This is a genomic window from Caballeronia glathei (assembly GCF_000698595.1).
Classification (GTDB): domain Bacteria; phylum Pseudomonadota; class Gammaproteobacteria; order Burkholderiales; family Burkholderiaceae; genus Caballeronia; species Caballeronia glathei.
On the sequence record NZ_JFHC01000042.1, the window covers coordinates 1 to 57174 of the forward strand.

Genomic DNA, 57174 nt, shown 5'->3' on the forward strand with positions numbered 1-57174 from the left:
ACAGCTATCCGGCTTGCTGTCTGTTCGACGCGAACAGTTGCCGCGAACGCAGGCGCGAGGCGGCCGAAACCCAATCGCGCCGATGCAAGAGAATTCTCAATTAGCGTGACAAGTGATTCTTCCGGCTTCGTCGGCGTTTAGAATTGCCGCCGTTTTGAACAGCCGGAGCAGGACATCATGAAGAAGCTTCGCCAAGCCAACGCGAAGGGGCTGGGTAGCGTGCGCGGGCAGGCGACTCACGCGGCGCAGTTCGCCGAGGTCGCCTCACGGTTCGGCGACGCAATGGCGCGCAGCGACTTCCGCACTGGCGCAAAGCTGGCTGAAGCGGCATTGCGCATCGTGCCGGGACACATGCAGGTGCTCTCCGACTACGCGATGTGCCTGATGCGCACCGGCGCCCACGCGGATGCCTACAGGATCTACACCGACATTCTTCAGGCACCGCCGGCGAGGCAACGTCAGGCGTCGTCGACGTGGTTTCACGGGCTCGTGGAGCTGTGCGGCCTGATGGGAAAGCGCGACGAACTGCGTCGCCACGGCTGGCGAGCGCTGAGCGAAGCGGACGTGATATTCCGGGGATCGGCGCCCGAGCTCGGCGCGGACCTGCAGCCGCCCGTCTTCGACAGGACGAAGCCGCACGAAAACATCATCGCGTTCTCCCTCTTTGGCGCGAATCCGCGATATTGCGAAACGGCCGTCATGAATGCGCGGGTGTCGCGCGAGCTCTTCGACGGCTGGACCTGCCGGTTCCATCTCGACAGCACCGTGCCCGAGCATGTTCATCGGCGGTTGCGCGAAGCAGGCGCGCAACTCGTCGACATGGACGCCGCCGGCCCGAGCCCGATTCACCCGCTGATGTGGCGCTTTCTCGTCATGGAGGACGCGAGCGTCAAGCGCTTCCTCATGCGCGACGCCGATTCGCTGCTCTCCGAACGTGAAGCCGCCGCGGTGGATGCGTGGGTCGCCAGTCCGTACCTGTTCCATCACATCCGCGATTACTGTTCGCACACGGAGCTCATCCTGGCGGGCCTGTGGGGCGGCTGCACCGGCGTCGTCCCGGGCGTCGTCGAAGCGATGCGCACATACTGCGCGGGAGCCGGCCAGGCCAGCGGCCGCTTCATCGATCAGCATTTCCTGCGCCAGTTCATCTGGCCGACGTTGCGCCAGAGCGTGCTGTGTCACGACGAACTCTTCGGCTTTCACGGCGCGCAGCCGTTCCCGTCGCACGCGCCGGTGCGCTGGAAGACGGATCAGTTTCACGTCGGCAGCAACGCGAGCCATCGTGCGATAGGCGGCGCAAGCGAATTGCCCGACGGAGCGTCGCTGCGCCTGCTCTTCTCCGACCCGCAAGGGAACATGCTTTTCGACTATGCATCGACTGTGCGCGACAAGTCCTGGCGGCTGGACATGCCGTTCTTCCTGATCGACGAGCTCCAGGAAGGCCGCCTGCGCGTGCACGTCACGCAGTAGCCACGCGGCCGGGCGAACGATTACCCGGCGGTGACTTCCACGGTCGAAAAGCCCACGCCCACGCTCTTCGCCACCCTGATTTGCAGCGGGATGCGTTCCTTGAGCGCCTCGACGTGGCTGATCACCCCGATCGTCTTCCCGCGCGCGTTGAGCGAATCGAGTGCGTTCAGGGCGATTTCGAGCGTTTCGCCATCGAGTGTGCCGAAGCCCTCGTCGAGGAAAAGCGAATCGATCGAGGTCTTGTGGCTCACGAGATCCGACAGTGCGAGCGCAAGCGCGAGACTCACGAGGAACGACTCGCCGCCCGAGAGCGTGCGTGTGTCGCGCGCGACGTCCCCCTGCCACGTATCGACGACTTCCATTTCCAGTTCGCCGCTCGCCCGGCGGTTCAGCTGATAGCGGCCGTGCAGCTGCACGAGCTGGCGGTTGGCGAGATGGATCAGATGATCGAGCGTCAGCCCTTGCGCGAACTTGCGGTACTTCGCGCCGTCGGACGAACCGATGAGGCTGCTCAGGCGCTGCCACAGGTCGTACTGCGTGCGCTGCGTTTCGATGGATGCGATGAGCGCCTGACGGCTCGAGCGCTGCTGTTCGTCGTGTTTCAGCGCCGCGCTGATTTCGCCTTGCCGCTGAGTCACGCTGCGCAGCGACGCCGCGTGTTCATCCAGTCGCAGTTGCAGTGCGTCGGCCGGCTGATCGGTCTTCGGGTCGGCGAGCAGTTCGGCACGGCGGTGATCAGCGGATGCGCGCAGGGTCTGCGCTTCGGTGAGAAGCTTGTCGAGCGCCGCCTTCAGCTTTCGCAGGCGATCGCGCTCGTCGTGTGAAAGCAGCGCTTGCACGAAGGCTGCCTCGTCTTCGAACGGACTGTGCGCGAGTGCGGCGATCCACGCCGCGTCCGACTTCTCGGCTGCCGCAGCGTCTTCCGAAAGCCGGTGCGTCAACGTCTGCTCCATGCCTTCGAGTACCGTCGCGCGATCGCGCATCGTCTCGTAATTCGAGGCTGCGTCGTTGAAATCGGTTTCCGCGTCCGGCGACACCTCGAACGGCTCCGACAGGAGTTCCGGGCGCGCGGTTTCGAGTGGCCGCCATCGCGCTGCCCACTTTTCCTCTTCGTCGAAAGCGACCTGAAGCGCCTGCCGCGCGGCGTCCGATTGACGAAGCAGCAGGCGGCTTCGCTCGTTCCCCTCCTGCCACGCGCGCCACTCGCTTTCGCGCTGCGCCAGCCACGCTCGCCAGTGCGCCCGGTCGCCCGGGTGCTCGCAGCCCGCCTCCACCACCGATGCGTTCAGCGCCTCCTCTCGCTGCGCAAGCTGTTCCCGCTGTGCGGCGATCGCATCGGCCGCTTCCTTCAGTGACTTCTCGTCGGCGGCGCGCTTTTCGTCGAGCAGCCTCAGATCGTGCGCGCACTGGGTCGAGCGGTTCTCGGCCGCATGCCGTGCCTGCACGCAGCGCTCGATTCGCGCTTTCAGCGCGTCGAGCGTTTCGAGCGTGTTTTGCGCGTGTTTCAGGCGCCCGGCATGTTGCTCCAAATGCGCATCGAGCGCGGCGCGACCGGTCAGATCGGCGTCGAGCCGCGCGCACGACGTCCGCCAGTCTTCCGCATGGGTTGCATCGTCCGTGGTCCACTGATCGACGCGCTTTTGCAGTTGCGCGATGGCTGCCGACGCGGCGTCCATGGCCGACTTCGCCGTGCGTTCCTGCTTGACGAGCGCGTCGAGCGCGGCTTCGTTCGCTTCGAGATCGCGGCGTGTCGCGGATACATCGAGCAATTGATATTCGACGATCGCGGGATGCTCGCGTGAACCGCAGAGCGGGCAGGGCTCGCCTTCGCGCAACGCCGCGCGATGGTCGGCGAGCTGCAGAATGAGTTGTTCCTGTTCGAGCAGCTTTCGCTTGTCGGCAATCCTTTCGCGCAGGGCACGGCAGGCTTCGTCGATGCGCTTGCGTTCCTGGGTGCTGCTGTTCAGTGCGGCGCGATGCCTAGCGAGTTCCGCGATCGCGGCCTGTTGCTGCTTCGCCCCGTGTTCGCGAATTTGCGCGAGATGCGCGAGCCGGTTCAGCGCAACCTGCTCCTGCTGAAGCCGCTCGCAGTGCGCTTTCAACTCCGCCTCCTGCCGGCCATCGAGCACGCGGGACCAGACCGCGCGTTGCGCCGCCTCGACCTGGCGCGCCTCGTCGAGCATTTGCGCTGCTTCGCGCACCACGTTGCGCTGCGCTTCGATGCGCTCGCCGTGCACGCCGATCGCGTGGGACAGCTGACGCTCTTTGTCGAGCGACACGCCGATGCCGTCGAGAAGCTGCTGCCGCGCATCGAATTGCGGGCGCCACGCCGCGATCCACTCCCCGAGCGCCTTCCGATGCGGGTGCTGGTCGAGCGACGCCTGCGCGTCCCGCGCTTGTCCAAGCAATTCGTCGAGCGATGCCTGGCGCGCGGCCGTGATCTGCTTTCGCAGATGAAACGCGAGCCGCGCATGGCGCGCGGTGTCCAGCGATGCGCGCTCGCGATCCGCCTTTGCCTTCGCGAGCCGTTGCGATGTTTCGGCGAGCGCATTGCGCGTGACGCGCATCGCGTCGTGTTGGGCCTTCAGCTTTTCCGCGGGCTCGCTTGCAGCGAGTGCGTCGAGATCGGGCTTCGCGTCAGCCAGCTCCTGAAGGGCGCTCTTTTCGTTCGCGCTTGCCTGCTCGAGCCTTGTCTGCGCCACGGCCAGTTCCTTGCGCCATTGCAGCATCGCATCGGTCGAGCGCTGCTGCACGATCAGTTGCGCCTCCTGCGCGGCGAGCCCTTCCGCTTCCTGCTTCAGCCCGGCAAGCTGTTCGTCGCCGAGCAGCTGCACGCCTTCGGCGCGAGCCTGAAGCGTGTCGAGCGCGGACTTTTCGTCGCGCGTGCGCTCGAACACGTTCTGCGAAATCAACCCGTAGATATCGGTGCCCGTCAGTTCTTCGAGCAACTCGGCGCGCTCGTTCGCCCTCGCTTCGAGGAACGCGGCGAAGCCGCCCTGCGCCAGCATCATCGACTTGGTGAAGCGCCCGAAATCGAGTCCCGTGATCTCTTCGACCATGCGCAGCTTGTCGTTGATCCGCTCCGTGACGATCGTGCCGTCCAGGCGCGCGAGTTCCACCTTCGGCGCCTGCAGGTTGCCGGTGGCCTTGTCGCGTGCGCGGCGCTGGCTCCAGAACGCGCGATAGCCTTTGCCCTTGACTTCGAATTCGACTTCGGCCAAGCACTCGAACGTGTGCCGCGTCATCAATTCGTTGCTGCCCGCGGACACGGTGTCCATGCGCGGCGTGCGGTGATAGAGCGCGAGGCAGATCGCATCGAGCAGGGTCGTCTTGCCCGCGCCCGTGGGGCCGGTGATCGCGAAGAGGCCGTTGTCCCGGAACGGCGGCTGGCCGAAATCGATCTTCCAGTCGCCCTTGAGCGAGTTCAGGTTTCTCAGTCGAAGCGACAGGATTCTCATGACGCCGCCGCCTCGCCGATGCCCGCCACGACTTCCCGATACATCGACGTCAGCTGGCTGCGCGTGTCGTCGTCGAGGGTTTCGGCCTGCAGGCGGCGCGCGAAGACGTCGTCGGGCGTAAGTTCGTTCAATGTTTCCTTTGCCTGCGCCTGCAGCGCGTTCTGCTGCGCCGGGCGTTCGCGCCGGATGCGCAGCACTTCGACGGGAAGCGCCTCCGTCATCTGCTGAATGCGTGCGTGCAGGTCGCTCAGATAGTCGTCGGCGCATACGACGATTTCGAGCCACACGGTTGTGCCTTCCGGCACTTCGGCGGCTGCGGCGCGGATCGCGGCCGCGAGTTCGCCGAGCGACCCCCTGACCGACAGAAGCGGCTGAAAGCAGGGCACTTCGATCGGCGTGACGGCATCGAGCCCGTTGACGGAAACGTCCACGAGCAGCATCTCTTTCTGCTGGCGCGCCTCGTCGAAGCTGAGCGCGATCGGCGAGCCGCTGTAGCGGATATGTTCAAGGCCGCCGACTTTTTGCGGCCGGTGGATGTGCCCGAGCGCGATGTAGTCGGCGGCGGGAAAGGCCGGGGTCGGAAAGGCTTCCAGCGTGCCGACATAGATCTCGCGCACCGATTCGCTCGCGCTCGCGCCCACGGTCGTCAGGTGCCCGGTCGCGACGATCGGCAGTCGGAGGCCAAGCGCTTCGCGCTTTCGCTCGGCGAGTTCGTGCAGCGCGTGATAATGCGCCTGGATGGCCTCCGCAAGCGACGCCTGTTTTTCGCGCGCGCTCTCGCCCGCGATGCTCGTGAGCACGTCGCGCGGACGGATGAACGGAATCGCGCAGACAATCGCGCCGGGTTCACCGTCGCGCGTTTTCATGACCTGCACCTGTTCGTTCGGATCGTCCTGAACGGACGGGATCACGAACGTGCCGAGCAGCGCGAGCAACTCGCGCGATTCCTGCAGCATCGCGACGGAATCGTGATTGCCCGCGAGCACGGTGAGTCCCACGCCTGCGTCGCGCATCGCGAGGATCAGCCGGTTGTAAAGCTCGCGCGCGTAGCTCGGCGGCGCGCCGGTATCGAAGATGTCGCCGGCTATCAGGACCGCGTCGACGCAATGGACCTTCGTCTGCTCGACGAGCCACGCGATCAGCTTTTCATGTTCCGTCTGCCGGGAATGTCCAAGGAAATACTGGCCGAGATGCCAGTCGGAGGTGTGCAGGATTCGCATCGGTGATTGCGTCGGCTGAAGGGCGCCGGGCCTCGCGGCGCGAGACCCGGTTTGCGGGGCGTCGATCGTCGGGTCGTCGGATCGTCGCGGCAAGTTTAGCCGATCGCGGGGGGACGGCCTCGTCAGGGGCGAGGCTTCACTGGCAGCCAGATTTCCGTGACCAGCTCGGTGGGCGGCGTCTCGCGCGGATCGTTGAGATACACCTCGTGCACCGGCGCGTCGCCGGTTTCGCGGCCGGAATGTGGCAGCCATTCGCCGTAGAGCCACTGATAGGCGAAGCACAGCTGCGCATACGGGCCGACATGCGTGAGCACTGCGAAGTCGCCGCCCGCCACTTCCACGCGCGATACCGGCGCCTCGAATTCGATGCCGCGCGGCTGCGCGAGTTCGACACACGCCTGCGAGCGCAGATCGCTTTCGGCGACGGCGTCCGGATCGTCGAAATAGATGCCGAGCCAGCGGGCCTCGTTATCGAGCCGGCCGCGCCTGGCGAGCCAGTGCGAGACCGTCTCGAACGATTGCCCGATATTCATGTACGGACCCCGGTGCTCGACGGCGGCGACCGTGAACGGCGCATGAGTGCGGATTTCGACGGGATGCATGGCTTCACCTCCTGGTCTGGCTGATTCGGGCGATACGGGGCGCCAGAGCGCCGCGCCGCCCTCGTTGCGAAATTGCGCCGGCGGCATGCGATAGCTCGCCTGAAACGCACGCGAAAACGCCTGCACGCTGCTGTATCCCGCGCGCTGGCCGATGGTGTCGAGCGGCGAGGCACTCCGCACTAGTTCGTTCGCCGCGCGATGCAGCCGCAGCCGCCGGACCGTCGCCGCCGCGGTTTCGCCGTAGAACGCGTGATAGATGCGGTGCCAGTGATACGGCGAAAGGCACGCGATTTCCGCGAGGCGGTTGAGATCGAGATCGTCGTCGAGATGATCGTGGATATACTCGACCACGCTGCTCAGACGCGTTTCGTAGAAGCGCTCGTTGAGTTTGTCGTTCATCGCCGGCCCCGGTTCGACTTCGATGGAACAAAGTTAGCACGCTCCCATTTAGCAAATCTTGCGGACTTTGATGCGCGGCCGAAAATCGGCAAGGGGCGCGCGCACGCGTACACTTCGGCATCGAATCTGCAAATATGGCGCGCCGGGCACGGCCGCGCTCAACCCCTCCGCGAAAAGATCATGTTTACCTGTCGAAACCAGCCATGCGGCGCACAGTGGGAACTGTCGGACGTCGTCATCAAGAACGAGGGCCAGGGGCTCCTGTTCCGCTGCCCGCTGTGCGGCGCACGCAACAAGGTGATTCGCCACGACGCGTCCGACGGCACCATCACCTACGAGCAGGACAATTCGGTCCCGCCGAAGCAGACCAACTAGAGCCATGACGACCGATACGTCCTTCAGCAGCCTGCCGCTTTCGCCCGCGATGCAGGCGAACCTGCAACAGCTCGGCTATCTCACGATGACGCCGATCCAGGCCGCGAGCCTTCCCGCCGCGCTCGCGGGCCACGACCTGATCGCGCAGGCGAAGACGGGCAGCGGCAAGACCGCCGCGTTCGCGCTGCCGCTGCTCGCGAAGCTCGATGTGCGGCTTTACTCCGTGCAGGCGCTCGTGCTGTGCCCGACGCGCGAACTGGCTGATCAGGTCACGCAGGAGATCCGCCGCCTCGCGCGCGCCGAAGACAACATCAAGATCCTGACGCTGTGCGGCGGCACGCCGATGCGTCCGCAGATCGCGAGTCTCGAGCATGGCGCGCACATCGCGGTCGGCACGCCGGGGCGCATCATGGATCACCTCGAACGCGGCACGCTCGCGCTCGACGCGCTGCGCACGCTCGTCCTCGATGAAGCCGACCGCATGCTCGACATGGGCTTCTTCGACGACATCGCGTCGGTTGCACGGCAGTGTCCGAAGGAGCGCCAGACGCTGCTTTTCTCCGCGACCTATCCGGAGGGCATCGCCAGGCTGAGCCAGCAGTTCCTGCGCCAGCCGAAGGAAATCAAGCTCACCGAGCAGCACACCGGTTCGAAGATCAAGCAGCGCTTCTACGAAGTCGACGACAACGAACGCCTGCACGCCGTGGGTCTGCTGCTCGACCATTACCGGCCAGTCAGCACGCTCGCGTTCTGCAATACCAAGCAGCAGTGCCGCGACCTGCTCGATGTCCTGCGCGCGCAAGGTTTCGAAGCGCTTGCGCTGCACGGCGAGCTGGAACAGCGCGAACGCGATCAGGTGCTGGTGCAGTTCGCCAATCGCAGTTGCTCGGTGCTGGTCGCAACCGATGTCGCGGCGCGCGGGCTCGACATCGCGCAGCTCGAGGCGGTGATCAACGTCGACGTGACGCCTGATCCCGAGGTCCACGTGCATCGCATCGGCCGCACGGGCCGCGCGGACGAGGAAGGCTGGGCGCTCACGCTCGCGAGCATGGACGAGATGGGGCGCGTCGGCAGCATCGAGCAGGCGCAGGGCAAGGAAGTGGAATGGCATCCGCTCTCGGAGCTTTCGTCCGCGACGCCCGGACATCTGAAGCCGCCGATGGCCACGCTCCAGATCCTCGGTGGCCGCAAGGAGAAGATCCGTCCCGGCGACGTACTCGGTGCCCTGACCGGCGAAGCGGGCTTCGCCGGTACGCAGATCGGCAAGATCAACGTGACCGACATGTTCACGTACGTGGCGGTCGAGCGCGGTATCGCCGACGAGGCCGTGCGCAAGCTCATGGCGGGCAAGGTGAAGGGCAAGAAGGTGAAGGTGCGGCGGATCTGAGACGCGTCGGATGCGAAACACCGCGAAACGCCGCGATTTGATCAGACAAATCCGATAGTTCGGCGCGATGGCCTCGACTAGCATCGACCGGTTTCAATCTACCGATCGATCTGTCATGTCCGACTGCCTCACAGCGTTCCACGTTGCGCTCGACCACCATCACGCCGGGCGTCTCGCGGACGCGGAAGCGGGCTATCGCGGCATCGTCGGAGAGAATCCGGATCATGTGGAGGCGCTGCATCATCTCGGCGTGCTGCTGCATCAGCGCCGGCAGCACGCGAATGCCGCCGCGTTTCTCGACCGCGCGCTCGTGCTCTCGCCGCATTACGCCGCATGCTGGAGCAATCGCGGGCTGGTGGCGGCGGCGCTGGGCGATGCCGAGTTCGCCGTGGCGTGCCATCGGCGGGCGCTCATCGTCGATCCATGGTTCGCGAACGCGCGCAACAACCTGGGCGTCGCCTTGCACGCGCTGGGCCGTTTTGGCGAAGCGATCGACGAGCTTCGGCTCCTGATCGCGCAACAGCCCGATTTCATCGATGCGTACACGAATCTCGGAGCGTCGCTCGCGAAACTGAAGCGCCACGAAGAGGCGCTTGGCGCCTGCCGCGAGGCGCTTGCCCGCGATCCGGCGAATGCCGGCGCGCATTTCGGCGAAGGCAATGCGCTGCGCGAACTGGGCCGTCTCGAAGACGCCTTGCGAAGCCTGCAGCAGGCCGTCGAACTGGCGCCCGGTCACTTCGAATCGCATGTGAACCTCGGCACGACGCTCGGGCTCGGGCGCTTCGCGCAAGCCGAGGCGCGATACCGCCACGCGCTCACCCTGCGCGACGATCCCCAGATCCACACGTGCGTCGGCGCGGCGATCGGCGCGCAGGGGCGCTTTCACGAGGAAGAGGCGCACTACCGGCGCGCGCTGACGCTCGATCTGAATCACGCCGACGCCCAGCACAATCTCGCGCTGCTGCACCTGCGGCGCGGCGAGTTCAGGGAAGGCTGGGCACTCTACGAAACGCGCTGGCGGGCGAGCAAGTACGCGCCGCTCGTCATTCCGGGCGTGCCCGAATGGGGTGGCGAGCCGCTCGCGGGGCGCACGCTGCTGCTCGTCGGCGAGCAGGGGCACGGCGACCAGTTGCAGTTCGTCCGCTATGCATCGATGCTCGAACGGATGGGCGCGACCGTCGACGCCTGGGTGCAGGCGAATATCGCGGAACTGGTGGGCAGCGTGCGAGGCGTGCGGCGTGCGATCGCCGACGGAACGACGCTGGAGTACGACTTCTGGACGCCGATGATGAGCGTGCCCTACCGGCTCGCGGATATCGTTCAGGGCGTGCCCGCCGAGATTCCGTACCTGAGCGTGAGTGCGGCGCGTGTCGGCGCGTGGCCTGCCCGGGTGCGCGGGCTCGCGGGCGCGCGGCGGAAGGTCGGTGTCGTGTGGGCGGGCAGTCCGACGTTCGCCAACGACCGCTTTCGCTCGATGCCGCTCGCCGCGCTCGACGCACTCGTCGAGGTATCGGATATCGCGTGGTTTTCGCTGCAAAAAGGCCCGGCGCGCACGCAACTCACCCATGCCGCGCTGAAGCCGCACGATCTGACCGATCACATTCAGGATTTTGCGGACACCGCCGCGCTCATCGAGCAACTCGATCTGGTGATTGCGGTGGATACGTCCGTGGCGCATCTCGCGGGCGCGCTCGGCAAGCCGGTGTGGCTGCTGCTGCCCGCGAACTACGACTGGCGCTGGATGCTCGATCGCGACGACAGCCCGTGGTACCCCACTATGCGTCTTTTCAAGCAGACGACGCTCGGCGACTGGGAGCCGGTGGTGCGGCGGGTGAAAGAGGCGCTCGCGCGCACGGTTTGACGCAGGCGTCCGCTCGCATCGGCGAGCACCGCTCAGGCCGGCAACGCCGCGAGGACCGGAAACAGCTGGCGCGAGACGCCTTCAGGTGCTCTCGTCGAGCGGAACATCTCCGATGCTTGCGACGGCAGTGCCGTCCGTGTCATTACTCAGCGGCGCGCATCGGCGCCGCGCCCGGGTCGCGCGTCACGAGCCGCAATCCGCTTGCGATGCTCGCCGCACCTGCGAATCCCGCACCCAGCGACAGCGCGAGCGCGGGCCCGTGCTTGCCCGCGATGCCGAAACTCAGCGCGACCAGCGCGGCGCCGAGCGCCTGACCGAGCAGGCGCGCCGTCGCCACGACGCCGCTTGCGCCGCCGCTGCGCTCGCGCGGCGCGCTCGCCATCAGCGCCTTCAGGTTCGGCGACTGGAAAAAGCCGAAACCCGCCCCGCAGATCGACATGCGGATACCGATGTCGAGCACGTGCGGATTGGCGGGCAGCATCGCGAGCGAGACCATGCCCGCGCACAGGATCGCCAGCCCGACGCCGCCGAGCAGGCCCGGCGCATAGCGGTCCGAGAGGCGCCCGGCGATCGGCGCCATCAACGCGACGAGCACCGACCACGGCGTCATCAGAAAGCCGGTTTCCACCTGGCTGCGCCCGAGCACGCCTTCGAAATAGAACGGCAGCGACACGAACGCGAGCCCTTGCGCGGCGAAAGAGCAGATCGCGGTCATCGTCGATAGCGCGAACATCGGGCGCCTGAAGAGATCGACGGGGAGCATCGGCGCCGGGTGGCCGCGTTCGCGATGCAGCATCAGCCCGCCCGCGACGGCCGTCACCGCGAGCGCAGCCAGCACGACGTGCGTCGGCGCGCGCTGGGCCGCCTCGCCGAGCGCGAAGATCAGCGCGGCGAACGTGACGACGTTCAGCGCCGCGGCCACGCGGTCGAAGTCGTGCGGGCTCTTCGGCGTTTTCGGCAGCGCCGGCCAGCCGATCAGGAGCGCGAGCACGCCGACCGGCAGATTCACGGCGAAAAGCCACGGCCAGGTTCCGAGCGACAGCACGATCGACGCCACCGTCGGCCCGACCGCGAACGACACGCCCACGATCAGCGCGTTCAGCCCGAGCCCGCGCCCGAGCCGGTGAATCGGAAAGATCGCGCTGATGAGCGCGGTGTTGACGCTCATGATGGCGGCCGCCCCGACCCCCTGCAGCAGCCGCGCGGCGACGAGCGTCGGCAGCGACCAGGAGAACGCGCAGATCGCGGACGCCACCGTGAACAGGATCAGCCCGCTTAGGTACACGCGCCGGTGCCCGATAATGCCGCCGAGCGCCGCGAGCGGCAGCAGCGTCGCGACCATCGAGAGCTGGTAGGCGTTGATGATCCAGACCGACGCCGCGGGCGTCGCGTGCAGATCGGCGGCGATGGCGGGGAGCGCCGTGTTGGCGATGGCGGTATCGAGCGTGGCGAGCGCTACGGCGAGCAGCATCGCCGTCATGCCGCGGCGCTCGAGCGGCGTCATTGGCGCGTCGGGGTCGCGCGGGGCAGTGCTGAAGGTGGTCTGGGTCGACACGGGCGTGATCGCTTGAGCGGCATTAAGCAGGTATTGAATCCGACACGATACGGGAACACGCGATTTTTCGCAGACGACCCCCGCGGAGGCTTTCAAACAGGTGTCAACACCGGCTGGCCGGAAAAGTGACGCGTCGCGTTTTCGACGAAAAGCGCGGCGGAGGCCGCCATCGCTTCCGGCGAACGTCCACCGACGTGCGGCGTCAGCACGACGCGCTCCGAATCGATCAGAAGCGGGGGTGGCGACGGCTCGCCCTCGTACACGTCGAGCCCCGCGCCCGCGATGACGCCGTGCGCGAGGGCGTCGGCGAGCGCGGCCGTATCGACGACACTCCCGCGCGCCACGTTCACGACGTATCCCTGCGGGCCGAGCGCTTCGAACACTTCGGCGCCGATCAGGTGATGCGTCGCCGCGCCGCCGGGCGTCGCGATCACGAGATAGTCGGCCCAGCCGGCGAGCGCGATGACGGAATCGAAGTGGGCGTAGGGCGTGTCCGGCTGCGGGCGGCGATTGTGGTAGCCCACTTCGGTATCGAAGCCGAGCGCGCGCCGCGCGACCTTCCGGCCGATATTGCCGAGGCCGACGACGCCGAGCCGTTTGCCCGAGAAGTTCGGCTGCATGGGCAGTTCGTCGCGCCAGACGCCTGCGCGGCAGGCGCGATCGAGGAACGGAACGCGGCGCACGGTGGCGAGCAGCAGGGCGAAGGCGTGATCGGCGACGCAGTCGTCGTTCGTGCCTGCGCCGTTCACGACGACGATGCCGCGCGCTTTCGCGGCGTCGCGGGCAATGTTTTCGTGGCCGGCGCCCAGCGCGCCGATGAGTTCGAGGTTGGGCAGGCGGGAGATTTCGTCGGGGGTGAGCCCGGTCGTGCCGTTGGTGAGCACGGCGCGGATCTGGTCTGCGTGTTGCGTAATCGCGTGGTCGCGCGAGGTGGGCGTGGGGGCGTCGACGATCTGGAAATGGGCGGCGATCGCGGCGCGGTTTTCAGGGGGCAGGGGGATCAGGACGAGGACGGTGGGTGGCATGGTGGCTTCGGGACTGGATTGGCGGGTGTCGCAGCGCGCGGGGCCGCCGCTGAGTCGATGAAGCTGCGGAGCCGGCGTCAGGCTATTGTGCCGTGACGAAAATGCCGGCGTGTGGAGTGGGCGGGAGGTGGGTTTGCAGGCATGCGTGCGATCCGTGCATTCGAGCGTTCGTTCGGGATCGCGGAGCGGCGAATTTGCCGCTTGGCTCTGCACCGGGATTGCAGGCAGCGGCGTTCGGAAAGCAAAAAGCCCAGTCCGTGGACTGGGCTTTTTGCTTTGAATTTTCTGGTGGGGCGTGAGTGACTCGAACACTCGACCTACGGATTAAGAGTCCGCTGCTCTACCAACTGAGCTAACGCCCCGAAAAACTGAATCCGAATTATAGCGACATATTTCTTCGTCGCGCAAGCCCCCTGTCGCAAAAAGTTTCTCGAAGACCGCCCTGAGATGCGTGCCGGAACTGGCACCGGCCGGTCGTGTATCCCGAAAACGAGCTTGCGAGCCGTTATCATGGCGAAAGCCTCGGGCTGCCGTTCGGTTGCGCCGAATCCGCGATCACGAAGCGACTACGAAGAAACCACGACGAAATCACGAGAGACATGGACAAAACCGCCATCCGCGCACTTCTAGACAGCGTTCTGGCTCCGTGGGTGCGCGAGTTGTCGCTGGCCCCCGAGAGCACGACCGACGACACCGTCACCCTGCGCCTGCCGCACGCCGACAAGCTGCGTCACGCGGGTGGCGTCGTTTGCGGACAGGTGTTCATGGCGGCCGCCGATACCGCGATGGTTGTCGCGATTTCGCACGTGCTGGGCGGGTTCCAGCCGATGACCACTGTCTCGCTGAACACGAGTTTCATGCGCCCGGTAAAGGCGGGCGATGTGCTCGTCACGGCGAAGGTGCTGCGCCGCGGCCGCAATCTCGTCTTCGGCGAGATCGAGCTGCGCGACGCCGAGGGCGAACTCGCCGCCCACGCGACAACGACCTACGCGCTGCTGGGCTGACCCGGCCGCACGACACGCACCCTCAACGAATCACAACGCTCAAATGTTCGATCAAGTCGTATTCGCGGGCGGCGGCAACCGCTGCTGGTGGCAGGCCGGCTTCTGGGACGTGGTGCAGCCGGAGCTGAACCTGCGCCCGCGCATCATCACGGGCATCTCGGCGGGCGCGGCCACGGCCTGCATGCTCTACACCAATCGCGCCGACTGGGTGATGGACTACTACTCGCACGCCCTGCGCGACAACACGAAGAACGCCTACTGGGGCAACCTGCTGCGCGGGCAATCGGTGTTTCCGCACTATCGCATCTACCGTCAGGCGCTCCTCGACATCTTCCGCGACCGGTTCGCGACCCTCCAGACTGCGCCGGAAATACGCATCGGCGTGTCGCATCTGCCGCGCTGGCTCGGCGCGCGCAGCGCCGTCGCGGCGGGCCTGATCGCGTACAACATCGAAAAGTACGTGCGCAAGACGCTCCATCCGACGCTCGGTCAGGCGCTCGGTTTTCATCCCGAATTCGTGAAGGCGCAGGAATGCGCGACGGTCGAAGACCTGGCCGACCTGATCCTGCAATCGTCCAGCACGCCACCGTTCACTCCGGTCCTGCGGCGCAACGGCCGCCCGGTGCTCGACGGCGGCATGGTCGACAACGTGCCGGTCAGCGCGCTCGATACCGCGCCGGGCCTCGTGCTCGTGATGGTCACGCGCCTTTACCCGCGGCCGCAGATGTTCGTCGTGCCGCACGGCGGGCAGCAGCGCGTCTACGTTCAGCCGTCGCGCAAGGTGCCGATTTCGAGCTGGGATTACACGAGTCCGTCGCAGATGCAGCATGCCTTCAACCTCGGCCGCGCCGACGGCGAACAGTTTCTCACCCGCGTGCCGGAGCTGATGCACGCGGCGGCCCACATCTAGCACCCGGAAAACAGGAGCACACCGTGGCGAAGAAGCATCACTACACGCTGACCGTCGTCTGGACGGGCGATCAGGGCTCGGGCACCTCGCGCTACGACGCCTATTCGCGCGACCACCTCGTGCGCGTGCCGAACAAGCCGGCCATCGAAGCGTCGAGCGATCCGGCGTTTCGCGGCGACCCCGCCCGGCACAACCCCGAGGAGCTGTTCGTGGCGTCGCTGTCGTCGTGCCACATGCTCTGGTACCTGCATCTGTGCGCAACCAGCGGCATCGTCGTGACGGGCTACTCCGACGAGGCGCTCGGCACGATGGAAGAGACGGCGAAAGGCGCGGGCCGCTTCACCGATGTCCTGCTGCGCCCGCACGTGACGATTGGCGCGGGCGGCGACGTCGAACTGGCGACGCGGCTGCATGAGGAAGCGCACCGTTTCTGCTTCATCGCGAATTCGGTGAATTTCCCGGTGCGCTGCGAACCGCACATCGATATCTCGACGCTCTAGGAAGGTACTCCTAGCGCCGCCGTCCGCCCTGCAGCGCATCCGGATTGGAGACGCTCGACGTGTCGCCGGCGTTGAAGGCGAGGATGTTCTTGAACGCGGCGCTGAAGTAGAGCTCATAGCTCTCGCGCTCCACATACCCGATATGCGGCGTGCAGATCACGTTCTCCATGCGCAGCAGGCCGTAGCCCTGCAGGATCGGTTCGCTTTCGTACACGTCGATCGCGACCATGCCGGGGCGGTTGTGATGCAGCGCGTTGAGCAGCGCGTTCTCCTCGAGCAGCTCGGCGCGGCTCGTGTTGACGAAAAGCGCCGTAGGCTTCATGCGCATCAGGTCTTCCTGCTTGACGATGCCGCGCGTGTCGTCGTGCATGCGCAGATGCAGCGTCAGCACGTCGCTCTGTTCGAACAGCGCTTCGCGGCTTTCCGCGACGTTGTAGCCGTCCTCGCGCGCGGCGTGCTGCGAGTGCTCCCGGCCGAAGATCAGCACGTTCATGCCGAACGCCTTGCCATAGCCCGCCACCATCCTGCCGATCTTGCCGTAGCCCCAGATGCCGAGCGTCTGGCCGCGCAGCACCTGGCCCAGGCCGAAGTTCGGCGGCAGCGCCGACGTCTTCAGCCCCGACTGCTGCCACGCGCCCTGCTTCAGGTTCGCGACGTACTGCGGAATGCGCCGGTGCGCCGACATGATGAGCGCCCAGGTCAGCTCGGCGGGCGCGACGGGCGATCCGGTGCCCTCCAGCACGGCGATGCCGCGTTCGGTACAGGCGTCGATGTCGATGTGGCCGCCGCCCGCCCGGCCGGTCTGGCTGATCATGCGCAGGCGCGGAAGCTTGTCGAGCAGCTGCGAGCTGATGCGCGTGCGTTCGCGGATGAGTACGAGGGCATCGACCTCCGACAGTCTGCTAGCCAACTGTCCGAGACCGCGCACCGTGTTATTGAAGACCTTCACCTCGTGGTCATCGAGCAGATGGAAACAATCCAGCTTGCGGACGGCGTCCTGGTAGTCGTCGAGGATGGCGATTTTCATGGGCATTGATTGGCTTTTGTTGGGCATCAAACGTGCTGCCGACTGCTATGGAAGGAAAATAGACGCGCTAACTTCGGGTAATTACCAATAATTTCGGCGAATTTCCGTTATTGCGCTGCGTCAAAGAATCCGCTGGGCGGGATGTTATGCTGGAACTCCCATTTTTACCGGTGCGGGCGAATGGAACCGTTAAAAGGCGGTCCAAATGCGCAAATGCCGGTAAACCCCGTAATCGTTGAGGAGACAAGGCACTTTAGTATCTCTTTTTAACAGTTTGTTCCGTGCCGACGCAAGCCGCGATTCCAGACGGCCGCGGCCGACAAACCGTATTGCCCAGGACGCCTGTGCCCCGCTTCGCGCAACGCCGACCGACCGATGTTTCGTGTGACGAATGCCGCGAGACATCGCGCAGGAGTCGCCGCGTCGAGCGCGAATACCGCCTCTCGCAGGCAGCGTCGATGGGCGCGACCGTTTTCATCCTTAGAAGAACGGAGACAGCTCGATGAATCAGCCCGCAGTCGTAGTCGAACAGAACAACAACGCCGTCGAAATCGATGCCCCGGCGTATGTCAGACACCGAAAACTCATCGACTGGGTCCAGCGCGTCGCCGCGCTGGCGAAACCGGCCCGCATCGTCTGGTGCGACGGAAGCCAGGCGGAATACGACCGCTTGTGCGATCAGATGGTTTCCGCCGGCACGCTCAAGAAACTCAACCCCGCCAAACGCCCCAACTCCTATCTTGCCTGTTCCGATGCGTCCGACGTCGCCCGCGTCGAAGACCGCACCTTCATCTGCTCGAAGCGTCCGGAAGACGCGGGCCCGACGAACAACTGGATCGATCCGCAGGAAATGCGCAGCACGCTCGACGGTCTCTTCGACGGTGCGATGCGCGGCCGCACGATGTACGTCGTGCCGTTCTCGATGGGGCCGCTCGGCTCGCCGATCGCGCATATCGGCGTGGAGCTCTCCGACAGCCCGTATGTCGTCACGAACATGCGGATCATGACGCGCATGGGCCGCGCGGTATACGACGTCCTCGGCACCGACGGCGAGTTCGTGCCGTGCGTGCATTCGGTCGGCGCGCCGCTCGCGGCGGGGCAGAAGGACGTGCCGTGGCCGTGCAACGACACGAAGTACATCGTCCATTTCCCCGAGGCGCGCGAAATCTGGAGCTTCGGCTCGGGCTACGGCGGCAACGCGCTCCTCGGCAAGAAGTGCTTCGCGCTGCGCATCGCCTCGACGATGGGCCGCGACCAGGGCTGGCTCGCCGAACACATGCTGATCCTCGGCGTGACATCGCCGAAGGGGCGCAAGTATCACGTGGCGGCGGCGTTCCCGTCGGCGTGCGGCAAGACCAACTTCGCCATGCTGATCCCGCCCGAGGACATGAACGGCTGGAAGGTGACGACGATCGGCGACGACATCGCCTGGATCAAGCCGGGCCGCGACGGGCGTCTTTACGCGATCAACCCGGAGGCGGGCTATTTCGGCGTCGCGCCGGGCACGAGCGAAAAGACCAACTTCAACGCGATGGCGACGCTCAAGGCGAACGTGATCTTCACGAACGTCGCGCTCACCGACGACGGCGACGTCTGGTGGGAAGGCATGACCGACACGCCGCCCGCGCATCTCATCGACTGGCAGGGCCGCGACTGGACGCCGGAAATCGCGAAGAAAACCGGCGCGAAGGCCGCGCACCCGAACGCGCGCTTCACGGCGCCGGCGTCGCAGTGTCCGTCGATCGATCCGGATTGGGAGAATCCGGCGGGCGTTCCGATCGACGCGTTCATCTTCGGCGGCCGCCGCTCGAACACGGTGCCGCTCGTCACGCAGGCGCGCGACTGGAAGGAAGGCGTCTACATGGCGGCCACGATGGGCTCGGAAACCACGGCGGCGGCCGCAGGCCAGGAGGGCGTCGTGCGACGCGACCCGTTCGCCATGCTCCCGTTCTGCGGTTACAACATGAGCGATTATTTCGGCCACTGGCTGAAAATGGGGGAAAAACTCGACGCATCGCGCTCGAATCCACCGAAATTCTTCTGCGTCAACTGGTTCCGCAAGGGCGACGACGGCAAGTTCGTCTGGCCGGGGTTCGGCGAGAACATGCGGGTGCTGAACTGGATCATCGGCCGGATCGAAGGGTCGGCGAAGGGCGAGGAGCATGCCTTCGGCATCTCGCCGCGCTACGAGGACATCGACTGGGGCGAACTCGATTTCACGCGCGATCAGTTCGAGAAGGTGATTTCGGTGAACGACGCGGCCTGGCGCGACGAGCTGGCGCTTCATGAAGAATTATTCATGAAGTTGCAGCACGGCCTTCCGGACGAGTTGCCGGAGGCCAAGGCCGGCATCGAAAAGCGTCTCGCGGCGTAATGGATTAACCCTGCCAGCCGAATCAATCCCCAATACCGGGTTCCGCGCACGCGGACCCGGCTGTGGGGTGCAAATAACCCGCCAAAACTGGCGCGGCCAGCTTTTCATAATTACGCCCGCTTACATAATGCACACATAAACGTTGTGCGAAACGCAACAATCGGCGATCTTTCACCTTACTAGGGCGTAAACCCGAAAACTTTCATCGAAAAACCTGTAAGAACTGGCAACTTCTGCACGATTTCTCAAGTCCTAGGATAATTCTGCATTGCAATGAATCAGAATTTGAAGTCCGCTTTTGCGGCAGGAGTTGTCCCATGGATCATTTGCAGTCGATGAAAGTATTCGTCCGCGTTGCCGACCTCGGCAGTTTCGCCCGGGCAGCCAGCGCGATGGATATCTCGAACGCGGTGGCGACGCGCCACATCGCGGACCTCGAAGGGCGCCTCGGCACGCGTCTGCTCAACCGCACCACGCGCAGCCTGTCGCTCACCGAGTCCGGCCAGGTCTATCTGGAGCGCGCCCGGCAGATTCTCGACGATCTCGAAGACGTCGAGCAGATGGTGGTCGCGCGCAATCACGAGCCGGTCGGTTCGCTACGGATCGTCGCGCCCGTGGTGTTCGGGCTGCACAACCTCGCGCCGGTTCTGCAGACCTATGCACAGCGCTATCCGAAGGTCATTCCCGATGTCACGCTCGTCGACCGGCAGGTCGATCTGGTTGAAGAGGGGTTCGATGTCGGCATCGTGATCGCGCGGCAGGTGAGGAGCGCGAGCGTGGTGACGCGGCGTCTGACGACCGGCTGCATGACCGTGTGCGCCACGCCGGCCTATCTGGAGAAGCACGGCACGCCAACGCGCCCCGAGGAACTGCTCGCGCATCCGTGCCTGAGCCTGCCGTCGGAATACTGGGGCGACGAGCGCGTGTTCACCGGGCCGGACGGCGAGGTGCGCGTGCGGCCGTCGAACGTGATCGTCGCGAACAATACCGAGATGCTGCGCCAGTTCGCGCTGCTCGGCATGGGTATCGCGATCCTGCCGAGCTACCTGATCGGCAACGACACGACCCGCGGCCGGCTGGTGCGCCTGCTCTCGGACTACCGGCTGCCGCAGGTCGAGATCAACGTCGCGTATCCGAGCCGCCGTCATTTGCCGGCGAAGGTGCGCACGTTCATCGATCACCTCGTCGAGCACTTCAGCCAGACGCCGAATCATCAGCTCGGCGAGCAGTGGATCAAGGACGGGATCGCCAAGCCCGGCGCGCCCGCGATGAACGACGACGGCAGTTCGGGGTCGCTCGTCGCGCACTCGGCCTATGCGGAAGCCGAGGACGAGCCGCAGCCGGTCGCGGCGGCGGCACGGTCCATCGACGGCGAACTCGGGCCGAAGCTCGCCAAGCCGTCGCGTACGCGTCCGCGGATGCCGGTGCATTCACCGTTCTGAATCCTGGGCGGTTGTCGTTTTATTTGCGAAGGGCCCGATAGCGGGCTCTTTTCGTTCGGGTTCGCTGAAATCATGGAGCGAAAATCACCCGCACGAGCGCCCAAGCGAAAAAAAAGCCCGTGCATCGTTCACGGGCTTTTTGCCTGACAAACGTCCGGCCGGATCAACCGGCCTTGCGGGCGACTGTCTTCCTGGCTGGCGCTTTCTTCGCGGGCGCCTTCTTCGCTGCGGTCTTTGCTGGCGCCTTCGCCGTCTTCTTGGCGGCGACCGCGACATCGCCGTCGCTCGCTTCGTCCTCGCCGCTTTCAGCCGGCGCAGCCGTGGTGGCGCCCTTCACCGCCGTTTTCGCGCCCGGTTTCGGCTCCTTCTTCTCGAACTCGAAGCCGATCTTGCCGTCCGGCTGCTTGACGAGGAACGCCTTGAAGTTGCGTCCGGTCCGCGACGACTTGAAGTTCGTCAGCAAGTCGGTGCGGCCTTCTTCGAGCAATTTTGCCATCTGATCCCGCGCGATTTCCTGCTGCAGGATCACCTTGCCCGAGCGGAAGTCGCACGTCTTCGGATTCGACACCGAGTTCTCGCAGACATAGCTCATGCCGTGCTCGTACACGCGCGACCGGCATTTCGGGCACGTTCCAACGGGCGTCTGCTCCGAAAAGTCGGGCGGTTCGCCGTCTTCGCCGCCGCTGTCCTGGCCGAAGTCGAATTCGAGCTTGAAGTTCTTGATCTCGTCGTCGAACGAGAGCTTGAGAATTGCCGAGAACGGCCGGCCCATCTTGCTGCGAAAGCCCGACAGCGGCCCGATCGTCTTTTCCCTGAGCAATTCCTCAACTTCCGGAATCTCGAACTGCCGCCCGCCCGGAATCTTCGAGATCGAGAATTCGCATTTCGTGCAGGCGAAGCGGCGATAGTTTTCCTTCACCTGGCCGCTGCAGTTGGGACACGGCGTTTCGAGCGTGGCGTAGTCGCCGGGAATCGTGTCGGAGTCGTATTCCTTCGCGCGCTTGACGATCGTCTGCGTCATGCGGGCGATTTCCTGCATGAACGCGTCGCGGTGCAGGTTGCCGCGCTCCATCTGCGACAGCTTGTGCTCCCACTCGCCCGTCAGCTCGGGCGCGGTCAGTTCCTCGACGCCCAGTCCACGCAGAAGCGTCATCAGCTGGAACGCCTTGGCGGTCGGAATCAGCTCGCGCCCTTCGCGGATCATGTATTTTTCGCCGAGCAGCCCTTCGATGATCGCCGCGCGCGTCGCGGGCGTGCCGAGACCCTTGGCGGCCATCGCCTCGCGCAGCTCCTCGTCTTCGACCAGCTTGCCCGCGCCTTCCATCGCCGACAGCAGCGACGCTTCGTTGTAGCGCGCGGGCGGTTTCGTCACGAGCTGGTGCGCGGCGACCTTCTCGACATCGACCTTTTCGTTCTTCTGCACCGGCACGAGGTTGGCGTCCTCGCCTCCGACTTCCTTGCCGTACACCTGCAGCCAGCCCGGCTCGACGAGCACCTTGCCTTCCGTCTTGAAATGATGGCCAGCGACTTCGGTGATGCGCGTCGTGACCAGATATTCGGCCGCCGGGAAAAACACCGCCAGAAAGCGCTTCACGACGAGGTCGTAGAGCTTCTGCTCGGGTTCGGACAGCGACTTGGGCGCCTGCAGCGTCGGGATGATGGCGAAGTGGTCGCTGATCTTCGAATTGTCGAAAATGCGCTTGTTCGGTTTCACCCAGCCCTTGTCGAGCACCTGTTTCGCGTGCGGCAGGTAGTTGTTGCTCTCCTTGAGCATCCCGAGCGTGTCCTTCACCGTGGCGAGGTAATCCTCCGGCAGCGCGCGGGCGTCGGTACGCGGATAGGTGAGCACCTTGTGCTTTTCGTAGAGCGCCTGCGCGAGGCCGAGCGTGTTCTTCGCCGAAAAGCCGAAACGGCCGTTGGCTTCGCGCTGGAGGCTCGTCAGGTCGAAGAGGAGCGGCGACATCTGCGTGGACGGCTTCGCTTCTTCCGTGACGGTGCCGGTCTTGCCGCGGCAGGCGGCGACGACGGATTCCGCGGCGGCAAGGCTCCAGAGCCGCGAGTCGCGCTGCTCCGGATCGTTCTCGGCGCGCTTGAATTTCGGGTCGAACCAGCGGCCTTCGTAGATGCCCTTCGCGGCGACGAACTCGGCGCGCACTTCCCAGTAGTCGCGCGGCACGAAGCGGCGGATCTTTTCCTCGCGCTCGACGACGATAGACAACGTTGGCGTCTGAACGCGGCCGACGGTCGTCAGGAAGAAACCGCCGCCCTTGCTGTTGAACGCGGTCATCGCGCGGGTGCCGTTGATGCCGACGAGCCAGTCGGCCTCCGAGCGGCAGCGGGCGGCGTCGGCGAGCGGCTGCATGTCGGCGTCGCTGCGCAGGTGCGCGAAGCCTTCGCGGATTGCGGCGGGTGTCATCGATTGCAGCCACAGGCGCTGCACCGGCTGCTTCGCCTTCGCGTGCTGCGCGATCAGGCGGAAAATCAGCTCGCCCTCGCGCCCGGCGTCGCAGGCGTTGATCAGGCGGTCGATGTCCTTGCGTTTGAGCAGGCGCGTCAGCACTTTCAGGCGCGATTCGCTCTTCGCGATCGGATTCAGGTCGAAATGCGGCGGAATGACGGGCAGATTGGCGAAGCTCCATTTGCCGCGCTTGACGTCGTATTCCTCGGGAGCGGCGATTTCCAGCAGGTGGCCGACTGCGGACGAAAGTACGTAGTCGTCGCTTTCGTAGTATTCGTCATGCTTGGTAAAGCCGCCCAAAGCGCGTGCGATGTCGTTCGCGACGGAAGGCTTCTCGGCGATGATCAGGGCTTTGGACATGACTCAATATAGTTGGGGACTGGCATCGGCCCCGGTTTGGGACCCTTTAACGACCGCTTTATAGCACACGGTACGCGGGGCGCGCGCCCCACATCCGATAAAAGCGGCCGTTCACCGGCGAACGCAACGGCTTCCGGACCCGCGCCGCCGACGCGGTTTTCTTATGCGGCGACGAGCGCGGGACGCAATTTCGGCGCGCCCGCCATATTCGGCAGCGCGGTCAGATCGACGAGCATCCGCGCGACGATCGAAACCTGGGGCAGCACCGTACCGAAAAAACGGGTCGTGATCGAGTCTTCGATCAGGATGGTCGGAAAGTTTTCGACATCGAGATCCTCGAAGCGATCCGCCTGGCTCTCGATGTCGATCCACGCGAAGCAGATCTCCGGGTGCGCGTCGGCAAGCCGGTCGAAGCCCTCGCGATAATCGCGGCAGGTCCCGCACCATTCGGCGCACAGGCAGGCGACGAACAGCGTATCGGGTTCGCCGATACGTTCGGCGATCCGCTCGGCGTCGGTGTCGAGATTGAGCGCGGGCATGGTTCCTTGGTCGTCTTTTCGCGTGCAGGTCGCTTTTACTGCGGATTTTTCAGCGAATGTAGCATGACGTGGCGTCACGAGCGTTCGACGCGCACGAAGCGGCCTCCCGGCAACGTCTCGATACGGCCTGCCAGTTCGAGTTGCAGCAGCAGGCCCTGCAGCGCCGCGCCCTCCAGTTCGGTGCGCGAGGCGAGGATTTCAAGCGTCGCGGGAGCGTGGCCGAGCGCGGCTAGCACCCGTTCGGCCTCCGGGCTGTGTTGCGCGGGCGCGACGCGTGCGGACGCCCAGGACGCGGTGGCGGCAGGCGGTGGCGACGAAACGGCGCTGCCCGCACGGGTAGCCGACGCGCCGCCGCGCGCGCTGTTCGAGACACCCTGGCGCGAGCCGCCGGCGCTTTTCTCGACAGTCGGCGCCGGCGCCAGACCGAATTCCTCCAGCACCTCTTCGGGTGTTTCGACGAGTTTTGCGCCTTGCTTGATCATCCGGTGGCAGCCGCGCGACAGCGGCGCGTGAATCGATCCGGGAATCGCGAACACATCGCGCCCCATTTCATTCGCGAGCCGCGCGGTGATCAGCGACCCGGAGCGCATTGCTGCCTCGACGATCAGCACGCCGCCGGCGAGCCCCGCAATCAGCCGGTTGCGCTGCGGAAAGTTCGCTGACCGGGCCGGCGTGCCGAGCGGCCATTCGGAGACGATCACGCCGTGCGCCGCGATTTCGTGCGCGAGCGGACGATGCTGGGCCGGATACACGAGATCCGCGCCCGTCCCGATCACCGCGACCGTGCTGCCGCGTCCTTCGAGCGCGCCGCGATGGGCCGCGGCGTCGATGCCGAACGCAAGCCCGGAGACGACCGCCAGCCCGGCGTCGGAGAGAGCGTGCGCGAAGCGGCGCGCATCCTCGATGCCCTGCGGCGTCGCGCTCCTGCTGCCGACGACGGCAACCGAGCGCGTCTGCAGCAATTCCGCGCGACCCTTTACATATAGCAGCGGCGGCGGGTCCGGCATCGTGAGCAATGCGCGGGGGTAGGCGATGTCGGCGAGCGTCAGGATGTGGTTGCCCGGCATCGACATCCATTCGCATGTGCGCGTGAGGTATTCGTCGAAACTGCCCGCCTCCACGCCCTGCGGCGGCGCGAGCACCGCATTGGCGGCCGCTTCGCCCGCAATCGCGGCGAGCGCGCCGAACGACTGGGCCAGCACCGCCTGCGGGGAGCCGAATTCGCGCAGCAGCGTGCGCAGCGCGAGCGGCCGCAGGCCGCCTGCGTTCGCGAGCAGGAGCCATGCGCGCAGGTCGTCGGCGGGCGCGGGAGCCACGTCCGGCGCGGCAGGGGCGGTCAGCAGGGCGTCAGTCGACATGTTAAGATTTTCATATTCCGAAACACAAAAAAGTCGTCGTCCGGCAGCGTTCCCGACCGGCTGACAAGGCGTCGCCGCTCGCGTGCGGCGTTGAATCCGAGCGATTCAGCCGCACATCTTCCGCATGCCGGAACGCATTCGCAACCTGGCCGAATGGCCGACTTTCGCGCGCCGAGGCGTGCGTCGATAATCCGAAACATGGCTCTGCTCAAAATACTCAACTACCCGGACAAGCGGCTGAACAAGGTGGCGAAACCCGTTGCAGCCGTCGATGACCGCATTCGCAAGCTCGTTGCCGACATGGCCGAGACGATGTACGCGGCGCCCGGCGTCGGGCTCGCGGCCACGCAGGTGGACGCGCATGAACGCGTGATCGTGATCGACGTGTCGGATGCGCACGACGAATTGCAGGTCTTCATCAATCCGGAAATCGTCTGGTCGAGCGAAACCAGGAAGGAATGGGAAGAAGGCTGCCTCTCGGTGCCCGGCATCTACGACTTCGTGGAGCGGCCCGAAAAAGTGCGCGTGAAGGCGCTGAACGAGAAAGGCGAGACCTTCGAGATCGACTGCGACGGGCTGCTCGCCGTGTGCATCCAGCACGAAATGGATCATCTGGAAGGTCACGTGTTCGTCGAATACTTGTCGCAGCTGAAGCAGACGCGTATCCGCGGCAAGATGAAGAAGCTCGAAAAGGCGCTGTGAGGCGCTTTTTGTCCCACGTTTTCGCAGGCTGCCCCACCCGATGACCCAATCGCTGCGCGTCGTTTTCGCCGGAACGCCGGAATTTGCCGCCGCCGCGCTCGCGGCAGTCCATGCGGCCGGATTTGCCGTTCCGCTCGTGCTCACCCAGCCGGACCGGCCCGCCGGGCGCGGCATGAAGCTGACGGCGAGCCCGGTGAAGCGTTTTGCGGTGGAACAGGGGATCGACGTCGCGCAGCCGCCGTCGCTGCGTCGCAACGGGAAGTATCCGGAAGACGCGGCCAGGGCGATCGACCTGCTGCGCGCGACACCCCACGACGTCATGGTCGTGGCCGCCTATGGGCTGATCCTGCCGCAGGAAGTGCTCGATATCGCGCCGCACGGGGCGATCAACATCCACGGATCGCTGCTGCCGCGCTGGCGCGGTGCCGCGCCGATCCATCGCGCGATCGAGGCGGGCGACACCGAAACCGGCATCACGCTGATGCAGATGGACGCCGGGCTCGACACGGGTCCGATGATCCGCGATGCGCGCATCCCGATTCTCCCGAACGACACCACCGGCACGCTGCACGACCGGCTTGCGCAGCTCGGGGCGGAACTCGTCGTAGAGGGGCTGCGCGATCTGGAGCGTGACGGCCGGCTGCCGTCCACGCCGCAGCCGGCGGAGGGCGCGACCTACGCCGAGAAGATCGCCAAGCACGAGGCCGCGCTCGACTGGCGCCGTCCCGCCGACGTGCTCGCCCGCCAGATCCGCGCGTTCGATCCGTTTCCGGGCGCGTTCGGCACGCTCGACGGCGTCGCGGTGAAGATATGGGCGGGGCAGGCGCTGGCGTCGGCGGCAGGGGCGCAGCCGGGCACGATCGTCGATGTCGGGCCGGACGGCGTGGTCGTCGCGTGCGGCGAGGGTGCGCTGCGGCTCACTCAGCTGCAAAAGCCCGGCGGCAAGCGCCTGCCGGCGCGCGAATTTCTTGCCGGAGCGCAACTCGCGAGCGGCCAGCGGTTTCAGGAGGGGTTGCCGGCCGCCTGACGCGCGCGGACGGCGTGCGCGCGCTTGCCCAAGCGCTAAAATGAAAGGCTCTGATTACGCGTCTGTCCGGAGTCACCGATGCTCGGCATTACCAGCTTCACCCTGTTCCTCGTCGCCGTTTTCCTGCTGAACGTGACGCCGGGTCCCGACACCGCTTACATCGTCGGACGCAGCGTCGCGCAAGGCCGTGGCGCGGGCATCGTCTCCGCGCTCGGCATTTCCGCCGGCTGCATCGTGCACACGCTCGCCTGCGCCTTCGGCCTGACGGCGCTTCTGGCTGCCTCGGCCACCGCGTTCACGGTCATCAAGGTCGCCGGTGCGATTTATCTGATTTATCTCGGCGTGCGCCTCATGCTGGCGAAACCCGATTCCAATGCCGCCGCAACTGCCGAAATCAGCGCCAAAGCCGCGCCCAAGCCGCTGCGGCAGCTTTTCGCGCAGGGATTCATCACGAACGTGCTGAACCCGAAGGTCGTGCTGTTCTTCGTGTCGTTCTTTCCGCAGTTCGTCGTCGCCGACAGCCCCCACAAGGTGCCCGCGTTCCTCACGCTCGGGCTCGTCTTCATCTTGATGAGCACGGTCTGGAACGGTTTAGTCGCGTGGATCGCGGGCAGCGTGACGCAGCGCTTCTCGGGCAAGCCGGGTATCAAGGCGTGGTTCGACCGGGGTGTCGGCGGCGCGTTCGTCGGACTCGGCATCAAACTCGCCACGTCACACAGGTGATTGAATTATTGCGGGATGCCCCTATCTAACATTTTGCTTACAATCATGGGCCGGGGGTGGACCCCGGCCCATTCGCGCGGGACGCGCTACTGATATAGGGTGAGGAGTTCAAGACATGTTCAACTGGGTCAAAACCGCGATGCTGATGGCAGCGATCACGGCCCTTTTTGTCGTGATCGGCGGGATGATAGGCGGGTCGAAGGGAATGATGCTCGCGCTGCTCATCGCGCTCGGCATGAATTTCTTTTCGTACTGGTTCTCCGACAAGATGGTGCTGCGCATGTACAACGCGCAGGAAGTCGACGAAACCAGCGCGCCGCAGTTCTACCGGATGGTGCGCGACCTCGCGGCGCGCGCCCAGTTGCCGATGCCGCGCGTCTACCTGATCAACGAAGACGCGCCGAACGCGTTCGCCACCGGCCGTAACCCGGAGCACGCGGCCGTCGCGGCCACGACGGGAATCCTGCGCGTGCTCTCGGAGCGTGAACTGCGCGGCGTGATGGCGCACGAGCTTGCGCACGTGAAGCATCGCGACATCCTGATTTCGACCGTCTCGGCGACGATGGCGGGCGCGATCTCGGCGATCGCGAACTTCGCGATGTTCTTCGGCGGCCGCGATGATGAAGGCCGTCCGTCGAATCCGATCGCAAGCATCGCGGTGGCGATCCTCGCGCCGATCGCGGGCGCGCTGATCCAGATGGCGATTTCGCGGGCACGCGAGTTCGAAGCCGACCGCGGCGGCGCGCAGATTTCCGGCGATCCGCAGGCGCTCGCGAGCGCGCTGGAGAAGATCCACGCCTACGCGTCCGGTGTGCCGTTCCCGACGGCCGAGGCGCATCCGGCCACGGCACAGATGATGATCATGAATCCTCTGTCGGGCGGGACGATCGCGAACCTGTTCTCGACACACCCGGCCACGGAAGAGCGCGTCGCCCGGCTGATGGAGATGGCGCGGACCGGGCGCATATAACAGGCGGCACGCAGCAGCAAGAGCCGTTCGGGGTCGCCCCGAACGGCTTTTTTCATACCCGGGCTGGATCGAAGCGCCGCCGGTGCATGCTCGTCGTCCCGGCCAGCAGCGGCGCCACCAACCGCCGTCCCGCTGCCTCTTTCCGCGAGCCGCCGCATGTCCCGGGCGCCCGCTTCCTGCGGCCTTTCCCACGCAAGTTACAATGCCTCGTTTGTGCGAGCCGGCATTTTGCCGCTCGAACGCCTTCGCTCCGACATGACCGACAAGCCTTCCCGGCGCCGCGCCCCCTCATCGGCAGGCGCGGCGAGTGCGTCGACCGACGCCCGCCTCAGCACGCTGCACCTCGCCCCCGACTCGCTCGCCTTCGCACTTGACGGCGCCGCGCAGGCGGTCGGCGCGGTGCGCGCGGGCGCGGCGCTGCCCGCCGCGCTGCAGACCGTGCTCGCGTCGTCGGGCCACCATGCGGCGCGCGGCGCCACGCAGGACATTGCGTATCGCACGATGCGGCGTCTCGCCGTCGCCGACGCCCTGCAGCACAAGCTGGTGCGCAAGGGGCCGCCGCCGCACGTCGCGAACGTGCTGGCCTGCGCGTTCGCGCTGCTCGTCGACGACGAAGCGCACGCCGCCTACACGCCGTTCACCGTTGTCGACCAGGCGGTCAACGCGGTCGGCGCCCGCCGTGAATTCGCGTTCGCGCGGGGGCTGGTCAACGCGGTGCTGCGCAATTTTCTGCGCGAGCGTGAAACGCTGCTCGCCGAGGCCCGGCAGGACCCGGTCGCGCGCTGGAACTATCCGGCGTGGTGGATCGACGCCGTGAAGCGCGGCCAGCCCGGCGCGTGGGAAAGCATTCTCGAAGCAGGCAACCGGCAGGGCCCGCTGACGCTGCGCGTGAACGCGCGGCGCACGAGCGTCCCGGAGTATCTCGATACCCTGAAGGCCGCCCACATCGACGCGCTCGCCGCCGGCGAACGCGCAGTTCGCCTGCAAACGCCAATGCCGGTGGACAGAATCCCCGGCTTCAGCGAAGGCGTCGTTTCCGTGCAGGATTCGGGCGCGCAACTCGCCGCGCAGCTGCTCGGCGCGAAGGACGGCATGCGGGTGCTCGACGCATGCGCCGCGCCCGGCGGCAAGACCGGTCATGTGCTGGAACTGGCGAATGTCGAATTGATTGCGCTCGAAAGCGACGTGCAACGCGCGGGCCGCATCAGGGAGAACCTCGAGCGGCTCGGGCTGGAAGCGGAAATCCGCGTGGGAGATGCGGGCGACCCGTCCGGCTGGTCCGACGGCGATCCGTTCGACCGTATCCTCGCCGACGTGCCGTGCTCGGCATCCGGGATCGTGCGGCGCCATCCGGATATCCGGTGGCTGCGCCGGCCGTCGGACATCGCAGCGCTCGTCGCCGAGCAGCGGCGGATTCTCGCGGCGCTGTGGCCGCTCGTCGCGACAGGCGGCGAGTTGCTCTACGTTACGTGCTCGATCTTCCCCGAAGAGGGCGAGTTGCAGGCGCAGTGGTTTGGAGCGGTGCACGAAGATGCGGTACGATTGGACGCGCCGGGGCAATTGTTGCCGACGGCCGCCCGAGCGAGCGCCGGTCTCGTGCCGGATTCACCGGGTGGTTCAAATGCTGCAAATCCCGGTTCGGAGACGGCGCCTCCTGCCTGCACGACATCGAACCGGGAAGCAGAACCCTTCGCGGACCACGACGGATTCTTCTACGCGCGCTTTCAGAAACGGTGACGATCAAACGCTTTTTTCCGCTTCGGCACGCGGCAGTGGTCTGGACTGCGCTGGCTCTGTTCGTGAGCCTCGCCGCAGCCGATCCCGCACTGGCCGACACGATCGCCGTGCAGCGCGCGTCGCTGCAATCCGACGGCAGCGGCTGGAGCCTCGACGCCCGTTTCGAATTCGACCTCAACTCGAGCCTCGAAGATGCCGTCAACCGGGGGGTGCCGCTTTATTTCACGACCGACTTCAACCTCTCGCGTCCGCGCTGGTACTGGTTCGACGAGGAGCCGGTCAACGTGTCGCAGAGCATTCGGCTGTCGTTCCAGCCGCTCACGCGCGAGTACCGCGTGTCGACGGGCGGCCTGCAACTCGGTTTCAGCTCGCTCGAGGAAGCCCTCGCCGTGATCAAGCACGTAACCTCGTGGCACGTCATCGATCGCAATCAGGTGAAGCCCGGTGAGACCTATAACGCATCGGTGCGCATGCAGCTCGACATTGCGCTGATGCCCAAGCCCTTCCAGATCGACGCGGTGAACAACCGCGACTGGAGCCTCGCCTCCGACTGGAAGCGATTTACCTTCACGGCGGCAGAGCGTGCTAAATAAACTCCGCCGGCGTCGCACGAATATGAAGAGCTTCGTCGTTCGTTTGCTGGTTTCGACGGTCGCGGTCACGGCAGTGCTGCTGCTCGTGATGCTCGCGCTCGCCAGTGCAAACACCGAATTCTTCGACCGCTACTACTCGTGGCTGTACACCGCGAACGTCGCCGTCGCGGTGACGTTCATGCTGATCGTCGCGGGCCTGCTGCTGATCATCGTGTCGCGCGTGCGGCAGGGCAAGTTCGGCACGCGGCTGCTGGCCAAGCTCGCGTTCATTTTCGCGCTCGTCGGCGTCGTGCCGGGCGCGATCATCTACGTGGTGTCGTACCAGTTCGTGTCGCGCAGCATCGAGTCGTGGTTCGACGTGAACGTGGAAACCGCGCTCACGTCCGGCCTCAATCTTGGCCGCGGCATGCTGGATGCGTCGCTGTCGGATCTGCAGAACAAGGGCCGGCTGATGGCCGACCAGCTGTCGAGCGCCGATCAGACGAGCCTCACGCTCGCGCTGCTGCGCCTGCGCGACCAGTTCAACGTGCAGGACGCGACCATCGTCGAGCCGATGCGAAGCGGCGGAGGCACCGCGCCCGACGTGCGCGTGGTCGCGCAGGCGTCGAGCAACTTCGCGGCGCTCGTGCCCGACAACCTGCCGACGCCGCTCATGATCAATCAGGCGCGCCAGCGTCCGTACGGCGCGATCGAAGGCGAGGTCGACGGCGATGCCAGCGCGACCGGCCCGAAAGGCGCGCTGCGTCTGCGCGTGATCGTGATGATTCCGGATGCGTCGACCACCGAACTGCAGCCCGTCGAGCGCTTCCTGCAGATCGAGCAGCCCGTGAGCCAGGCGCTCGCGCACAACGCGGACGCCGTGCAGCGCGCGTACCGCGAGTATCAGGAGAAGCGCCTCGGGCGCACCGGCTTGCGCAAGATGTACATCGGCACGCTGACGCTCGCGCTCTTTCTCGCAACTTTCATCGCGATGATGCTTGCGCTCGCGCTCGGCAATCAGCTCGCGCGGCCCCTCTTTCTGCTCGCGCAAGGCACGAAGGAGGTGGCCGAAGGCGACTACACGCCCAAACGCGAGGTGAAATCGCGCGACGAACTCGGCTTTCTCACGCAGTCGTTCAACGCGATGACCCGGCAGTTGTCCGAAGCGCGCGCCGCCGTGGAAAACAACCGCATCGCGCTCGAGCACTCGAAGGCCTATCTCGAAAGTATTCTGGCCAACCTGACAGCGGGCGTGTTCGTATTCGACCGGCAATTCCGCCTGACGACCGCCAACCGCGGCGCCGAGCGCATTTTCCGCCAGCCGTTCAGCGCGTCGCTGAACATGCCGCTCGAACAGATCGGCGTGCTCGCCGACTTCGGCGCCATGGTGCGCAAGGCGTTCGCCGACCGCGACGCGGCCTCGATCGGTAGCGGCCAGCCGGTCGGCGACCGCGGGCACTGGCAGCAGCAGCTCGCCGTGGCCGTGCCGGGCGAAAACGATCCGCTGACGCTGCTCGTGCGCGGCACGCAGTTGCTGAGCGCGACCGAAAGCGATTCGGAAGATGCCGAGACGACCGGCTACGTCGTCGTCTTCGACGATATCTCCGATGTCATCTCGGCGCAGCGCTCCGTCGCGTGGGGCGAGGTGGCGCGGCGCCTCGCGCACGAGATCAAGAATCCGCTCACGCCGATCCAGCTGTCCGCCGAGCGCCTGCAAATGAAGCTCACGGACAAGCTCGCGCCGCACGACGCCGACGTGTTGAAGCGCGGCGCCACGACCATCGTGAACCAGGTGCAGGCGATGAAGCAGATGGTCGACGACTTCCGCGAATACGCGCGCACGCCGCCCGCGGTGCTCGGCAACCTGCAGCTGAACGATCTCGTGGGCGAAGTGCTGACGCTGTACGGCATCGAGGAAGGCAAGAGTTCGATCGCGATCGATCTCGCGAAACTCCCCGTGATTCGCGGCGACGCGACGCAGCTTCGCCAGGTGATACACAACCTGCTGCAAAACGCGCAGGACGCGGTGGCCGAAGTGGCGGAGCCGCGCGTGCTGCTCGAAACGAGGACAGTAGAATATGGCGACCCCGATGCATCCGGCCGGGCGCGCGTGGCGGTGCGCCTGACGGTGTCGGACAATGGTCCGGGCTTTCCCGCGCGCATCCTTTCGCGCGCGTTCGAACCTTACGTGACGACGAAGGCGAAAGGCACGGGCCTGGGTCTTGCAACGGTGAAGAAAATCGTGGACGAGCATGGCGCTCGCATCGATATTCGCAATCGTTCGAAGGCGCCCGACGTGATCGAAGGCGCGCAGATATCGATATTGTTCCTGCAGCTCGCGGAAGATGCCGCTCAGCCGGGCGGTACGCCGCCGGCGGCGAGTGCGGCGGCGAGCCACGGAACGACAAAAGCAACAGTGCAGACAAGGGCAGCGTAAATGGCAACCATCCTGGTGGTAGACGACGAAATGGGGATCCGGGAATTGCTCTCGGAAATCCTGAGCGACGAGGGGCATGTGGTGGAGGCGGCGGAGAACGCGCAGCAGGCGCGCGACTATCGCCTGCGTCAGGCGCCCGATCTCGTCCTGCTCGACATCTGGATGCCCGATACCGACGGCGTGACTCTCCTCAAGGAGTGGGCCGCGCAGGGCAAGCTCACGATGCCGGTCATCATGATGTCGGGCCACGCAACCATCGACACGGCCGTCGAAGCGACGAAGATCGGTGCGCTCAATTTCCTCGAGAAGCCGATCGCACTGCAAAAGCTGCTGAAGGCCGTCGAACAGGGGCTCGCGCACGGCACCGCGGCGCCGCCCGTCGTCGCGGCGGCGAAGCCGGCGTCGCCCGCGGGCGGGGCTGGCGTGCCGGCGTCGGCGGCGTTGCCGACGGCGTTGTCGCTCAACGCGTCGGGCGAGCCGGGCGCGAGCGGCGCGGGGCAGGGTCAGGCGGGGCAGTCGGCGTCCATCTCCTTCGACATCCCGCTGCGCGATGCACGCGACGCGTTCGAGCGCGCGTACTTCGAATATCACCTCGCGCGGGAGAACGGCAGCATGACGCGCGTGGCGGAAAAGACGGGGCTCGAGCGCACGCACCTGTACCGTAAGCTCAAGCAGCTCGGCGTCGATCTCGGCAAGAACAAGAGCGATGCCTGAGCGCGCTCAGGCATCGCTCGATTTTAGGAAAATTGCCCAAAAGGGCTTGAGGGGCAGAATCCCGTTTGATATACTTTCGTTCTTCGTGGCCCGGTAGCTCAGTTGGTAGAGCAGCGGATTGAAAATCCGCGTGTCGATGGTTCGATTCCGTCCCAGGCCACCACAGTTGCAAGCAGGCCCGGAAACCGAGAGGTTTCCGGGCCTTTTACGTTGTGCAGGCGCTTAAAGGGCGGCCAGAGTTGGCAAGAGCGGGGTGGCGTGACGGCGGGCGGTTCGGCAAGCCGCATGCCTCGCATGCTAAAATGCGTGTCCGTTCAAGGACTTGCCGCGTTCGGCCCGCAAGTCCTTTTTTGTTTTCGCTGATTTCGGCGCCTCGGGGGCTCGGTCAGCGGGTGGGTGTGGCGAGGGTATCGGCGGTATAAGCGCCGCTCGAGCCTGCGCGAAAAGCGGCCCTCTATACTGAAAAGTGCCGGCTCTCACCGGCCGCGCGGCGCGCATGCCGGCGCGCCACATCAGCCTCACTCACGGAGTTTCACGGTGACTCGGACAGACGCTAAGGACAGCGCACTCGTGCTGTTTTCCGGCGGCCAGGACTCGGCCACGTGCCTTGCCTGGGCACTCGAACGCTACAGGACAGTCGAGACGCTCGGCTTCGATTACGGCCAGCGGCATCGCGTGGAACTGGAGTGTCGCGACGGGTTTCGCGCGGCGGTCTCGCGGGCGTTTCCGCAGTGGGCCGGGCGGCTCGGCGAAGATCACATGATCGATCTGTCGGTGCTCGGCGCCATCAGCGACACTGCGATGACCCGCGAAATCGAGATCGAAGCGACGGCGAACGGCCTGCCGAACACCTTCGTGCCGGGCCGCAACCTGATGTTCATGACGATCGCGGCGGCGATCGCGTATCGGCGGGGGCTGAAGGTGCTGGTCGGCGGGATGTGCGAAACGGACTTCTCGGGCTATCCCGATTGCCGCGACGACACGATGAAGGCGCTGCAGGTCACGCTCAATCTCGGCATGCAGACGCGCTACTCGCTCGAGACGCCGCTGATGTGGCTCGACAAGGCCGACACCTGGCGCCTCGCCGAGCAGCTCGGCGGCGACACGCTCGTCGAGCTGATCCGTGTTGAAACACATACGTGCTACGTTGGCGAGCGCGCCGAGCTGCACGAGTGGGGCTTCGGCTGCGGCCAGTGCCCTGCGTGCAAGCTGCGCAAGCGCGGCTTCGAAGCGTATCGCGCGGGCGAGCAGGTCACGACCGAACCGGTCTGAATATTTTTGGGAACGACACAGCCGTCATGACGTACGCGGTCAAGGAAATCTTCTACACGCTGCAGGGCGAGGGCGCGAACGCCGGGCGCCCCGCCGTGTTCTGCCGCTTCGCCGGCTGCAACCTCTGGTCCGGCCGCGAGGAAGACCGCGCCGAAGCCGTCTGCCGCTTCTGCGACACCGATTTCGTCGGCACCGACGGCGAGAACGGCGGCAAGTACCGCACGCCCGCGGATCTCGTCGCGATGATCGCGTCGCTGTGGCCCGAGGGCGAGGCGCACCGATTTGTCGTGTGCACGGGCGGCGAGCCGATGCTGCAGATCGACCAGCCGTTCGTCGATGCGCTGCACGAAGCGGGCTTCGAGATCGCGATCGAGACGAACGGCTCGCTGCCTGTGCTCGACACGATCGACTGGATCTGCGTGAGCCCGAAAGCGGATGCGCCGCTCGTCGTGACGAAGGGCAACGAGCTGAAAGTGATCGTGCCGCAGGAGAACCAGCGTCTTGCCGATTACGCGAAGCTCGACTTCGACTATTTCCTCGTCCAGCCGATGGACGGCGCGTCGCGCGATATCAACACCAGACTTGCGATCGACTGGTGCAAGCGCCATCCGCAGTGGCGCCTGTCGATGCAGACCCACAAGTACCTGAATATTCCCTGATCCGAAACGATTGAGCCGACGTGCAGACGATTACCCGAAAACTCGAATTCGATGCGGGCCACCGCATCCCCGATCACCGCAGCCAGTGCCGTAACCTGCATGGCCATCGCTACGTGCTGGAGATTACGCTGCAGGGCGACCTCGTCGATACCGAGGGCGCGCCGGATCGCGGCATGGTGATGGATTTCGCCGACGTGAAATCGCTCGCGATGGAGCATCTGGTCAACAAGTGGGACCACGCGTTCCTCGTCTACGAAGGCGACGTGAAGGTGCGCGAATTCCTCGATTCGATGGCAGGACACAAGACGGTCGTGCTCGACCGTATTCCGACCGTCGAAAACATGGCGGCGGTCGCGTTCGACATCCTCGCCGGCGTGTACGACGCCCACTACGGCGTCAATCTCAAATTGAAGCGCGTGCGCCTCTACGAAACGCCGAACTGCTGGGCCGACGTCGAGCGCGGCTGATCCGCGCCGCGCGGCGCGTCCGGCGCCTCCGTTATTGTCACGGTATCATCGCCCGATAAGCCGCCTCCCGACCGGCGGCCATAACGGAGCGAGACCCATGCCGCCAGCCACCTTTCGACTTTCGCTCGACGCGGCTTCCCACGGAGCCGCGCGATGAGCACGTTTACCAATCCCCTCAAGCAGCATTTCGCCGAATCCGGCACGCTCTTCGGCCTGTGGCTTTCGCTCGGCAGCGCGGACGCGGCTGAAGCGCTCGCGCACGCCGGCTTCGACTGGCTTTGCATCGACATGGAGCACTCGGCGAACGACAGCCGCGACGTCATCGACCAGTTGCGCGCGATTGCTGCGGCGCATCTGCCGAGCGAGCCGATCGTGCGCGTGCCCGCGGCCGAAGGCTGGATCGTCAAGCGCGTGCTCGATGCGGGCGCGCGCACGCTGATGTTTCCGAACGTCGAATCGGCGGCGGATGCGCAACGCATCGTGCGGCTCACGCAATATCCGACCGCAGACGTGCGCGACGGCCTGCGCGGCGCCGCCGGCGCGGTGCGCGCCGCGGCCTACGGCATGCGCCGCGACTACATGACCACTGCCAACGCGCAGATCGCGACGATCGTCCAGATCGAGTCGGCGGCGGCGCTCGAAGCGGTCGACGCGATCGCGGCGACGCCGGGCATCGATTGCCTCTTCATCGGCCCGGCGGATCTCGCGGCAAGTCTCGGCCACCTCGGCGATTCGAAGCATCCGGACGTGCAGGCGGCGATCGACAGAGTCGTTGCCGCGGCGAAGCGCGCGGGCATCGCGAGCGGCATCTTCGCACTCGACGTCGCGAGCGCGCGGCAGTACGCGCAGGCGGGCATCAAGGTGATCGCGCTGGCATCGGACGCAATGTGGCTGTTGAAGGCGACGCGGCAGGCGCTGCAGGAGGCACGGACATGAACACGGCATGGCGATTGGGCGCCGCGGCGGCGTCGCTGGCATTGGCCGCGGCGCTGAGCGGCGCGGCGCAGGCGGATACGCCGCTCAAGTCGAGCGATCTCGCGACGCAGAACGCCGTCGCGAACTACAACGCGGGGAATTTCGTCGCGGCGCGCTCGGAGTTCCGTCGCGCGGCGCAAAAGGGCAGCCGCCTCGCCGAATTCAACTACGCGATGATGCTGCTGAACGGCGAGGGCGGCCCGGCCGACGTCGACGAAGGCAAGAAATGGCTGCGCCGCGCCGCCGATGCGAACATGACGCACGCGCAATACGTCTACGGCAAGATGTACGACGACGGGCAGTTCGTCGACAAGGATCCGGCCGAAGCGCATCGATGGTTCCTGCGCGCCGCGAGTCAGGGGCACGTGCAGGCGGAACTGGCACTCGCGAACCAGTTCCTCGACGGCCGGGGAACGGCGCGCGACAACGTGCAGGCGTTCGCCTGGTACAAGAAGGCGGCCGAGGGCGGCGACATGACCGCGCAATACGTGGCCGGCTCCTTCTACGAGCGCGGCGGCGATGGCGTCGAGCGCAATCTGAACGTCGCGCGGGCGTATTACGCGGCTGCCGCGGCGCAGGGCGATCCGGCCGCGAAGCTCAAATATCAGCAGCTCAGTGCCGAACTGGAGCGCAGCCGGCCGCAGTAGAACCGTCATGGATTTGCGCGGCCTCGCGCCGCGACTTTCCGGCCAATGACAAAAAGGCCGTTCCGGATGGCTCCGGAACGGCCTTTTTACTTGCCTCGCGCCTGCGCGTTCAGCTCTGCATCAGCCGCTTCTGCCGCGCGACGCTCATGATCAGGCCGACGGCGACGCCGAGCGTCGTCAGCGCCGTTCCACCGTAGCTCATGAACGGCAAGGGCACGCCCACCACCGGCAGAATGCCGCTCACCATCCCGATATTGACGAACGCATAGGTGAAGAACGCGAGCGTCAGCGATCCCGCCAGCAGCCGCCCGAACAGCGTCGCGCCGTTCGCGGCAATGTAGAGGCCGCGCGCAATCAGCGCCATGTAGAGGAACAGCAGGAAGAGGCCGCCCGCAAGCCCGAATTCCTCGGAAAACACCGCGAAGATGAAGTCGGTGTGCTTCTCGGGAATGAACTCGAGGTGAGCCTGCGTGCCCTGCAGCCAGCCCTTGCCGAGCGTGCCGCCCGAGCCGATCGCGATCACCGCCTGGATCGTGTGGAATCCCTTGCCGAGCGGGTCGGAGGTCGGGTCGAGCAGGGTGCAGATGCGGTGCTTCTGGTAGTCGTGCATCAAAGGCCAGTTCACGTCCGGCTGACAGATCCGGTCCTGGAACACCGCGACGCATGCAACCACGACCACGCCCGCCACCACCACCGGCACGAGCAACCTGAAGCTCAGACCCGCGAAATAGATGACGAAGAAGCCGGCCGCGAACACCAGCACGGCGGTGCCGAGGTCGGGCTGCTTCGCGATCAGGCCGACCGGCACCGCAAGGATGAGAAAGCCGACGATGTAATCCCACCAGCGAATCTGGCCTTCGCGCCGCTGGTAGTACCACGCGAGCATGAGCGGCATCGCGATCTTCATGATCTCCGATGGCTGGATCACCACGCCGACGTTCAGCCAGCGCTTTGCGCCCTTGCGCGTGAGCCCGAACGCGGCGACCGCGATCAGCAGCGCGACGCCGAATGTATAGAGCGGAACGGCGAAGCGCATGAGCGTCGGCGGCGGGATGTTGGCGAGAATCCACATCAGCCCGAACGTCAGCATGATGTTGCGCAACTGGTCCTCGACGCGGCCCGGCATGTCGAGACTCGCGCTGTAAAGCGTCACGATGCCGACGCACAGCAGCAGGAACACGATCAGCCCGAGCGGACGGTCGAAGCCCGCGAACATGCGCTTCGCACGGTCGAGCCAGGCGCGCTTGTCGAATTGCATCCCGATCTCCATTTACTCGTCGATGCCGCCGGTGGGCGTGTAGGTTTGAATGCCGTCGCGGCCGTCGCTGCGCGGGACAGCCGGGGCCGACGCGGCCGGCGGGCTCTTCGGTGCGCGCTTGCCGCCCGGCGCGGACGCCGGTGCCGGTGCCGCAGGCGCCGGGGCGACGCGCGCAGCCGGCCCCGAGGCGGCGGTCGCGGCCACGACCCGCGACGCCGCTTGCGCGGCTGCCGGACTGGACGCCGCCGCCGGTGAAAATGTCGCGGCCGACGCCGGCAGCGCGGCCTCGGCAGGCGTCTGCCCTTCGCCGATCACTGGCGCGCTGGCGTCCTGCGTCGCCGACGCGGCTGCCGCGACGGCCGCGGCCTGTGCGCCCGGCTTCAGGCGGTCGACGAGGTAGTAGTCGAGCACCTTGCGCGCGATCGGACCGGCCGCCTCCGCACCCCAGCCGCCGTTTTCGACGATCAGTGCAACCGCGATCGTCGGATGGTCGGCGGGCGCGAACGCGATGAAGAGCGCGTGGTCGCGCAGATGCTCGGCGATCGCGTGCCCCTTGTAGTTCGCGCCCTGCAGCGAATAGACCTGCGCCGTGCCGGTCTTGCCGGCCGCGACGTAAGGCGCGCCGACGAACACCTTCGCCGCCGTGCCGTTCGTCACGACGCCTTCCATCGCGCGCTTGATCACGTCGATGTCCTGCTGGCGCACGGCGATCTTGTCGCTGGCACCGCGCACGGTCGCGCGCATGTCCTTCGTGATCGGATTCTCGATGTCGCGCACGAGGTGCGGTTTCATCACGATGCCGTTGTTCGCGAGCGTCGCGGTCGCGTGCGCGAGCTGAAGGATCGTGAACGAGTTGTAGCCCTGGCCGATGCCGAGGCTGATCGTCTCGCCGTCATACCAGCGCTGCTGCTCAGGCTTGCGGTACGCCTTTCGCTTCCATTCGGTGGACGGCAGGATGCCGCGCGCCTCGCCCGAAATATCGATGCCGGTAATCTGGCCGAAGCCCCACGGCTTCATGAAGCCGGCCATCGCGTTCACGCCCAGATCGCGGGCGAGCATGTAGAAATAGGTGTCGTTCGACACGACGATCGCGCGATTCATGTCGACCCAGCCCTGGCCCGAACGCACGTCGTTGCGGAACGTGTGGCCGCCGAAGATGAAGTAGCCGGGATCCTGGAAGCCCCAGCCCGGCGTGCGCTTCTTGAGCGTGAGCGCCGCGAGCGCCATGAACGGCTTGTAAGTGGAGCCGGGCGGATAGGTGCCGTGCAGCGGCCGGTTCAAGAGCGGGTGGTCCGGCGAGTTGTTGAGCGCGTCCCAGTTCTGCTGGTCGATGCCGTCGACGAACGCATTCGGATCGAAGCTCGGTGCGGAAACGAACGCGAGCACGTCGCCCGTGGAGGGTTCGATCGCGACCAGTGCGCCCTTCTTGCCCGTGTAAGCCTGCTCGGCGACCTGCTGCAAGCCGATGTCGAGCGAGAGCACGAGATTGTTGCCGGGCGTCGCCTGCGTGCGCGACATGGTGCGCACCGGCCGGCCGCCAGCCGTCACTTCCACTTCCTCGAAGCCCGTCAGGCCGTGCAGTTCCGTCTCGTAACTCTGCTCGACGCCGATCTTGCCGACGTAGTCGGTGCCCTTGTAGTTGTTCGCGTCGAGCCGCGGGTCGTAATGTTCGGAATCGGCGTCGTTCTGGTCGCTGGCGGAGTCGATGCGCTCCTGGTCGCGCTGCGAAATCCGCCCGATATAGCCGATCACGTGCGCGGCCGTCGGTCCGAGCGGGTACTGGCGGAAGAGGCGCGCCCGCACCTCGACGCCCGGAAAGCGGAAGCGCTGCGCGGTGAAGCGCGCGACTTCCTCGTCGGTCAGGCGGGTGCGGATCGGCAGGCTCTCGAAATTCTTCGAATCTTCGAGCAGCTTCTTGAAGCGCCGGCGGTCGCGGGCATCGATCGACACGACTTGCGAGAGCGCGTCGATTTCCTCGTCGAGCGTGCCGCTGATCTTCGACGGCGTGATTTCCAGCGTGTAAGCCGAGTAGTTCTTCGCGAGGACGACGCCGTTGCGGTCGGTGATGATCCCCCGGTTCGGCACGATCGGCGCGACCGAAATGCGGTTCTCGTTCGCCTGCAGCGAGTATTTGCTGAAGTGCCAGACCTGGAGGTACAGAAAGCGCAGGCCGATCAGCCCGAAGCAGACGAACACGAACAGCCCCGCCGCCGCGACGCGCAGGCGGAATTTCGACAGCTGTTGTTCGGCGTTCTTGAATTCGGTCATGCAATGTTCGCGCTTGTGCGCGATTTCAGTTTAGCCGGTCGCGCGAGCGTCGGGCGGGCGGCGCGCGGCCGCATTCAGATCGGACGGGTGTCGTCGGGATCGGCTGCGCGCCGTTGCGGCATCAGCAGCAGGAAGCTCGCGAGCGGCCAGAGCAGCGCTTCGACGAATCCGTCGATCAGATAGCCCCAGCCGGGAAACGCGGCGCCCGTCAGGAGGCGGATCACGAACGGCACGATCTGCGCGCCGACCAGGAGCGGCGCGACGACGAACGTCTGCACCGGCAGCGACATCCACAGCACGCGCCGGTGAATCGTGATCGCGCCATACGACAGCAGCGTATAAGCGAGCGCGTGCTCACCGAGCAGGCTTGCGTTGTGGACGTCCATCAGCAGGCCGAGCAGGAACGCGATCCCCATTCCGACCTTGCGCGGCTGGTGGACATTCCAGAACAGCAGCACGAGCGCGACGAAATCCGGCACGCCGACGAGCCGTCCCCACGGCATCAGGTTGAGCAGAAACGCGGCGGCCAGGCTGAAGCTGATGAAATACGGATTGACCGGCTGAAGGATGTATTGCGGGCGATTCATTGCGCGACTCCGGACGCGGCCCTGGGAAGGTGCGCCTTCCTGTTCTTGTGCGGGGCCGCCGCGGAGGCGGGCTTGGCGGGCGCTGCGGCGGACGCCGCTTTCGGCGGCGTGGCCGGGCCGGCGGGAGCTGCCGGCGCGGCGGGTTTCGCGGGAGCAGCGGCAGCGGCCGCCGATGCAGTGGATGCGGCCACAGCCGCCGATGCCCCGCTTCCCGCAGCGGCTGCCGCAGCCTTCGACCCCTTGCCTTTCTTGCCCTTGTTTTCTTTCGCCTCTTTCGCGGCCGCGGCCGCCTCGGCTTCCACCGGATTCGGCGGGACGTTCACGTTGTAATGCAGCACGAGCAACTGGCGCGCGCCGCGCACCGGCGCGACCGGCTGGCAGACGACGCGCGCAAACGCCGTATCCGCCTGCTTGTCCACGCGCACGACCTTCGCCACGGCGAGCCCCGGCGGATAGATGCCGTCGAGTCCGCTCGTCACGAGTTCGTCACCGGCCTGGACGTCGGCGCTGATCGGCACGAAGCGCAGGTCGAGCGAGTCGCCCTTCGGCGTGCCGTAGATCACGCTGCGCAAGCCCGTGCGCACGATCTGAACCGGCACGGCCTGGTCCTTGTCGGTGAGCAGCGTGACTTCGGACTGGAGCGGGAACACCCGCGTCACCTGACCGATCACGCCGGCTTCGTTGACGACCGGCGCGCCGTCCTGGATGCCCTGCTGCGCGCCCTTGCCGATCACGACCTTTTGCGTGAACGGATCGCGCGTGTCGTACTGGATTTCGGCCGGCGTGGTCTGCGTCGTGGCGCGCGACTGCAGTTGCAGCAGCGCACGCAGATGCGCGTTTTCGATGCTCAACTGCTCGGCGTCGCCGGCCTTCACGGAAAGCTGGAGGTTCTTGTCGGCGAGCTTCTGGTTTTCGCTGCGCAGGTTGGCGCTCGTCACGGCGAGGTCGGCGGCGCCCATGAAGATGTCGCGCGGCACGAGCGCTGCGCGTTGCAGCGGATAAAGCCCCGCGCCCAGCACGCCGCGAACGATCTCGAGCGTGTTGAAGCGGGCGTCGGAGATGAGCAGTGCGAGTGCGAGCACCACGAAGAAGATCAGCCGCGCGAGCGCAGACGGGCCTTGCTTGAAAAGTGGCGGCGGACTGTATTCCATGGTCGGCGCCGAGGGCGTGAGCGGTTGGATCGATGCTGCAGGCCCCAGGCTTGTGGCGGGACCTGCCCTACGCTGTTTTAACAACGGCCCGGGTTGGAGCCGGGCCGTGTGTGCGTCGCGTTACGCGCGTGCTGTTTTTCTTTGCCTCGGCGGGCCTCTTTTGTGGAGCAGGGCCCGCGCGCGGTGGCCGCTCGTCACTCGTAGGAGAAGATGCTGCCGAGCTTGTCCATGCGCTCGAGCGCCATGCCCGAACCGCGCACGACGCAGGTCAGCGGATCTTCGGCGACGAGCACCGGCAGGCCGGTTTCTTCCGCGAGCAGGCGGTCGAGATCGCGCAGCAGCGCGCCGCCGCCCGTGAGCATCATGCCGCGGTCGGCGATGTCGGCGCCCAGTTCCGGCGGCGTCTGTTCGAGCGCGATTTTCACCGACGACACGATCTGGTTCAGCGGATCGGTGAGCGCTTCGAGGATTTCGTTGCTCGAGATGGTGAAGCTACGCGGAATGCCTTCCGAGAGATTGCGGCCCTTGACTTCCATCTCCTTGACTTCGGAGCCCGGGAAAGCGGAACCGATTTCCTTCTTGATGGCTTCGGCCGTCTGCTCGCCGATCAGCATGCCGTAGTTGCGGCGGATGTAGTTGACGATGGCTTCGTCGAACTTGTCGCCGCCGACGCGCACCGAGCCCTTGTACACGATGCCGCCGAGCGAGATCACGCCCACTTCGGTCGTGCCGCCGCCGATGTCGACGACCATCGAGCCCGTTGCTTCCGAAACCGGCAGGCCGGCGCCGATCGCGGCGGCCATCGGCTCTTCGATCAGGTAGACCTGCGACGCGCCGGCGCCATGCGCGGCTTCCTTGATCGCGCGGCGCTCGACTTGCGTGGAACCGCACGGCACGCAGATGATGATGCGCGGCGAAGGCGAGAACATCCGCGATTCGTGCGCAGTCTTGATGAACTGCTTGATCATCTGCTCGGTGACGGTGAAGTCGGCGATCACGCCGTCCTTCATCGGGCGGATCGCCTCGATGTTGCCCGGCACCTTGCCGAGCATCTGTTTCGCTTCCTTGCCGACTGCCTGAATCGTCTTCTTGCCGTTCGGGCCGCCTTCCTGACGGATGGATACCACTGACGGCTCGTCGAGGACGATGCCTTTGCCGCGCATGTAGATCAGCGTGTTGGCGGTACCGAGATCAATCGCCAGGTCGTTGGAAAAGTAGCTGCGCAAAAAACCGAACATTCAAAATCCTGTCTCGCTGGGAGCCGTGCCTCGCTTCGAGCGTCTGGGACGGCAGCGGAAAAAATAACAGCTTGCGGGGCGGCGAAATCGTGTCGCCGCGAAACGCACAACTGCGAAGAAATCTACCGGGAGATGCGAACCAATCATGCAAACGTTTCTCGCAAATCAGTGATCTTGGGAGAAGGCCGCTGGTAAGTCGATCCGTATTTGGGTCGAACGCGTAATGATACCTTATAATTTTGGAGTATCTATAGGAAAAGGACGGCACTTTGTGCCGGCATCAGACCCGTTTTCGAGGTCTTCTTCCAGACACGTAACTCTCTGTCGCAACGAATGTTTTCGACTTCGCGACAGTCAAGCTTTCTCCGGTGATCGAATGTCCCTGACCCTGACCGACGTAAAACGCATTGCGCACCTCGCGCGGCTCGAATTGCCCGAGCACGAGGCCGAACCGACCCTCGCGCGGCTGAACGATTTCTTCGGTCTCGTCGAGCAGATGCAGGCCGTCGATACGACCGGCATCGAGCCGCTCGCGCATCCGATCGAACAGATCGAGGAGGTCGCGTTGCGTCTGCGCGACGACGCTGTTACAGAGCAGGTAAACCGCGAAGAGTTCCAGCGCTGCGCGCCCGCCGTGCAGGAAGGGCTCTTTCTCGTGCCGAAGGTGATCGAATAAGCCCGCGGCGACGACCACAGCGCTCGCCGACAAGTCCCCGGCGCGCCGCCCGCATGGCGCCGCGCCCATCAGGAAAACAGCAATGCATCAGAAAAGTTTGACCGAGCTGCGCGCGGCGCTCGACGCGAAGGAAATCTCCGCCGTCGAACTGGCGCAGACCTATCTGCAGCGCATCGACGCGGCGAAGGACCTGAACGCCTTCATCAGCGTCGATCGCGATCTCACGCTCGCGCAGGCGAAAGCCGCCGACGCGCGCCTCGCGCAGGGCGACACGGGTCCGCTCGTCGGCCTGCCGATCGCGCACAAGGATGTGTTCGTCACGCGCGGCTGGACGTCCACGGCCGGCTCGAAAATGCTCGAAAACTACACGAGCCCGTTCGATGCCACCGTCGTCGATCGCCTGAGCCGCGCCGGCATGGTCTGCCTTGGCAAGACCAACATGGACGAATTCGCGATGGGGTCGTCGAACGAGAACTCGTACTTCGGCGCTGTGAAGAACCCGTGGGATCTGAAGGCGGTCCCGGGCGGCTCGTCGGGCGGGTCGGCCGCGGCCGTCGCCGCGCGCCTCGCGCCCGCCGCGACCGGCACGGACACGGGCGGCTCGATCCGTCAGCCGGCGTCGTTTACCGGCATCACCGGCATCAAGCCGACGTACGGCCGCGTGTCGCGCTACGGGATGATCGCGTTCGCGTCGTCGCTCGACCAGGGCGGCCCGATGGCGCAGAGCGCCGCCGACTGCGCGACGCTGCTGAACGCCATCGCCTCGTTCGACGAGCGCGACTCCACGAGCCTGCAGCGCGAGGACGAAGACTACACCCGCTACCTCGGCAAGCGCTGGTCCGGCGACGACGCCGCGAAGCCGCTCGCGGGCCTGCGCATCGGCATGCCGAAGGAGTACTTCGGCCCGGGCCTCGCCGCCGACGTGCGCGCCGCCATCGACGCCGCCCTGAAGCAATACGAGGCGCTCGGCGCGACGCTCGTCGAAGTGTCGCTGCCGAAGACCGAGCTTTCGATTCCCGTGTACTACATCATCGCGCCGGCGGAGGCGTCGTCGAACCTGTCGCGCTTCGACGGCGTGCGCTACGGCCATCGGGCGGCGCATTACACCGACCTGCTCGACATGTACAAGAAGTCGCGCGCCGAAGGCTTCGGCCCGGAGGTGAAGCGCCGGATTCTGGTCGGCGCCTACGTGCTGTCGCACGGCTACTACGACGCTTACTATCTGCAGGCGCAGAAGATCCGCCGCATCATCGCGCGCGACTTTCAGGAAGCGTTCAGCCACTGCGACGTCATCATGGGACCGGTCGCGCCGACGGTGGCGTGGAACCTCGGCGAAAAGGCCGACGACCCCGTCCAGATGTATCTCGCCGATATCTACACGCTGTCCACGAGCCTCGCGGGCCTGCCCGGCATGAGCATTCCGTGCGGTTTCGGCGCGGGCGCGAACGCGAACCGGCCGGTCGGCCTGCAGATCGTCGGCAACTATTTCAACGAAGCCCGGATGCTCCAGGTCGCCGACGCGTTCCAGCGCGCGACCGACTGGCATCGGAAAGCACCATCGGCACCGGCGGGAGTATGAGCATGCAGTGGGAAGTCGTAATCGGTCTCGAGACGCACGCGCAACTGTCGACCGTCTCAAAAATTTTCTCCGGCGCGGCCACGCAGTTCGGCGCGGCGCCGAACACGCAGGCGTGCCCCGTCGATCTGGCGTTGCCGGGTGTGCTGCCGGTGGCGAACCGCGGCGCCGTCGAGCGCGCGATCCGCTTTGGCCTCGCGATCGGCGCGCACATCGCGCCGCGCAGCATTTTCGCGCGCAAGAACTACTTTTATCCCGATCTGCCGAAGGGCTACCAGATCAGCCAGTACGAGATTCCCGTCGTGCAGGGCGGCACCGTGACGATCCAGGTGCCGGCCAGCGAGAAGACTGGCAAGGAAGCGTACGAAAAGACGATCAACCTGACGCGCGCGCACCTCGAAGAGGACGCCGGCAAGTCGCTGCACGAAGACTTCGCGGGCATGACCGGCATCGACCTGAACCGCGCGGGCACGCCGCTGCTCGAAATCGTCACCGAGCCGGAAATGCGCAGCGCGGCCGAGGCCGTTGCCTATGCGAAAACGCTTCACGCGCTCGTGGTGTGGCTCGGTATCTGCGACGGCAACATGCAGGAAGGGTCGTTCCGCTGTGACGCGAACGTGTCGGTGCGGCCCGTCGGGCAGCAGGAATTCGGCACGCGCGCGGAGATCAAGAACCTGAACTCGTTCCGCTTCCTCGAAGAAGCGATCCAGTACGAAGTGCGCCGGCAGATCGAACTGATCGAAGACGGCGGCACCGTCGTGCAGGAAACCCGCCTCTACGATCCGGACAAGCGCGAAACGCGGTCGATGCGCAGCAAGGAAGATGCGCACGATTACCGCTATTTCCCCGATCCGGACCTGATGCCGCTCGTCATCGACCAGGCGTGGATCAGCCGCGTGAAGGACGGGATGCCCGAGCTGCCCGAAGCGATGCAGGCGCGTTTCGTCGAGCAATACGGACTCACGCGCTACGACGCGGCGGGGCTCACGTCGTCGAAGGCGACGGCGGCCTATTACGAAGCCGTGGTCGCGAAGGCCGGCGCCGCGCAGGCGAAGACCGCCGCGAACTGGGTGATGGGCGACGTTTCCGCGCAGTTGAACCGCGAAGCGCTCGATATCGCGGATTCGCCGGTTTCCGCCGCGCAACTCGCGCTGATCCTGCTGCGCATCGCCGACGGCACGATTTCCAACAAGATCGCGAAGGACATCTTCCAGGCGATCTGGGACGAAAAGGCCACCGACGAAGCCGCCGCCGACCGCATCATCGAAGCGAAGGGGCTGAAGCAGATCTCGGACTCGGGCGCGCTCGAAGCGATCATCGACGAGGTGCTGGCCGCAAACCAGAAGTCCGTCGACGAGTTCCGCGCGGGCAAGGAGAAGGCGTTCAACGCGCTGATCGGCCAGGCGATGAAGGCCACCAAGGGCAAGGCGAATCCGCAGCAGGTCAACGAGCTTTTGAAGAAGAAACTATCCTGATAGCCTTCACCGGCCGGGGTTCACGGGCTGTTGCCGGTCTGGCCTGGCAACGGCCCGTTTTCATTGGAGCGCGACATGGCAAAAAAACCCGAACTCGACGATTTTCGCGTGCCTTTTTTCGATGACGGCAAGAAGCCGAAGCCGTTCGACCTGAACGCGGTCGATCCCTCCGCGAAGCCCTTCTCGCGCGGCACGAAGGAGGAAGATCGTCTGCGTTTGGGGGAGATCGGCGCACAACTCGACGAATTGCAGGAGAAGCTGCATGCGCAGCGCCGCCAGCGCGTGCTGCTCGTGTTGCAGGGCATGGACACGAGCGGCAAGGACGGCACGATCCGCGCCGTCTTTCACGAAGTCGATCCGCTCGGCCTGCGGATCGTGCCCTTCAAGGCGCCGAGCGAGCGCGAGGCCGCGCACGATTTCCTGTGGCGCATCCATGCGCAGGCGCCGATGGCGGGCGAGCTGTGCGTCTTCAATCGCAGCCATTACGAAGACGTGCTCGTGCCGCCGGTGCTGAAGCTGATCGACGACGAAGAATGCGAGCGCCGCTATCGCCACATCCGCGACTTCGAAGCGCTGCTCGCGGATACGGGAACGTCGATCATCAAGTGTTTCCTGCACATCTCGAAGGACGAGCAGCGCGAGCGCCTGCAGGCCCGCATCGACGACCCCACGAAGCACTGGAAGTTCGATGCCTCCGACCTCGAAGCGCGCAAGCAGTGGGACGACTACCAGCACGCCTATGCCGCGGCGCTCGGCGTGACGTCGACACCGTACGCGCCCTGGTACGTGATTCCCGGCAATTCGAAGACGCACCGCAACGTCATGGTCGCGGAACTGCTGCTGCGCACGCTTTCCCGCATGAACCTCGATTTTCCGCCGCCCAAGGAATCGCTGAAGGGCGTCATCGTCGAGTGAACCGTTTTCATCTCAGAGGAAGTGTATGTTTCGCGTGATTACCGCCAATTTGAACGGCATCCGTTCGGCCGCCAAGAAAGGTTTCTTCGACTGGTTCGGCAACCAGAGCGCCGATGTCGTGTGCGTGCAGGAGATCAAGTGCTCGCAGGACGACCTGACGCCCGAGTTCCTCGCGCCGCACGGTTTCCAGGGCTATTTCCAGCATGCGGTGAAGAAGGGCTACAGCGGCGCCGGCCTCTATACGCGGCATGAACCGGACGAGGTGATCATCGGCTTCGGCAGCGAAGAGTTCGATCCCGAAGGGCGGTACGTGGAAGCGCGTTTCGGGAAGCTGTCGGTGGTGTCGGTGTATGTGCCGTCCGGTTCGAGCGGCGACGAACGCCAGCAGGCGAAATACCGCTTCATGGACGAATTCATGCCGCATCTGGCGGCGCTGTCGGCGCAGCGTGAAGTCGTGCTCTGCGGCGACGTGAACATCGTTCACAAGGAAATCGACATCAAGAACTGGAAGAGCAACCAGAAGAATTCGGGGTGCCTGCCGGAAGAGCGCGAATGGCTCACGAAGCTGTTCGACGAGGTCGGCTATGTCGATGTATTCCGCACGCTGGACCAGCGGCCCGAGCAGTACACATGGTGGAGCAACCGCGGGCAGGCTTACGCGAAGAACGTCGGGTGGCGGATCGACTATCAGATCGCGACGCCCGACGTCGCGTCGACGGCGAAGGCGACGTCGATTTACCGCGACGAGAAGTTCAGCGACCACGCTCCGCTGACCGTCGACTACGCCTGGAAGATCTAGCGCCCGCTCTTCTTGAACCGCCCCATGCCCGCGTAATAAGGCAACTGGTCGACCGTCTTGCCGATTGCCTTCGCATAGAGCGGCATCATGTCCGGCATGCGCTTGAGCAGGTCCTGCCTGCGGGCGGGCCCGTAGGGATGCATCCAGATGAAGCCGTTGTCCATGCGGCGGGTCGCGGTATCGATCTTGTTCCACAGCGTGACGGCCGCGCGCGGATCGTAGCCCGCCCGCGATGCGATTTCGCTGCCGATCACGTCGGCCTCGGTCTCGTCGGCAGGCGAATAGCGCATTGCGAGCAACTGCTCGCCGATGCCGAGCGGCGTCGAGCCCATGTCGGCGAAACCGAACAGTTGCGGAATCGTGCCCGCACTCAGCTGCGCCGCCTGCTGACGGCCGAGCCGCTCGCGCGAATGCTCGCGCAGCGCGTGCGCGATCTCGTGGCCCGCCATCATGCCGAGTTCGTTGTCGTTCAGACGCAGCTTGTCGATCAGCCCGCTGTAAATCACGATCTTGCCGCCCGGCAGGCAATACATGCGGATCTCGTTCGATTTCACGACGTTGATCTGCCACTTCCAGTTCTTCGAGCGGTCATTCCACTTCAGTGCGAACGGAATCTCGCGATTGATGATCTCGCGCGCGCGCTTGACGAGCGCGTTGTCGTCGCCGAGCAGGCGCTTGCCATGCTCCGCCTCGCGCAGGATTTGCGCGTATTCGTCGGCGGCCTGCTGCTCGAGCGTCGCGGATGGAATCAGATTGCGGAACAGGGCCGCGTTGCCGAAGCGGATCTGGCTGTTCGGCGCGGTGTAGGGCGGCGGGACGCGCTGGGCGTCCTGCGCGTCGGGCGCATCGGCTGCGAAGGATACGGAGGACGTGATCGTCAGCGCGCAGAGAAAGGCGCGCAGCGGGTCGTGCACCGTCATCGTTGAGTTCTCCAGGGCGCGATCTTCGGCAACAGTAACATGCCGGGAATCGACAGCGCGGTGCAGATCATGAAGTACTCGAACCAGCCGGTTTGCGACACGATGAAGCCGCTCGACGCCGATGCCAGCGTGCGCGGCACCGAAGCGAGGCTCGTGAAAAGGGCGAACTGCGTCGCGGTGTAGCGCGGGTCGGTCGTGCTCGCGATGTAGGCGATGAACGCGGCCGTCGTGAGGCCGGTCGCGAAGGTCTCGAAGCCGTACAGCGCGCCGAGCGCAAGCGGCGACGGCCCGAGTTTCGCAAGCCACGCGAAGCCGAGCGTGGACACGATCTGCAGCACGCCGAAAATCCACAATCCGCGCGCGATGCCGATCTTCACCAGCCACACTCCGCCGATGATCCCGCCCGCGAGACTCGCCCAGAACGCCACCGTCTTCGCGATCACGCCGATCTGCGTCATGTTGAAGCCGATGTCGAGGAAGAACGACGTCGACAGCGTGGTGGCCATGACGTCGCCGAGCTTGTACAGGAAGATGAAGCCGAGCACGAGGAGCGCCGTGCGCCAGCCGTCGCGCATGATGAACTCGTGAAACGGCTCCACGATCGCTTCGCGCAGGTTCTTCGGCGGCGCGCCGTGCACCTCCGGCTCCTTCACGACGAGCGTCATCACCATGCCCGGCAGCATGAACGCCGCGGTCACGATGAACACGGTGGTCCACGGCAGGTGGTCGGCGAGGATCAGCGCGAGCGAGCCGGGAATCAGCGCCGCGACCTTGTACGCGTTCACGTGGACCGCGTTGCCGAGACCCTGCTCGACATCGGCCAGCAGCTCGCGGCGGTAGGCATCGATCGCGATGTCCTGGCTCGCCCCGAAGAACGCGACGAGCGAGGTGAGCGCGGCCACCGTCCAGATTTCCTTGCCCGGCGACACGAAGCCGAGCGTGCCGATCGCGATCGCCACGAGTACCTGCGTGACGAACATCCAGCCGCGCCGCCTGCCGGGCCGCCAGCCGGGCAGGCGCGGCACGTAGCGGTCCATCAGCGGCGCCCAGACGAATTTCCACGTGTAGGGGAACTGGATCAGCGCGAACAGGCCGATTTCCTTCAGGTTCACGCCTTCGGTGCGCAGCCACGCCTGCACCAGATAGACGAGCGTGAAGAGCGGCAGCCCGGAAGTGAAGCCGAGAAAGACGCAAATCAGGATGCGCGCGTTCAGGAACGCGCGCCAGCCGGGATGAACTTCGTGAGCAGTAAGAGCGGGCGCCTCGTGTGGCGAGTTGGACATGACGATGGAGGCAATGCGGTTGTCGATGCGCGAATGGGCCGAGCTAGCCGCGCTTCACGCGATAGACCGCAAGACTACCACGCCAGTTCGCACCCCAACGGATCGACTGCCCGCCGTGCAGCACCACGCGGTCGAGAATTTCGATGCCGACTTCGGGCGCGAGCGCCTCGAAGTCCCTGATGGTCAGCACCCGCACGTTCGGCGTGTTGTGCCACTGATAAGGCAGCGCTTTCGACACCGGCATGCGTCCCTGAATCACGGCGAGCCGGTGCGGCCAGTACCCGAAGTTCGGAAACGACACGATGCATTCGCGCCCGACGCGCACGGTTTCGCGCAGGATCGCGGCGGTCTGATGAATGGTCTGCAGCGTCTGCGACAGGATCGCGAAGTCGAAGCTGTCGTCTTCGAACAGGCGCAGGCCGTCTTCCAGATTCTGCTGGATCACGTTCACGCCCTTTTGCGCGCAGGCGAGCACGCCCGCGTCGTTGATTTCGATGCCGAAGCCGTTCACGTCGAGTTCTTCGCCGAGCAGGGACAGGAGCGAGCCGTCGCCGCAGCCCAGATCGAGGACGGTCGCGCGCGGCTCCACCCAGCGCGCGATCGCGCGGAAGTCGGAGCGCAGCGCGAGGGAGTCGAGTGTGTTCTGGTTCATGCGCCCACCTCGGCGGCAATGCGTTCGTAATAGGCGCGCATCAGGTTGTGATAGCGCGCGTCGTCGAGCAGGAAGGCGTCGTGGCCGTGCGGCGCGTCGATTTCGGCGTAGCTCACGGTGCGCTTGTGATCGAGCAGCGCCTTCACGAGTTCGCGCGAGCGCGCGGGCGCAAAGCGCCAGTCGGTCGAGAAGCTCGCGATCAGGTATTTCGCCGTCGTGTGCGCGAGCGCTTTCGTGAGATCGCCTTCGTAAGCCTTGGCCGGATCGAAGTAGTCGAGCGCGCGCGTGATGAGCAGATACGTGTTGGCGTCGAAGTATTCCGCGAACTTGTCGGCCTGATAGCGCAGGTACGACTCCACTTCGAACTCGACGTCGAAGTTGAAGTTGTACGCATCGAGCGCGCCTTCCGCGCGGCGCAGCGCGCGGCCGAACTTGACGGCCATGTCGTCGTCCGACAGATACGTGATGTGCCCGATCATGCGCGCGACCCGCAAGCCACGGCGCGGCTTCACGCCGTGCGCGTAGTAGTCGCCGCCGTGGAAGTCCGGGTCGGACAGGATGGCCGAGCGCGCCGTCTCGTTGAACGCGATGTTCTGCGCCGAGAGCTTCGGCGTCGAAGCGATCACGATGCAGTGGCCGAGGCGATCCGGATACATCATGCTCCACGCGAGCGCCTGCATGCCGCCGAGACTGCCGCCCATCACGGCCGCGAAGCGCTCGATGCCGAATTCGTCGGCGACGCGCGCCTGCGCATGCACCCAGTCCTCGACCGTCACGACGGGAAAGCTCGCGCCGTAGGGCCTGCCGGTCGATGCATCGATGCTCATCGGCCCGGTCGAACCGAAGCACGAGCCGAGATTGTTCACGCCGATCACGAAGAAGCGGTTGGTGTCGAGCGGCTTGCCGGGGCCGACCATGTTGTCCCACCAGCCGACGTCCTTGGGGTTGTCGGCGTAGACGCCCGCTACGTGGTGCGACGCATTGAGCGCATGGCAGACCAGCACCGCGTTCGAGCGCGCGGCGTTCAGTTCGCCATAGGTTTCGACGACGAGATCGTAATTGCCGAGCAGACTGCCGTTCTGCATGCGCAGCGGCTCGGTGAAATGCATCTTCCGGGGAGTGACGATACCGATCGATTCCATTCATTCCGCCTTGAGTGACAGGGCGGCTAAACGGTCGGCGAAGCGCGGGAGGATGATGCGCGGCTGACGACCTCTTTAGCCGCATTTATAGTGAACCCGGCGAAGGGTTCGCGCGCCCGCAATCGAGTCAGCAAATCGGCGCGTGGTACAAATCGAGATAGCGAGGAAGTATAGCGGAAAACCGGCGACGTGCCCGTGCGAAGGGTCACGCGCCCGCGCCGGTGTGCTGCGGGCTGAAAAAGCCGAGCGTCAGCGAGCGCAGCGTCCGGACCCTGCGGTCCACGTAATGCGGCCGGCCCGTTCCCGGGCGGCGCTTCGACACCTCGCCGCTCGCGTCGCGCACGTTCGGCAGATGCCCGACGATCCACACCGTGCGGATGCCGAGCCGCTTGTAGCGCTTGAGATGCCCGCGCGTATCCTCGACGAGGATCGCGTCCGCGAGCCGCACGCCGGCGCGGCGCATCGCGCGCCGCAGCATCCGCGCGTCGGGCTTGGCGCGCCAATTGTCGCGATCGCGCATGTCCTCGATGGCGATCACGCGCTCGAACAGCCTGCCGATGCCGAGTTCCGCCATCACGGCGCGGGCGTAGAGCGTCGGCCCGTTCGTCAGCACGATCTTGCGCCCGGGCAGCGCGCGCAGCATCCGCGCGAGGCCGCGTTCCGCGCGCAGCATCGATTTCAGATCGGAGAACGTATGCACCGCGCGCAGGAAATCGGCGGGATCGATGCCGTGGTGGCGCACGAGGCCGAGCAGCGTCGCGCCATAGCGATGGGTATAGCCGACGCGCAGCCGGTTCGCTTCATCGATATCGACGCCGAGCGTATCGATGATGTATTGCGTCATCGCCTTGTTGATCGCCGGAAAGATCTCGTGCGACGCGTGATGGAGCGTGTTGTCGAGGTCGAAGAGCCACACGGGGCCGCGTTGCTTGACGCGCCGTCGGCGCAAAGTGCGAGTGGGATTCATGCGCGAAGGCTTTTCGCCGGGGGGAGCGTGCCGGCGCAACGGACGTCGCGCCTGGCCGTGGACAACAGGATATGCGGGAAACCGCGCTCAGTGCGAGCGGATCATCGTGCCGAACGGCTGTTCGGTCAGGATTTCGAGCAGCACGGAATGTTCGATCCGGCCGTCGATGATGTGGACCGAACGCACGCCGCTCTTCGCCGCATCGAGTGCCGACGAGATCTTCGGCAGCATGCCGCCGGAGATGGTGCCGTCGGCGAAAAGAGCGTCGATTTCGCGCGCGGAGAGGTCGGTGAGCAGATTGCCTGCCTTGTCCATCACGCCCGGGATGTTCGTCATCATGACGAGCTTCTCGGCGTTGAGCACCACCGCCAGCTTGCCCGCGACCAGGTCCGCGTTGATGTTGTACGACAGGCCGTCTTCGCCGAAGCCGATCGGCGAGATGACCGGGATGAACGCATCGTCCTGAAGCGCCTTCACGACGGCCGGGTTGATCGCCTCGACCTCGCCCACCTGGCCGATATCGATGAACTGGCCCGGATTGTCACGATCGGGCATCTGCAGCTTACGCGCGTGGATGAGCCCGCCGTCCTTGCCCGTCAGGCCAACCGCATGGCCGCCGAAGTGGTTGATCAGCGTAACGATGTCCTGCTGCACTTCACCGCCGAGCACCCATTCGACGACTTCCATCGTCTCTTCATCGGTCACGCGCATGCCCTGGATGAACGTGCCCTGCTTGCCGATCTTCTTGAGCGCCTGATCGATCTGCGGGCCGCCGCCGTGGACGATCACCGGGTTGATGCCGACCAGCTTCAGCAGGATCACGTCGCGCGCGAAACCCTGCTTGAGGCGCTCTTCGGTCATCGCGTTGCCGCCGTACTTGATCACGATCGTCTTGCCGTGATACTGGCGGATGTAGGGCAGCGCCTCGGCCAGGATTTCGGCTTTCAGGGTCGGCGCGATCTGCGTAAGGTCGGGGAGCTCGGACATGGCGGCGAATGGGCGATGAGCGGTTTAAACAGGGCGAATTGTACAGGACTGACGCAGCGCAGCAGCGCGTTTTGCCGGTGCCGTTGCAGGATGGCGTGGGCGTGGGATCATGGTCGGTATTTCCACTGGAGAACGTCATGGCCGCAACGCCGGAACGCAAGGAGGATGCCGGGGCGCGGACCTGTCCGCGCTGCGGCACGCCGTTTCGCTGCGGCGCGCTGGCGGGCGATGCGCGTTGCTGGTGCGCTTCGCTGCCCGCGCTGCCGGTCGAACGGCTGGATGCGGCGAGCGGGTGTCTTTGCGCGGCATGTCTCGAAGCCGACATCCGGCGTACGGAAGAAGGCGCGTAAGCATAAAAATGGCGCAAAAAACGGCGATCTCGAACGGAGATCGCCGTTTTTCGAGGCGGCGGGCTATTCGGCGAATTTCTTCGCCGTGCGCGGCCTGGGCGCTGCGGCGCTGGCGTGCTTCGCCGCGAGTGCGCTCAGGTCGTCCGTGAGCGCTTCGAACACCGGTTCCCACCGCGCGAAATCCTTTTGCCGGTACAGCACGACGGTCGGATACCACGGGCTGTCCGCGCGCTCCAGTTGCCAGACCCAGTGCGGATTGACGTCGAGCAGCACCCAGGTCGGTTTTCCGAGCGTCGCCGCGAGGTGCGCCATGCTCGTGCATACGGTGATGACGAGATCGAGCAAATCGATGAAAGCGGCAGTGTCGTCGAAATTTTCGAACTGGCCGGTGTGATCGGTAATGTCGAAACCGCTTGCCTTCGCGGCCGCGACGTCGTTTTCCGCGCCCTTTTGCAGCGAAAAGAACGCGACGTTGTCGAGCGCGCCGAACGGCTTTGCGTACCGGTCGATTCCCACGCTGCGAAAGAGGTTGCGCTGATGCGTCACGCCGCCGCTCCACACGAGGCCGACGCGCAGGTGCTTTCCGGCCTGCGACTGGGCGCGCCATTGCGCCGCGCGCTCGACGTCGGCGGTGAGGTAGGAACGCTTGGCGGGGATCGAGTCGTCGTCGATATTGAAGTGAAGCGGCAGGCTCAGCAGCGGAA

Annotated in this window: 49 protein-coding genes and 2 tRNA genes (1 of these 51 only partly in view); 29 read left to right on the forward strand and 22 right to left on the reverse strand. The window is 65.5% G+C overall.

What is annotated here, in order from left to right; all coding sequences use genetic code 11:
- The first annotated feature begins 177 nt into the window (after positions 1–177).
- Positions 178–1470 carry a tetratricopeptide repeat protein gene (locus BG61_RS23700; RefSeq protein ID WP_035933726.1) on the forward strand — a complete coding sequence of 431 codons (1293 nt, stop codon included), beginning with the start codon at positions 178–180 and terminating at the stop codon, positions 1468–1470.
- A gap of 20 nt (positions 1471–1490) precedes the next feature.
- Here BG61_RS23700 and BG61_RS23705 read toward each other — a convergent pair whose 3' ends face one another.
- From BG61_RS23705 to BG61_RS23715, 3 genes are all read right to left on the reverse strand, one after another.
- Complete coding sequence (locus BG61_RS23705) at positions 1491–4928, reverse strand: AAA family ATPase (RefSeq protein WP_035933723.1); 3438 nt, start codon at positions 4926–4928, stop codon at positions 1491–1493.
- Positions 4925–6148 carry an exonuclease subunit SbcD gene (gene sbcD, locus BG61_RS23710; RefSeq protein WP_035933720.1) on the reverse strand — a complete coding sequence of 408 codons (1224 nt, stop codon included), beginning with the start codon at positions 6146–6148 and terminating at the stop codon, positions 4925–4927. The genes BG61_RS23705 and sbcD overlap by 4 nt, the downstream gene beginning before the upstream one ends.
- Before the next feature lie 122 nt (positions 6149–6270).
- The gene (locus BG61_RS23715; RefSeq protein WP_035933715.1) at positions 6271–7149 is read right to left on the reverse strand and encodes an AraC family transcriptional regulator; all 879 of its coding nucleotides are present in this window, start codon (positions 7147–7149) and stop codon (positions 6271–6273) included.
- 180 nt (positions 7150–7329) lie between these two features.
- Here BG61_RS23715 and BG61_RS23720 point away from each other — a divergent pair, with 180 nt between their 5' ends.
- From BG61_RS23720 to BG61_RS23730, 3 genes are all read left to right on the forward strand, one after another.
- Entirely contained in the window at positions 7330–7524 is a 195-nt protein-coding gene (locus BG61_RS23720) for a hypothetical protein (protein ID WP_035933714.1), read from the forward strand.
- Between the two features lie 4 nt (positions 7525–7528).
- Positions 7529–8911: an ATP-dependent RNA helicase DbpA gene (dbpA, locus tag BG61_RS23725; RefSeq protein ID WP_035933713.1), complete on the forward strand. Its 1383-nt coding sequence runs from the start codon at positions 7529–7531 to the stop codon at positions 8909–8911.
- Positions 8912–9026: 115 nt separating this feature from the next.
- The gene (locus BG61_RS23730; protein WP_035933711.1) at positions 9027–10772 is read left to right on the forward strand and encodes a tetratricopeptide repeat protein; all 1746 of its coding nucleotides are present in this window, start codon (positions 9027–9029) and stop codon (positions 10770–10772) included.
- A 142-nt stretch (positions 10773–10914) separates the two neighbouring features.
- Here BG61_RS23730 and BG61_RS23735 read toward each other — a convergent pair whose 3' ends face one another.
- The 3 genes from BG61_RS23735 to BG61_RS23745 form a co-directional block, all read right to left on the reverse strand.
- Entirely contained in the window at positions 10915–12276 is a 1362-nt protein-coding gene (locus BG61_RS23735; RefSeq protein ID WP_035933707.1) for an MFS transporter, read from the reverse strand.
- 143 nt (positions 12277–12419) lie between these two features.
- Positions 12420–13352: a 2-hydroxyacid dehydrogenase gene (locus BG61_RS23740; protein WP_035933704.1), complete on the reverse strand. Its 933-nt coding sequence runs from the start codon at positions 13350–13352 to the stop codon at positions 12420–12422.
- Between the two features lie 286 nt (positions 13353–13638).
- Positions 13639–13714 (reverse strand) — tRNA-Lys (locus tag BG61_RS23745).
- A gap of 237 nt (positions 13715–13951) precedes the next feature.
- On the opposite strand from BG61_RS23745, the gene BG61_RS23750 reads away from it, so the two are divergent.
- The 3 genes from BG61_RS23750 to BG61_RS23760 are packed head-to-tail and all read left to right on the forward strand — an operon-like array spanning position 13952 to position 15766.
- A complete protein-coding gene (locus BG61_RS23750; protein ID WP_035933865.1) occupies positions 13952–14356 on the forward strand; it encodes a PaaI family thioesterase in 405 nt (134 codons plus the stop codon).
- 43 nt (positions 14357–14399) lie between these two features.
- Positions 14400–15266 carry a patatin-like phospholipase family protein gene (locus BG61_RS23755; RefSeq protein WP_035933700.1) on the forward strand — a complete coding sequence of 289 codons (867 nt, stop codon included), beginning with the start codon at positions 14400–14402 and terminating at the stop codon, positions 15264–15266.
- A 23-nt stretch (positions 15267–15289) separates the two neighbouring features.
- A complete protein-coding gene (locus BG61_RS23760; RefSeq protein WP_035933698.1) occupies positions 15290–15766 on the forward strand; it encodes an OsmC family protein in 477 nt (158 codons plus the stop codon).
- 10 nt (positions 15767–15776) lie between these two features.
- Here the strand turns inward: BG61_RS23760 and BG61_RS23765 are convergent, their stop codons facing one another.
- Positions 15777–16793 carry a D-2-hydroxyacid dehydrogenase family protein gene (locus tag BG61_RS23765; RefSeq protein ID WP_035933696.1) on the reverse strand — a complete coding sequence of 339 codons (1017 nt, stop codon included), beginning with the start codon at positions 16791–16793 and terminating at the stop codon, positions 15777–15779.
- 502 nt (positions 16794–17295) lie between these two features.
- Here BG61_RS23765 and BG61_RS23770 point away from each other — a divergent pair.
- Positions 17296–19167 (forward strand): phosphoenolpyruvate carboxykinase (GTP), encoded by a 1872-nt coding sequence (locus tag BG61_RS23770; protein ID WP_035933694.1) that lies wholly within the window; start codon positions 17296–17298, stop codon positions 19165–19167.
- Between the two features lie 317 nt (positions 19168–19484).
- On the forward strand, positions 19485–20609 hold the full coding sequence (locus tag BG61_RS23775; RefSeq protein ID WP_035933693.1) for a LysR family transcriptional regulator: 1125 nt from the start codon (positions 19485–19487) through the stop codon (positions 20607–20609).
- A gap of 163 nt (positions 20610–20772) precedes the next feature.
- On the opposite strand, the gene BG61_RS23780 is transcribed toward BG61_RS23775, so the two are convergent.
- The 3 genes from BG61_RS23780 to dprA all read right to left on the reverse strand — a co-directional run bounded on the left by BG61_RS23780 (position 20773) and on the right by dprA (position 25324).
- Positions 20773–23427, reverse strand: coding sequence for a DNA topoisomerase III (locus BG61_RS23780; protein ID WP_035933687.1), 2655 nt, complete (start codon positions 23425–23427; stop codon positions 20773–20775).
- Positions 23428–23588: 161 nt separating this feature from the next.
- A complete protein-coding gene (locus BG61_RS23785) occupies positions 23589–23966 on the reverse strand; it encodes a thioredoxin family protein (RefSeq protein ID WP_035933685.1) in 378 nt (125 codons plus the stop codon).
- Between the two features lie 74 nt (positions 23967–24040).
- Positions 24041–25324: a DNA-processing protein DprA gene (gene dprA / locus BG61_RS23790; RefSeq protein WP_051672754.1), complete on the reverse strand. Its 1284-nt coding sequence runs from the start codon at positions 25322–25324 to the stop codon at positions 24041–24043.
- A gap of 198 nt (positions 25325–25522) precedes the next feature.
- On the opposite strand from dprA, the gene def reads away from it, so the two are divergent.
- The 14 genes from def (at position 25523) to BG61_RS23860 (ending at position 38226) form a co-directional block, all read left to right on the forward strand.
- Entirely contained in the window at positions 25523–26026 is a 504-nt protein-coding gene (gene def, locus BG61_RS23795) for a peptide deformylase (RefSeq protein ID WP_035933682.1), read from the forward strand.
- Positions 26027–26066: 40 nt separating this feature from the next.
- Complete coding sequence (fmt, locus tag BG61_RS23800; protein ID WP_035933679.1) at positions 26067–27053, forward strand: methionyl-tRNA formyltransferase; 987 nt, start codon at positions 26067–26069, stop codon at positions 27051–27053.
- A gap of 78 nt (positions 27054–27131) precedes the next feature.
- A complete protein-coding gene (locus BG61_RS23805) occupies positions 27132–27776 on the forward strand; it encodes a LysE family translocator (protein WP_035933677.1) in 645 nt (214 codons plus the stop codon).
- A 115-nt stretch (positions 27777–27891) separates the two neighbouring features.
- Entirely contained in the window at positions 27892–28746 is an 855-nt protein-coding gene (gene htpX / locus BG61_RS23810; RefSeq protein WP_035933674.1) for a zinc metalloprotease HtpX, read from the forward strand.
- A 255-nt stretch (positions 28747–29001) separates the two neighbouring features.
- Entirely contained in the window at positions 29002–30483 is a 1482-nt protein-coding gene (rsmB, locus tag BG61_RS23815) for a 16S rRNA (cytosine(967)-C(5))-methyltransferase RsmB (protein ID WP_035933672.1), read from the forward strand.
- Positions 30480–31076 carry a DUF4390 domain-containing protein gene (locus tag BG61_RS23820; RefSeq protein WP_035933669.1) on the forward strand — a complete coding sequence of 199 codons (597 nt, stop codon included), beginning with the start codon at positions 30480–30482 and terminating at the stop codon, positions 31074–31076. Before rsmB ends, BG61_RS23820 begins: the two co-directional genes overlap by 4 nt.
- A gap of 22 nt (positions 31077–31098) precedes the next feature.
- Complete coding sequence (locus tag BG61_RS23825; protein ID WP_035933668.1) at positions 31099–33492, forward strand: sensor histidine kinase; 2394 nt, start codon at positions 31099–31101, stop codon at positions 33490–33492.
- Positions 33493–34206, forward strand: coding sequence for a response regulator transcription factor EsaR (esaR, locus tag BG61_RS23830; protein ID WP_035933666.1), 714 nt, complete (start codon positions 33493–33495; stop codon positions 34204–34206).
- An 87-nt stretch (positions 34207–34293) separates the two neighbouring features.
- Positions 34294–34369, forward strand: a tRNA-Phe gene (locus BG61_RS23835).
- A gap of 374 nt (positions 34370–34743) precedes the next feature.
- Positions 34744–35478: a 7-cyano-7-deazaguanine synthase QueC gene (queC, locus tag BG61_RS23840; protein WP_035933663.1), complete on the forward strand. Its 735-nt coding sequence runs from the start codon at positions 34744–34746 to the stop codon at positions 35476–35478.
- Between the two features lie 26 nt (positions 35479–35504).
- The gene (gene queE / locus BG61_RS23845; RefSeq protein ID WP_035933662.1) at positions 35505–36137 is read left to right on the forward strand and encodes a 7-carboxy-7-deazaguanine synthase; all 633 of its coding nucleotides are present in this window, start codon (positions 35505–35507) and stop codon (positions 36135–36137) included.
- Positions 36138–36157: 20 nt separating this feature from the next.
- On the forward strand, positions 36158–36604 hold the full coding sequence (gene queD / locus BG61_RS23850; RefSeq protein ID WP_035933660.1) for a 6-carboxytetrahydropterin synthase QueD: 447 nt from the start codon (positions 36158–36160) through the stop codon (positions 36602–36604).
- Positions 36605–36757: 153 nt separating this feature from the next.
- Positions 36758–37540, forward strand: a complete 783-nt coding sequence (locus BG61_RS23855; RefSeq protein WP_035933658.1) for an HpcH/HpaI aldolase family protein — start codon at positions 36758–36760, stop codon at positions 37538–37540.
- Complete coding sequence (locus BG61_RS23860; protein WP_035933656.1) at positions 37537–38226, forward strand: tetratricopeptide repeat protein; 690 nt, start codon at positions 37537–37539, stop codon at positions 38224–38226. The genes BG61_RS23855 and BG61_RS23860 overlap by 4 nt, the downstream gene beginning before the upstream one ends.
- A 109-nt stretch (positions 38227–38335) precedes the next feature.
- Here the strand turns inward: BG61_RS23860 and rodA are convergent, their stop codons facing one another.
- The 5 genes from rodA to BG61_RS23885 form a co-directional block, all read right to left on the reverse strand.
- Complete coding sequence (gene rodA / locus BG61_RS23865) at positions 38336–39484, reverse strand: rod shape-determining protein RodA (RefSeq protein ID WP_035933862.1); 1149 nt, start codon at positions 39482–39484, stop codon at positions 38336–38338.
- Positions 39485–39496: 12 nt separating this feature from the next.
- Complete coding sequence (mrdA, locus tag BG61_RS23870) at positions 39497–41752, reverse strand: penicillin-binding protein 2 (RefSeq protein ID WP_035933653.1); 2256 nt, start codon at positions 41750–41752, stop codon at positions 39497–39499.
- Positions 41753–41826: 74 nt separating this feature from the next.
- A complete protein-coding gene (mreD, locus tag BG61_RS23875; protein WP_035933650.1) occupies positions 41827–42339 on the reverse strand; it encodes a rod shape-determining protein MreD in 513 nt (170 codons plus the stop codon).
- On the reverse strand, positions 42336–43490 hold the full coding sequence (gene mreC / locus BG61_RS23880; RefSeq protein ID WP_035933646.1) for a rod shape-determining protein MreC: 1155 nt from the start codon (positions 43488–43490) through the stop codon (positions 42336–42338). The genes mreD and mreC overlap by 4 nt, the downstream gene beginning before the upstream one ends.
- A gap of 194 nt (positions 43491–43684) precedes the next feature.
- On the reverse strand, positions 43685–44728 hold the full coding sequence (locus BG61_RS23885) for a rod shape-determining protein (protein WP_035933643.1): 1044 nt from the start codon (positions 44726–44728) through the stop codon (positions 43685–43687).
- Between the two features lie 376 nt (positions 44729–45104).
- On the opposite strand from BG61_RS23885, the gene gatC reads away from it, so the two are divergent.
- The 5 genes from gatC to BG61_RS23910 all read left to right on the forward strand — a co-directional run bounded on the left by gatC (position 45105) and on the right by BG61_RS23910 (position 50169).
- Positions 45105–45404, forward strand: a complete 300-nt coding sequence (gatC, locus tag BG61_RS23890; protein WP_035933640.1) for an Asp-tRNA(Asn)/Glu-tRNA(Gln) amidotransferase subunit GatC — start codon at positions 45105–45107, stop codon at positions 45402–45404.
- 82 nt (positions 45405–45486) lie between these two features.
- Positions 45487–46983, forward strand: a complete 1497-nt coding sequence (gene gatA, locus BG61_RS23895) for an Asp-tRNA(Asn)/Glu-tRNA(Gln) amidotransferase subunit GatA (RefSeq protein WP_035933638.1) — start codon at positions 45487–45489, stop codon at positions 46981–46983.
- Positions 46980–48455, forward strand: a complete 1476-nt coding sequence (gatB, locus tag BG61_RS23900) for an Asp-tRNA(Asn)/Glu-tRNA(Gln) amidotransferase subunit GatB (protein WP_035933636.1) — start codon at positions 46980–46982, stop codon at positions 48453–48455. The genes gatA and gatB overlap by 4 nt, the downstream gene beginning before the upstream one ends.
- Positions 48456–48530: 75 nt before the next feature.
- Positions 48531–49370 (forward strand): PPK2 family polyphosphate kinase, encoded by an 840-nt coding sequence (locus tag BG61_RS23905; protein WP_035933634.1) that lies wholly within the window; start codon positions 48531–48533, stop codon positions 49368–49370.
- 25 nt (positions 49371–49395) lie between these two features.
- Positions 49396–50169, forward strand: a complete 774-nt coding sequence (locus tag BG61_RS23910) for an exodeoxyribonuclease III (RefSeq protein ID WP_035933631.1) — start codon at positions 49396–49398, stop codon at positions 50167–50169.
- Here BG61_RS23910 and BG61_RS23915 read toward each other — a convergent pair.
- The 6 genes from BG61_RS23915 to argB all read right to left on the reverse strand — a co-directional run bounded on the left by BG61_RS23915 (position 50166) and on the right by argB (position 56120).
- Positions 50166–51089, reverse strand: a complete 924-nt coding sequence (locus BG61_RS23915) for a M48 family metallopeptidase (protein WP_035933629.1) — start codon at positions 51087–51089, stop codon at positions 50166–50168. The genes BG61_RS23910 and BG61_RS23915 overlap by 4 nt on opposite strands.
- Entirely contained in the window at positions 51086–52372 is a 1287-nt protein-coding gene (locus BG61_RS23920) for an AmpG family muropeptide MFS transporter (protein WP_035933627.1), read from the reverse strand. Before BG61_RS23920 ends, BG61_RS23915 begins: the two co-directional genes overlap by 4 nt.
- A 43-nt stretch (positions 52373–52415) precedes the next feature.
- Entirely contained in the window at positions 52416–53024 is a 609-nt protein-coding gene (metW, locus tag BG61_RS23925; protein ID WP_035933625.1) for a methionine biosynthesis protein MetW, read from the reverse strand.
- A complete protein-coding gene (metX, locus tag BG61_RS23930) occupies positions 53021–54166 on the reverse strand; it encodes a homoserine O-succinyltransferase MetX (RefSeq protein WP_035933623.1) in 1146 nt (381 codons plus the stop codon). Before metX ends, metW begins: the two co-directional genes overlap by 4 nt.
- Before the next feature lie 205 nt (positions 54167–54371).
- Positions 54372–55133 (reverse strand): pyrimidine 5'-nucleotidase, encoded by a 762-nt coding sequence (locus tag BG61_RS23935; RefSeq protein WP_035933621.1) that lies wholly within the window; start codon positions 55131–55133, stop codon positions 54372–54374.
- Between the two features lie 87 nt (positions 55134–55220).
- The gene (gene argB, locus BG61_RS23940; protein ID WP_035933618.1) at positions 55221–56120 is read right to left on the reverse strand and encodes an acetylglutamate kinase; all 900 of its coding nucleotides are present in this window, start codon (positions 56118–56120) and stop codon (positions 55221–55223) included.
- 8 nt (positions 56121–56128) lie between these two features.
- On the opposite strand from argB, the gene BG61_RS44100 reads away from it, so the two are divergent.
- On the forward strand, positions 56129–56470 hold the full coding sequence (locus BG61_RS44100) for a cysteine-rich CWC family protein (protein ID WP_232256198.1): 342 nt from the start codon (positions 56129–56131) through the stop codon (positions 56468–56470).
- 63 nt (positions 56471–56533) lie between these two features.
- On the opposite strand, the gene BG61_RS42915 is transcribed toward BG61_RS44100, so the two are convergent.
- Positions 56534–57174: the 3' portion of a hypothetical protein gene (locus BG61_RS42915; protein WP_129572167.1), read on the reverse strand. Its footprint extends 145 nt past the window's final position; the window shows 641 of its 786 coding nt (coding positions 146–786); its start codon lies off the right edge, out of view — the gene reads right to left on this strand; its stop codon occupies positions 56534–56536.

Bases quoted from the DNA above. Each gene is read 5' to 3' on its own strand.
- BG61_RS23700 (WP_035933726.1), top strand. From the start codon at position 178: ATGAAGAAGCTTCGCCAAGCCAACGCGAAGGGGCTGGGTAGCGTGCGC.
- BG61_RS23705 (WP_035933723.1), bottom strand. From the start codon at position 4,928: ATGAGAATCCTGTCGCTTCGACTGAGAAACCTGAACTCGCTCAAGGGC.
- sbcD (WP_035933720.1), bottom strand. From the start codon at position 6,148: ATGCGAATCCTGCACACCTCCGACTGGCATCTCGGCCAGTATTTCCTT.
- BG61_RS23715 (WP_035933715.1), bottom strand. From the start codon at position 7,149: ATGAACGACAAACTCAACGAGCGCTTCTACGAAACGCGTCTGAGCAGC.
- BG61_RS23720 (WP_035933714.1), top strand. From the start codon at position 7,330: ATGTTTACCTGTCGAAACCAGCCATGCGGCGCACAGTGGGAACTGTCG.
- dbpA (WP_035933713.1), top strand. From the start codon at position 7,529: ATGACGACCGATACGTCCTTCAGCAGCCTGCCGCTTTCGCCCGCGATG.
- BG61_RS23730 (WP_035933711.1), top strand. From the start codon at position 9,027: ATGTCCGACTGCCTCACAGCGTTCCACGTTGCGCTCGACCACCATCAC.
- BG61_RS23735 (WP_035933707.1), bottom strand. From the start codon at position 12,276: ATGACGCCGCTCGAGCGCCGCGGCATGACGGCGATGCTGCTCGCCGTA.
- BG61_RS23740 (WP_035933704.1), bottom strand. From the start codon at position 13,352: ATGCCACCCACCGTCCTCGTCCTGATCCCCCTGCCCCCTGAAAACCGC.
- BG61_RS23750 (WP_035933865.1), top strand. From the start codon at position 13,952: ATGGACAAAACCGCCATCCGCGCACTTCTAGACAGCGTTCTGGCTCCG.
- BG61_RS23755 (WP_035933700.1), top strand. From the start codon at position 14,400: ATGTTCGATCAAGTCGTATTCGCGGGCGGCGGCAACCGCTGCTGGTGG.
- BG61_RS23765 (WP_035933696.1), bottom strand. From the start codon at position 16,793: ATGAAAATCGCCATCCTCGACGACTACCAGGACGCCGTCCGCAAGCTG.
- BG61_RS23770 (WP_035933694.1), top strand. From the start codon at position 17,296: ATGAATCAGCCCGCAGTCGTAGTCGAACAGAACAACAACGCCGTCGAA.
- BG61_RS23775 (WP_035933693.1), top strand. From the start codon at position 19,485: ATGGATCATTTGCAGTCGATGAAAGTATTCGTCCGCGTTGCCGACCTC.
- BG61_RS23780 (WP_035933687.1), bottom strand. From the start codon at position 23,427: ATGTCCAAAGCCCTGATCATCGCCGAGAAGCCTTCCGTCGCGAACGAC.
- BG61_RS23785 (WP_035933685.1), bottom strand. From the start codon at position 23,966: ATGCCCGCGCTCAATCTCGACACCGACGCCGAGCGGATCGCCGAACGT.
- dprA (WP_051672754.1), bottom strand. From the start codon at position 25,324: ATGTCGACTGACGCCCTGCTGACCGCCCCTGCCGCGCCGGACGTGGCT.
- def (WP_035933682.1), top strand. From the start codon at position 25,523: ATGGCTCTGCTCAAAATACTCAACTACCCGGACAAGCGGCTGAACAAG.
- fmt (WP_035933679.1), top strand. From the start codon at position 26,067: ATGACCCAATCGCTGCGCGTCGTTTTCGCCGGAACGCCGGAATTTGCC.
- BG61_RS23805 (WP_035933677.1), top strand. From the start codon at position 27,132: ATGCTCGGCATTACCAGCTTCACCCTGTTCCTCGTCGCCGTTTTCCTG.
- htpX (WP_035933674.1), top strand. From the start codon at position 27,892: ATGTTCAACTGGGTCAAAACCGCGATGCTGATGGCAGCGATCACGGCC.
- rsmB (WP_035933672.1), top strand. From the start codon at position 29,002: ATGACCGACAAGCCTTCCCGGCGCCGCGCCCCCTCATCGGCAGGCGCG.
- BG61_RS23825 (WP_035933668.1), top strand. From the start codon at position 31,099: ATGAAGAGCTTCGTCGTTCGTTTGCTGGTTTCGACGGTCGCGGTCACG.
- esaR (WP_035933666.1), top strand. From the start codon at position 33,493: ATGGCAACCATCCTGGTGGTAGACGACGAAATGGGGATCCGGGAATTG.
- queE (WP_035933662.1), top strand. From the start codon at position 35,505: ATGACGTACGCGGTCAAGGAAATCTTCTACACGCTGCAGGGCGAGGGC.
- BG61_RS23855 (WP_035933658.1), top strand. From the start codon at position 36,758: ATGAGCACGTTTACCAATCCCCTCAAGCAGCATTTCGCCGAATCCGGC.
- BG61_RS23860 (WP_035933656.1), top strand. From the start codon at position 37,537: ATGAACACGGCATGGCGATTGGGCGCCGCGGCGGCGTCGCTGGCATTG.
- rodA (WP_035933862.1), bottom strand. From the start codon at position 39,484: ATGCAATTCGACAAGCGCGCCTGGCTCGACCGTGCGAAGCGCATGTTC.
- mrdA (WP_035933653.1), bottom strand. From the start codon at position 41,752: ATGACCGAATTCAAGAACGCCGAACAACAGCTGTCGAAATTCCGCCTG.
- mreD (WP_035933650.1), bottom strand. From the start codon at position 42,339: ATGAATCGCCCGCAATACATCCTTCAGCCGGTCAATCCGTATTTCATC.
- mreC (WP_035933646.1), bottom strand. From the start codon at position 43,490: ATGGAATACAGTCCGCCGCCACTTTTCAAGCAAGGCCCGTCTGCGCTC.
- BG61_RS23885 (WP_035933643.1), bottom strand. From the start codon at position 44,728: ATGTTCGGTTTTTTGCGCAGCTACTTTTCCAACGACCTGGCGATTGAT.
- gatC (WP_035933640.1), top strand. From the start codon at position 45,105: ATGTCCCTGACCCTGACCGACGTAAAACGCATTGCGCACCTCGCGCGG.
- gatA (WP_035933638.1), top strand. From the start codon at position 45,487: ATGCATCAGAAAAGTTTGACCGAGCTGCGCGCGGCGCTCGACGCGAAG.
- gatB (WP_035933636.1), top strand. From the start codon at position 46,980: ATGAGCATGCAGTGGGAAGTCGTAATCGGTCTCGAGACGCACGCGCAA.
- BG61_RS23905 (WP_035933634.1), top strand. From the start codon at position 48,531: ATGGCAAAAAAACCCGAACTCGACGATTTTCGCGTGCCTTTTTTCGAT.
- BG61_RS23910 (WP_035933631.1), top strand. From the start codon at position 49,396: ATGTTTCGCGTGATTACCGCCAATTTGAACGGCATCCGTTCGGCCGCC.
- BG61_RS23915 (WP_035933629.1), bottom strand. From the start codon at position 51,089: ATGACGGTGCACGACCCGCTGCGCGCCTTTCTCTGCGCGCTGACGATC.
- BG61_RS23920 (WP_035933627.1), bottom strand. From the start codon at position 52,372: ATGTCCAACTCGCCACACGAGGCGCCCGCTCTTACTGCTCACGAAGTT.
- metW (WP_035933625.1), bottom strand. From the start codon at position 53,024: ATGAACCAGAACACACTCGACTCCCTCGCGCTGCGCTCCGACTTCCGC.
- metX (WP_035933623.1), bottom strand. From the start codon at position 54,166: ATGGAATCGATCGGTATCGTCACTCCCCGGAAGATGCATTTCACCGAG.
- BG61_RS23935 (WP_035933621.1), bottom strand. From the start codon at position 55,133: ATGAATCCCACTCGCACTTTGCGCCGACGGCGCGTCAAGCAACGCGGC.
- argB (WP_035933618.1), bottom strand. From the start codon at position 56,120: ATGTCCGAGCTCCCCGACCTTACGCAGATCGCGCCGACCCTGAAAGCC.
- BG61_RS44100 (WP_232256198.1), top strand. From the start codon at position 56,129: ATGGGCGATGAGCGGTTTAAACAGGGCGAATTGTACAGGACTGACGCA.